This is a genomic window from Brachybacterium tyrofermentans, from assembly GCF_039526165.1.
Lineage (GTDB): Bacteria > Actinomycetota > Actinomycetes > Actinomycetales > Dermabacteraceae > Brachybacterium > Brachybacterium tyrofermentans.
In genome coordinates, this window is sequence record NZ_BAAAIR010000044.1 from 1 (window position 1) to 56,972 (window position 56,972).

At 71.6% G+C, this 56,972-nt stretch carries 49 protein-coding genes and 1 pseudogene (1 of these 50 running past the window's edge); 26 read left to right on the forward strand and 24 right to left on the reverse strand.

Features of this window, described 5'->3' with window-relative positions:
• Nucleotides 1-156: 156 nt before the first annotated feature.
• Both ABD093_RS12970 and ABD093_RS12975 read left to right on the forward strand, forming a co-directional pair.
• Complete coding sequence (locus ABD093_RS12970) at nt 157-1,287, forward strand: aminoglycoside phosphotransferase family protein (RefSeq protein WP_343925005.1); 1,131 nt, start codon at nt 157-159, stop codon at nt 1,285-1,287.
• Nucleotides 1,288-1,429: 142 nt separating this feature from the next.
• Nucleotides 1,430-2,218, forward strand: a complete 789-nt coding sequence (locus ABD093_RS12975) for a fructosamine kinase family protein (protein WP_193118524.1) — start codon at nt 1,430-1,432, stop codon at nt 2,216-2,218.
• Between the two features lie 280 nt (nt 2,219-2,498).
• On the opposite strand, the gene ABD093_RS12980 is transcribed toward ABD093_RS12975, so the two are convergent.
• Nucleotides 2,499-3,941 carry a hypothetical protein gene (locus tag ABD093_RS12980; protein ID WP_226850642.1) on the reverse strand — a complete coding sequence of 481 codons (1,443 nt, stop codon included), beginning with the start codon at nt 3,939-3,941 and terminating at the stop codon, nt 2,499-2,501.
• 147 nt (nt 3,942-4,088) lie between these two features.
• Here ABD093_RS12980 and ABD093_RS12985 point away from each other — a divergent pair, with 147 nt between their 5' ends.
• The gene (locus tag ABD093_RS12985) at nt 4,089-4,628 is read left to right on the forward strand and encodes a hypothetical protein (RefSeq protein WP_343925008.1); all 540 of its coding nucleotides are present in this window, start codon (nt 4,089-4,091) and stop codon (nt 4,626-4,628) included.
• Nucleotides 4,629-4,746: 118 nt separating this feature from the next.
• On the opposite strand, the gene gdhA is transcribed toward ABD093_RS12985, so the two are convergent.
• On the reverse strand, nt 4,747-6,090 hold the full coding sequence (gene gdhA, locus ABD093_RS12990; protein ID WP_343925010.1) for an NADP-specific glutamate dehydrogenase: 1,344 nt from the start codon (nt 6,088-6,090) through the stop codon (nt 4,747-4,749).
• 277 nt (nt 6,091-6,367) lie between these two features.
• Here gdhA and ABD093_RS12995 point away from each other — a divergent pair, with 277 nt between their 5' ends.
• A complete protein-coding gene (locus ABD093_RS12995) occupies nt 6,368-7,663 on the forward strand; it encodes an MFS transporter (protein ID WP_343925012.1) in 1,296 nt (431 codons plus the stop codon).
• A gap of 22 nt (nt 7,664-7,685) precedes the next feature.
• Here the strand turns inward: ABD093_RS12995 and ABD093_RS13000 are convergent, their stop codons facing one another.
• Together ABD093_RS13000 and ABD093_RS13005 are read right to left on the reverse strand one after the other, a co-directional pair.
• Nucleotides 7,686-8,243 (reverse strand): TetR/AcrR family transcriptional regulator, encoded by a 558-nt coding sequence (locus tag ABD093_RS13000; protein WP_319021644.1) that lies wholly within the window; start codon nt 8,241-8,243, stop codon nt 7,686-7,688.
• 89 nt (nt 8,244-8,332) lie between these two features.
• On the reverse strand, nt 8,333-8,725 hold the full coding sequence (locus ABD093_RS13005; protein WP_193118529.1) for a hypothetical protein: 393 nt from the start codon (nt 8,723-8,725) through the stop codon (nt 8,333-8,335).
• Nucleotides 8,726-8,851: 126 nt separating this feature from the next.
• On the opposite strand from ABD093_RS13005, the gene ABD093_RS13010 reads away from it, so the two are divergent.
• Nucleotides 8,852-9,319 carry an NUDIX hydrolase gene (locus tag ABD093_RS13010; RefSeq protein WP_193118530.1) on the forward strand — a complete coding sequence of 156 codons (468 nt, stop codon included), beginning with the start codon at nt 8,852-8,854 and terminating at the stop codon, nt 9,317-9,319.
• A gap of 3 nt (nt 9,320-9,322) precedes the next feature.
• Here the strand turns inward: ABD093_RS13010 and ABD093_RS13015 are convergent, their stop codons facing one another.
• The 10 genes from ABD093_RS13015 to ABD093_RS13060 form a co-directional block, all read right to left on the reverse strand.
• The gene (locus ABD093_RS13015; RefSeq protein WP_193118531.1) at nt 9,323-10,492 is read right to left on the reverse strand and encodes a phosphotransferase; all 1,170 of its coding nucleotides are present in this window, start codon (nt 10,490-10,492) and stop codon (nt 9,323-9,325) included.
• Between the two features lie 71 nt (nt 10,493-10,563).
• Nucleotides 10,564-12,972 carry a glycoside hydrolase family 84 protein gene (locus ABD093_RS13020; RefSeq protein ID WP_193118532.1) on the reverse strand — a complete coding sequence of 803 codons (2,409 nt, stop codon included), beginning with the start codon at nt 12,970-12,972 and terminating at the stop codon, nt 10,564-10,566.
• A 237-nt stretch (nt 12,973-13,209) separates the two neighbouring features.
• Nucleotides 13,210-13,434 (reverse strand): helix-turn-helix transcriptional regulator, encoded by a 225-nt coding sequence (locus ABD093_RS13025; protein ID WP_343925016.1) that lies wholly within the window; start codon nt 13,432-13,434, stop codon nt 13,210-13,212.
• A gap of 11 nt (nt 13,435-13,445) precedes the next feature.
• A complete protein-coding gene (locus ABD093_RS13030; protein WP_343925018.1) occupies nt 13,446-13,838 on the reverse strand; it encodes a hypothetical protein in 393 nt (130 codons plus the stop codon).
• Nucleotides 13,839-14,040: 202 nt separating this feature from the next.
• Nucleotides 14,041-14,778 carry a glycerophosphodiester phosphodiesterase gene (locus tag ABD093_RS13035; protein WP_193118535.1) on the reverse strand — a complete coding sequence of 246 codons (738 nt, stop codon included), beginning with the start codon at nt 14,776-14,778 and terminating at the stop codon, nt 14,041-14,043.
• Between the two features lie 196 nt (nt 14,779-14,974).
• Nucleotides 14,975-15,745 (reverse strand): glycerophosphodiester phosphodiesterase, encoded by a 771-nt coding sequence (locus ABD093_RS13040; protein WP_343925020.1) that lies wholly within the window; start codon nt 15,743-15,745, stop codon nt 14,975-14,977.
• A complete protein-coding gene (locus tag ABD093_RS13045; protein ID WP_343925022.1) occupies nt 15,742-16,557 on the reverse strand; it encodes a glycerophosphodiester phosphodiesterase in 816 nt (271 codons plus the stop codon). Before ABD093_RS13045 ends, ABD093_RS13040 begins: the two co-directional genes overlap by 4 nt.
• Nucleotides 16,557-17,951: an ABC transporter substrate-binding protein gene (locus ABD093_RS13050; protein WP_343925024.1), complete on the reverse strand. Its 1,395-nt coding sequence runs from the start codon at nt 17,949-17,951 to the stop codon at nt 16,557-16,559. Before ABD093_RS13050 ends, ABD093_RS13045 begins: the two co-directional genes overlap by 1 nt.
• A 128-nt stretch (nt 17,952-18,079) precedes the next feature.
• Nucleotides 18,080-19,015: a carbohydrate ABC transporter permease gene (locus tag ABD093_RS13055; protein WP_343925026.1), complete on the reverse strand. Its 936-nt coding sequence runs from the start codon at nt 19,013-19,015 to the stop codon at nt 18,080-18,082.
• The gene (locus tag ABD093_RS13060) at nt 19,012-20,046 is read right to left on the reverse strand and encodes a carbohydrate ABC transporter permease (protein ID WP_343925028.1); all 1,035 of its coding nucleotides are present in this window, start codon (nt 20,044-20,046) and stop codon (nt 19,012-19,014) included. Before ABD093_RS13060 ends, ABD093_RS13055 begins: the two co-directional genes overlap by 4 nt.
• A gap of 501 nt (nt 20,047-20,547) precedes the next feature.
• On the opposite strand from ABD093_RS13060, the gene ABD093_RS13065 reads away from it, so the two are divergent.
• Entirely contained in the window at nt 20,548-21,621 is a 1,074-nt protein-coding gene (locus tag ABD093_RS13065; RefSeq protein ID WP_343925030.1) for a LacI family DNA-binding transcriptional regulator, read from the forward strand.
• Nucleotides 21,622-21,716: 95 nt separating this feature from the next.
• On the forward strand, nt 21,717-22,238 hold the full coding sequence (locus ABD093_RS13070) for a ferritin (protein WP_343925031.1): 522 nt from the start codon (nt 21,717-21,719) through the stop codon (nt 22,236-22,238).
• A gap of 162 nt (nt 22,239-22,400) precedes the next feature.
• On the opposite strand, the gene ABD093_RS13075 is transcribed toward ABD093_RS13070, so the two are convergent.
• Nucleotides 22,401-24,233 carry a BCCT family transporter gene (locus ABD093_RS13075; protein WP_343925033.1) on the reverse strand — a complete coding sequence of 611 codons (1,833 nt, stop codon included), beginning with the start codon at nt 24,231-24,233 and terminating at the stop codon, nt 22,401-22,403.
• A gap of 377 nt (nt 24,234-24,610) precedes the next feature.
• Here ABD093_RS13075 and ABD093_RS13080 point away from each other — a divergent pair, with 377 nt between their 5' ends.
• The 8 genes and pseudogenes from ABD093_RS13080 (at nt 24,611) to ABD093_RS13115 (ending at nt 36,986) form a co-directional block, all read left to right on the forward strand.
• Nucleotides 24,611-25,093: a VOC family protein gene (locus ABD093_RS13080; RefSeq protein ID WP_343925035.1), complete on the forward strand. Its 483-nt coding sequence runs from the start codon at nt 24,611-24,613 to the stop codon at nt 25,091-25,093.
• A 110-nt stretch (nt 25,094-25,203) separates the two neighbouring features.
• Nucleotides 25,204-26,271 carry an LLM class flavin-dependent oxidoreductase gene (locus tag ABD093_RS13085; RefSeq protein WP_343925037.1) on the forward strand — a complete coding sequence of 356 codons (1,068 nt, stop codon included), beginning with the start codon at nt 25,204-25,206 and terminating at the stop codon, nt 26,269-26,271.
• A 37-nt stretch (nt 26,272-26,308) separates the two neighbouring features.
• Nucleotides 26,309-27,427 carry an exodeoxyribonuclease III gene (locus tag ABD093_RS13090; RefSeq protein WP_343925039.1) on the forward strand — a complete coding sequence of 373 codons (1,119 nt, stop codon included), beginning with the start codon at nt 26,309-26,311 and terminating at the stop codon, nt 27,425-27,427.
• 174 nt (nt 27,428-27,601) lie between these two features.
• Complete coding sequence (locus ABD093_RS13095) at nt 27,602-29,251, forward strand: alkaline phosphatase D family protein (RefSeq protein ID WP_193118546.1); 1,650 nt, start codon at nt 27,602-27,604, stop codon at nt 29,249-29,251.
• A gap of 388 nt (nt 29,252-29,639) precedes the next feature.
• Nucleotides 29,640-31,189, forward strand: a pseudogene (locus ABD093_RS13100) (alkaline phosphatase D family protein).
• Between the two features lie 187 nt (nt 31,190-31,376).
• Entirely contained in the window at nt 31,377-32,402 is a 1,026-nt protein-coding gene (locus ABD093_RS13105) for a hypothetical protein (protein ID WP_343925041.1), read from the forward strand.
• Between the two features lie 89 nt (nt 32,403-32,491).
• Nucleotides 32,492-33,343 (forward strand): hypothetical protein, encoded by an 852-nt coding sequence (locus tag ABD093_RS13110; protein WP_343925043.1) that lies wholly within the window; start codon nt 32,492-32,494, stop codon nt 33,341-33,343.
• A 79-nt stretch (nt 33,344-33,422) separates the two neighbouring features.
• Entirely contained in the window at nt 33,423-36,986 is a 3,564-nt protein-coding gene (locus ABD093_RS13115; RefSeq protein ID WP_343925045.1) for a S41 family peptidase, read from the forward strand.
• A 160-nt stretch (nt 36,987-37,146) separates the two neighbouring features.
• Here the strand turns inward: ABD093_RS13115 and ABD093_RS13120 are convergent, their stop codons facing one another.
• Nucleotides 37,147-37,701, reverse strand: a complete 555-nt coding sequence (locus ABD093_RS13120) for a MarR family winged helix-turn-helix transcriptional regulator (protein ID WP_193118551.1) — start codon at nt 37,699-37,701, stop codon at nt 37,147-37,149.
• 82 nt (nt 37,702-37,783) lie between these two features.
• Between ABD093_RS13120 and ABD093_RS13125 the strand changes: the two genes are divergently transcribed.
• Entirely contained in the window at nt 37,784-38,158 is a 375-nt protein-coding gene (locus tag ABD093_RS13125) for a VOC family protein (RefSeq protein ID WP_193118552.1), read from the forward strand.
• Between the two features lie 143 nt (nt 38,159-38,301).
• Here the strand turns inward: ABD093_RS13125 and ABD093_RS13130 are convergent, their stop codons facing one another.
• A complete protein-coding gene (locus ABD093_RS13130) occupies nt 38,302-38,613 on the reverse strand; it encodes a hypothetical protein (RefSeq protein ID WP_193118553.1) in 312 nt (103 codons plus the stop codon).
• Between the two features lie 89 nt (nt 38,614-38,702).
• Here ABD093_RS13130 and ABD093_RS13135 point away from each other — a divergent pair, with 89 nt between their 5' ends.
• Complete coding sequence (locus tag ABD093_RS13135) at nt 38,703-39,686, forward strand: LysR family transcriptional regulator (protein ID WP_193118554.1); 984 nt, start codon at nt 38,703-38,705, stop codon at nt 39,684-39,686.
• A 95-nt stretch (nt 39,687-39,781) separates the two neighbouring features.
• Nucleotides 39,782-40,306, forward strand: coding sequence for an SRPBCC family protein (locus tag ABD093_RS13140; RefSeq protein WP_343925049.1), 525 nt, complete (start codon nt 39,782-39,784; stop codon nt 40,304-40,306).
• A gap of 61 nt (nt 40,307-40,367) precedes the next feature.
• Here ABD093_RS13140 and ABD093_RS13145 read toward each other — a convergent pair whose 3' ends face one another.
• Nucleotides 40,368-40,658 carry a DUF1905 domain-containing protein gene (locus ABD093_RS13145; RefSeq protein WP_343925051.1) on the reverse strand — a complete coding sequence of 97 codons (291 nt, stop codon included), beginning with the start codon at nt 40,656-40,658 and terminating at the stop codon, nt 40,368-40,370.
• A gap of 212 nt (nt 40,659-40,870) precedes the next feature.
• On the opposite strand from ABD093_RS13145, the gene ABD093_RS13150 reads away from it, so the two are divergent.
• The 8 genes from ABD093_RS13150 (at nt 40,871) to ABD093_RS13185 (ending at nt 50,277) form a co-directional block, all read left to right on the forward strand.
• Nucleotides 40,871-41,875, forward strand: coding sequence for a universal stress protein (locus tag ABD093_RS13150; protein ID WP_343925053.1), 1,005 nt, complete (start codon nt 40,871-40,873; stop codon nt 41,873-41,875).
• 33 nt (nt 41,876-41,908) lie between these two features.
• Nucleotides 41,909-42,628, forward strand: a complete 720-nt coding sequence (locus tag ABD093_RS13155) for a hypothetical protein (protein WP_343925055.1) — start codon at nt 41,909-41,911, stop codon at nt 42,626-42,628.
• A 151-nt stretch (nt 42,629-42,779) separates the two neighbouring features.
• Complete coding sequence (locus ABD093_RS13160; RefSeq protein WP_343925057.1) at nt 42,780-43,460, forward strand: copper chaperone PCu(A)C; 681 nt, start codon at nt 42,780-42,782, stop codon at nt 43,458-43,460.
• Nucleotides 43,457-44,713, forward strand: coding sequence for a Dyp-type peroxidase (locus tag ABD093_RS13165; RefSeq protein ID WP_343925059.1), 1,257 nt, complete (start codon nt 43,457-43,459; stop codon nt 44,711-44,713). Before ABD093_RS13160 ends, ABD093_RS13165 begins: the two co-directional genes overlap by 4 nt.
• 345 nt (nt 44,714-45,058) lie before the next feature.
• Complete coding sequence (locus tag ABD093_RS13170) at nt 45,059-46,546, forward strand: gluconokinase (protein ID WP_193118561.1); 1,488 nt, start codon at nt 45,059-45,061, stop codon at nt 46,544-46,546.
• 490 nt (nt 46,547-47,036) lie between these two features.
• A complete protein-coding gene (locus ABD093_RS13175; protein ID WP_343925062.1) occupies nt 47,037-48,074 on the forward strand; it encodes a CPBP family intramembrane glutamic endopeptidase in 1,038 nt (345 codons plus the stop codon).
• Nucleotides 48,071-49,615 (forward strand): sensor histidine kinase, encoded by a 1,545-nt coding sequence (locus ABD093_RS13180; RefSeq protein WP_343925064.1) that lies wholly within the window; start codon nt 48,071-48,073, stop codon nt 49,613-49,615. The genes ABD093_RS13175 and ABD093_RS13180 overlap by 4 nt, the downstream gene beginning before the upstream one ends.
• Entirely contained in the window at nt 49,612-50,277 is a 666-nt protein-coding gene (locus ABD093_RS13185) for a response regulator (RefSeq protein WP_343925066.1), read from the forward strand. The genes ABD093_RS13180 and ABD093_RS13185 overlap by 4 nt, the downstream gene beginning before the upstream one ends.
• Nucleotides 50,278-50,484: 207 nt before the next feature.
• Here ABD093_RS13185 and ABD093_RS13190 read toward each other — a convergent pair whose 3' ends face one another.
• From ABD093_RS13190 to ABD093_RS13215, 6 genes are all read right to left on the reverse strand, one after another.
• Nucleotides 50,485-51,756: a mannitol dehydrogenase family protein gene (locus ABD093_RS13190; RefSeq protein ID WP_343925068.1), complete on the reverse strand. Its 1,272-nt coding sequence runs from the start codon at nt 51,754-51,756 to the stop codon at nt 50,485-50,487.
• The gene (gene uxaC, locus ABD093_RS13195; RefSeq protein ID WP_343925070.1) at nt 51,756-53,195 is read right to left on the reverse strand and encodes a glucuronate isomerase; all 1,440 of its coding nucleotides are present in this window, start codon (nt 53,193-53,195) and stop codon (nt 51,756-51,758) included. Before uxaC ends, ABD093_RS13190 begins: the two co-directional genes overlap by 1 nt.
• A 207-nt stretch (nt 53,196-53,402) precedes the next feature.
• Complete coding sequence (locus ABD093_RS13200; protein ID WP_258773659.1) at nt 53,403-54,389, reverse strand: LacI family DNA-binding transcriptional regulator; 987 nt, start codon at nt 54,387-54,389, stop codon at nt 53,403-53,405.
• A 275-nt stretch (nt 54,390-54,664) separates the two neighbouring features.
• Entirely contained in the window at nt 54,665-56,029 is a 1,365-nt protein-coding gene (locus ABD093_RS13205; RefSeq protein ID WP_343875319.1) for a hypothetical protein, read from the reverse strand.
• Nucleotides 56,026-56,874, reverse strand: a complete 849-nt coding sequence (locus ABD093_RS13210) for a cytochrome c biogenesis CcdA family protein (protein WP_096164751.1) — start codon at nt 56,872-56,874, stop codon at nt 56,026-56,028. The genes ABD093_RS13205 and ABD093_RS13210 overlap by 4 nt, the downstream gene beginning before the upstream one ends.
• A gap of 1 nt (nt 56,875) precedes the next feature.
• On the reverse strand, nt 56,876-56,972 hold the end of the coding sequence (locus tag ABD093_RS13215; RefSeq protein WP_343925072.1) for a DsbA family protein. 686 nt of this gene lie beyond the right edge of the window; 97 of the gene's 783 nt are visible here — the last part of the coding sequence; its start codon lies beyond the right edge, outside the window — the gene reads right to left on this strand; the stop codon is at nt 56,876-56,878.

Below are 56,972 nucleotides of genomic sequence, written 5' to 3' on the forward strand. Positions count from 1 at the left end.
GCCAGTCAGCTCTCGGGTCACACCCGGTGCCGTCGAACACACCCCATCAGCACAAGGCCGACAAAGCCATCCTCACAGTCAGCCCTCCTCGTGGCGAAGGAAACTCCCCGAATCCTGCCCACGTAGGATCGAAGGCCCCGCTTCCCAGGAGTCGACATGGTCCCCGCTGCGCCCGATCACCCCACGGCCCTGCTGGATCCGGCATCGCCCGCGATGGGGCAGCGGCTGGTCGAGGCGTGGCGCACCGGCGCGCTGATCATGCCGCTGGGCGCGGACTCCTCCCCCGTGCACCTGCCCGGCCTGCACCGCTCCGTGCTGCCCGCCTCGCTGTCCGGCACCGCCCGCGTCTCGCTCGCGGGGGTGGGCGAGCGCTTCGCCGCCTGGCGTGTGACGCCTCAGGAGAACGCCCCGCTCATCGTGCGGATCCCCCATGTCCCGCCGGATGAGCTGCACCAGGACCTCTCCCAGGAGATCGCGGCGCTGACCCTGATCCCCACCGGGGTGGGGCCCGCACCGATCGCCGTCCACGATGATCCCGTGACCAGCCCGATCGGGCACGCCTATGTCGTCGCGTCCGACGTGCCCGGCACCGCGGCGGCCCCCGAGGCCTGGAGCGACCAGGGCCTGGCCGCGCACGCGCGGGTGCTCGCCCGGCTCCACGGCGTCCCCGCCCCGGGCCGTGGCCCGGTGGTGCTCGGCGCGGACCCGTGGGCGGCGGTGCCTCGCGGCGTCCCGTCCCTGCTCAACGAGGTGGAGGAGGAGGTCGCGGCCTGGCGCGGCGCGCACGGTCCCGTGATCGAAGAGCACGGCCTGGAGCCCTTCCTCGAGGCGGCGCTCGCGCGGGTCGCGGCGGTCGAGGGGGAGATCGCCGGGCTGGACGGCTTCGTGCTGTCCCACGGCGACCTGTGCGCCACGAACATCCTGTGGGAGCACGCCTCGGTGGTGCGGTACATCGACTTCGAGTGGGCGCAGGGCGACGACCCTGCCCGCGACCTCGCGATCATCGGCGGCGCTGTACACGGCGGGCCCTGGTACGTCCCCCTGGTCGAGGAGCAGATCACCACCTTCGTCGACACCTACGTGCAGGCACGCGGGGAGAACGGCGAGCTGCCCGCCTCGGTCGCCGACACCGCCTCGCTCCGCGACCGGATGCGGGCGTGGACCGCGTACGAGCGCACCGCGATGCTCGTCCACGTCGCCTCGCGCGCCTCCACCCGTGCCTCCCACCGTCGGGTGCTCCCGATCCTGCGCGGCACCCTCGCCCGGGAGCTCGGGCTCCCCGACTGACCTCCGGGCCGGGCAGACGGACAGACGGGCAGACGGGCAGACGGGCAGACGGGCAGACGGGCAGACGGGCGCATCCTGCGTGCTGTGCCACGCTCAGGCCGGGCGCGGTTGCCCTCCGGGGCGATCTGCGTACGGTGGGGCCATGAGCGACTTCGTGAAGAACGGTCCGAACGCCCCCAAGGGGTACTTCGCCGCGGAGGCCGCCGGCCTCGAGTGGCTGGCAGAGCCGAAGACGGTGCCGGTGGTCCCGGTGCTCGAGGTGGGCAAGGGCGAGCTGCGCCTGGAGCGCCTCGAGGAGATCGCCCCGTCGGCCGACGCCGCCCGCGCCTTCGGCGCGCAGCTGGCCCGCCTGCACGACGCCGGGGCGCCCGGCTTCGGCTGGACCCCGGGGGACGGTGCCTGGTTCGGCCCCCTCGAGAGCCCCTTCGACGTCCCGACCGTCGAGCACGAGGACTTCCCCGACTTCTGGGCCGACGACCGCCTGCGCCCCCTGGCCGACCGCATCACCCGCACCCTCGGCGCCGACGGGCACGACACCGTCGACGAGGCGATCGACGTGATCGCCGACGGCGCCTTCGACGGCATCAGCGGACAGGGCGCCGAGGAGCCCTCACGGGTCCACGGCGACCTGTGGTCGGGGAACCTGCTGTGGACCGCGGACGGCGCCACCCTCATCGACCCGTCGGCCCACGGCGGCCACCGCCTCGAGGACCTCGCGATGCTGTCCCTGTTCAGCGCGCCCTTCCTCGACGAGATCTTCGAGGGCTACGAGAGCGAGCACCCGATGCCCGGCGACTGGCAGCAGGACCTGCCCGCCCACCTGTTCTTCGGCCTGCTCGCCCACGTGCACCTGTTCGGCGAGGCCTACGTGGACCAGGCGATCGCCACCGCCGAGTCGATCATCGCCCGGGGTGACGAGCTGGGGTTCTGAGCCCCGCAGACTCCCCACCACACCACCGGCACCGATCGGCCACCCGCGCCGAGGCCCGCGCGACAGGTGCAGGACGAGCGCAGGAGGAGTTCAGGACGCCTCCGGAGCCCTTGCACGACGCGAGTGTGCGCTGTGCTTCCACCGAGGGAAGTGCAGCGCACACTCGCGTTCTGGAGGGATGGTGGGGACAGGAAGGTCACAGTGTCGACCGGGGTCGGGCGTCTGGCGTCAGGCCGTGACCGGAGTCGGCCTCAGCGGCAGCATGCCGCTCGAGTCCAGGTCAGTGGTCGTGGTCTTCGTGCTCCGCGTCGCCCTCGTGCTCCTCGTGGCCGCCGGCGTCGCTCGCCTCCGACTCGTCGTGGTCGTCGTGCTCACTCGCCTCGGCATCGTCGTGCTCGTCGGCGCCCGGCGCGATCTCGTACTCGCCTGACGCGGTCCCGGTGGTCACCTGGATCTCGTGCGGCACCACGGGCAGGTCCAGCTCGCGGTAGATCTCGCCGCTGGCGACGTCGACCATCGTGAGCTTCTGCGCCGCGGGGTCGACGACGAAGGCGGTGCCGTCGGCCACGGACATCATGGGGCCGGCCTCCTGCCAGTTGTCCGGCTCGGTCCACTCCCCCGTCACGGGGACCTCGTGGAGAATCTCGCCGCTCTCGGGGTCCAGGATGTTCAGCTCGCCGTCGGCGGTGAGCACCAGGGCCTCACCGTTCGGACCGCGGTCCAGGGAGCGGAACCAGTACTCCGAGCCCAGGTCCACGATCTGCTGGGTGTTGTCGCTGGTGTCGATCAGGGCGATCTCGGTGGGGTGCTCGGCACCGCCCTCGGGATCGGCCTCGACCTTGTGGTCGGCCAGCACGATCGACGAGTCCTCGTGACCCTTCTGGTTGCCGGAGCGCTGGAAGTCGCCGTCGATCGCGACCTTGTGGAACTCGCCGTCGCGGTAGATCACGGAGCCGTTCTCGCAGCCCAGGCTGATCACGTCGCCGGATTCCGTGGGCTTCGCAGCGGCTTCGCCGTGCACGCCGGGGCAGTCGTCGGTCTCGGCGGTGACGTTCCCGTCGGCGTCGAGCGCCTGCACAGTGTGGCGCTCGTCCTCGGTGCCCTGGGTGACGAGCAGGCCCCCGTCGGAGAGCGGTACCGCGACGCCGTGGTGGGGGGCCTCGGTGCTGGTCTCCTCGAGGATCCCGAGGTCGCCGTCGACCAGCGCGGTGGGGTCGATCAGGGTGATGTCGCCGGTGCCGTCGGCGAACAGGGCGGTGCGGTCCCCGTGGGGGACGACGTGGCCGGGCATCGGCGCCGGGACGGACAGATCGGTGAGGGCGGGGTCCTGCACGTAGTAGTGGAAGTGGTCGCCGTGGCCCTGGGCGAGCAGGCCGGTGTCGTACATCGTGATGGCGTCGGAGGCGCTGACGGCGACGTGGCGGCCGTCCCCGGCCGGATTCAGCCGCACGTACCCCTCGACGTCGGAGCTGCCGACGGTGCTGCCGTCGGAGGAGTCCAGCGTGGTCACGCCGCCCTCGTGGGCGAGCACGATGCGCGGCGAGAGAGCGGCCACCTCGGTGCGGTCCGTCTCCGGGGCCGCCGCGTCGCCGGCCGTCCCGCCGTCGGAGGCTCCGTCGGACCCGTCTGAACCGCCTCCAGCCGGACCGCCGCAGGCGGAGAGCGCGAGCACGCCGACACCGAGGAGCGCAACAGCACGCCGTTTCATGACAATGGTTCTCATCTGAATCATGATCAGAACAGTAGCAGTTCCTGAGAACTGTTCTCAGCAATGGGAGGGTGCCCCGGGTCATACTCGGCGGGTACCCTGAACGGGGCGATGGGGGTCGCCTGCTGGGGGAACCGCTCGACATGCTCAGGGGGAGCCGACATGGAACGACGTGATGCCACGACAGCGCAGAATCCACTCGGAGAGCGCGGCGATCGCCGACGCCCGCGGCGACATCGCAGGCGCCGCCTCCGCCGGGGAACGACGGTCGCCGCGGTTCTGACCCTGGCTCTTACCAGCTGCTATCTGCTGGATCCGGACCTGCTGCCCGAGGGCACGGACGAGGTGTCGATCGAGGTCGGCGAGACGGCCCAGGTGGATCTCGGCGAGTGGTCGCCGAGCATCGGGGACCGCTGGGGTGCGGTCCCCCTGCAGGAGGGCGACGCCGCCGAGTACGCCGCCGTGGACGACGGCGTCGTCACCGCCCACGTGGTCCAGGGCGCCGAGGTGTTCGGGGTGCGTGCACGCCGGGACGGCCCCGAAGCGGGCGGCACCACCCCTCACGCCATCGAGCTCACCGGCGTCGCGCCCGGCACCTCGACGGTGCGGATCGTGCACTGCTACCGCGTCGACATCGCCGAGGACTGCGACCAGGGGCCTCGCGACATCGATCCGATCGAGCTCACCGTGACGGTCACCTGACCCAGCACTCCGCACCCGGACGATGAACGCACGGTGCGCTGCGCCTCCCCGGAGGAAGCGCAGCGCACAGTGGCGTCGGGCGCCGGGACGGACCCGGTCAGCTCACATCAGGGCCGGCTCAGATCACTCCGAAGGCGATCATGGCGTCGGCGACCTTGCGGAAGCCGGCCACGTTCGCGCCCACCACGTAGTCACCGGGGCGACCGAGCTCGTCGGCCGTCTCCAGGCAGGTGGCGTGGATGTTCTTCATGATCTCGGTGAGGCGCTGCTCGGTGTGCTCGAAGCTCCACGCGTCGCGGCTCGCATTCTGCTGCATCTCCAGGGCGGAGGTCGCGACGCCGCCGGCGTTCGCGGCCTTACCCGGGCCGAAGGCCACGTCGGCGTCGCGGAGCACGCCCACGGCCTCGGGGGTGCAGGGCATGTTCGCGCCCTCGGAGACGGCGAGCACGCCGTTCTTGACCAGAGTGCGGGCCGCGTCGACGTCGAGCTCGTTCTGGGTGGCGCTGGGCAGAGCGATGTCCACGGGGACGTCCCAGACGCTGCCGCCGGCGACGAACCGTGCGCCGTTGCCACGACGCTCGGCGTACTCGGTGATGCGGCCGCGCTCGACCTCCTTGATCTGCCGGAGCAGGTCGAGGTCGATGCCGTTCTCGTCGACCACATAGCCGGAGGAGTCCGAGGCGGTGATCGGGACGCCGCCGAGCTGCCTGGCCTTCTCGATCGCGTAGATCGCGACGTTGCCGGAGCCGGAGACGGCGACGCGGCGGCCGTCGAAGGACTTGCCGCGGGCCTTGAGCATCTCGTCGGCGAAGATGGCCGCGCCGTAGCCGGTGGCCTCCTTGCGCACGAGCGAACCGCCCCAGTCCAGGCCCTTGCCGGTGAGCACGCCGGCTTCGTAGCGGTTGGTCAGGCGCTTGTACTGACCGAAGAGGTAGCCGATCTCGCGGGCGCCCACGCCGATGTCACCGGCGGGGACGTCGGTGTACTCACCCATGTGGCGGTGCAGCTCGGTCATGAACGACTGGCAGAAGCGCATGACCTCGCCGTCGCTGCGGCCGTGCGGATCGAAGTCGGAGCCGCCCTTGCCGCCGCCGATGGGCAGGCCGGTCAGGGAGTTCTTGAAGATCTGCTCGAAGCCGAGGAACTTCACGATGCCGAGGTTCACGCTGGGGTGGAAGCGCAGACCGCCCTTGTACGGGCCGAGCGCGGAGTTGTACTCGACGCGGAAGCCGCGGTTGATCTGCACGACGTTCTGGTCATCGACCCACGGGACGCGGAAGATGATCTGACGCTCCGGCTCGCACAGGCGCATGAGGATGCCCTGATCGTTGTACTCCGGGTGGCGGCCCTGGATGTACTCGAGCGACTCAAAGACCTCGCGCACTGCCTGGTGGAACTCGGGTTCGCCGGGGTTGCGGTGCAGCACCTGGTCATACGTGTTCTGGAGCATCGAATCGATCATCGCGGTCCTTTCAGGGTCCCCTGGGGAGGAGAGTCTGCGGTGACAGCGGGCACGGGGGCCCGCGGCGACCTACGGTCAGAGCCGTTCCAGAGTACGTAGTCATCCCAGATGTTGGAACACCGCGTCCGAGCAGTGAGCCACTCTCCGGGGCAGTTCTCGTCGGATTCAGCAGAAGTCCCTGCTCGACACCGATTTCCGCAGATCGGGCAACCCGCCGGCGCAGCGAGGCGAGGATCACTGTCGACAGCACATCAGGTCGTTAAGTACGATCGTACGCATGCCTCTTCCCCTCCCAGAGGTGCGCCGCGCCCGTGGCGCCGTCGCCGCGATGTTCCTGACCAACGGCGCTCTGCTCGCGAACCTCCTGCCCCGCTATCCCGAGATCAAGGGAGAGCTGGGCCTGGCGAACTCCACCTACGGCCTGGTACTCGCCGCGTTCCCCGCCGGCGCGATCCTCGCCGGACTGGGAGCCGGAGCGCTGATCCGACGCGTCGGATCCGCCCCGCTGGCGGTGGCCGGCACGATCCTCACGGCGATCGGGCTCTGCGCCGCCTCCTGGGCACCAGTCGCCGGCCTCCTGGCGCTCGCGCTCCTCGTCGCCGGAGCGTGCGACGCGATCACCGACGTCGCCCAGAACGCCCACGGCCTGCGGGTCCAGCGCCGCTACGGACGCTCTATCATCAACTCCTTCCATGCCGTGTGGTCCATCGGAGCGGTGCTCGGCGGCTCCATGGCAGCCCTGGCGATCGCGCTCGATGTGCCCCTGCGGGTGCATCTGGGCGTCTCCGGAGCGCTGTTCGCCGTCATCTCCCTGGTGGCGCTCCGCTTCGCTCTCCCGGGCAAGGACCCGGAGAACTCCGCAGGCGGAGCCGACGTCGGCACCAGCACCGCAGTCCCGGACGGCACGGGCGCGACCGACGACACGGCCGCGACCGACGCCGCAGGCGCTCCCCCGTCGGCCGCCCTGCGCCCGCGTCGCGGACGCACCGTGCCCCTGCTGGCAGCTCTCATCGTGATCGCCATCGGCGGCACGCTCGTCGAGGACGCCGGGAACTCCTGGGCGACCCTCTACCTCGCCCGTGACCTCGGCGCCCCGGCGGCGATCGCCGCCACCGGATACATCGCCCTGGTGGGTGCGCAGTTCGTGGGGCGTCTGGCCGGTGACTCCCTGGTGGACCGCTTCGGGCAGCGCACCGTGGCCCGCGCCGGCGGCCTGATCATCGCCGTGGGCATGGCCACCGCGCTGGCGTTCCCGACCGTGCCCGGCACGATCATCGGTTTCGCCCTGGCCGGGCTGGGCAGCGCGACCCTGGTGCCCGCCGCGATGCAGGAGGCCGACGACCTGCCCGGGCTGCGCCACGGCACCGGTCTCACGGTCGTGTCCTGGCTGATGCGGCTGGGGTTCCTCGCCTCACCTCCGCTGGTGGGCCTGGTGGCCGATGCCGCCGGGCTCCGCTACGGCCTGCTCGTGGTCCCGATCGCCGGAGCGCTGGTGATCGCGCTGGCCGGTGTGCTCAGCGGCCGGCGCGCAGCACGGGAGACCGAGCCCGAGAACGCCTCCGCCGGACTCTGATCAGACCGGTCCCTCCCAACAGTCAGTCCGGCCGGGCCAGGCGCCCCAGCGCGCCGCGGATCAGCGCGGCGGCCGACGGATCGATGTGCAGCGCACGATGCAGGGCGAGGCCCTCGTTCAGGGCGTCCAGCATGACCGCGGTGTCGGCGTCGACGAAGGGCGCCAACGTGGCCCGCGTGCGCGCCATCCAGCCGCTGGTGATGTCCCGGAACTCCGGACGGCGGGCCGCCAGGGTATAGAGCTCCTGGCTGATGACCAGGTCGCGCTGGGTCACGAAGACGTCCTCGTCGATGTTCGCGGCGAAAGCATCGAGCGCCTCGTCGAGAGTCGTGGCCGACGCCATCCGGCGCTCCACCAGGGCCGCGCCCCGATCCGCGTAGCGGAAGAAGGCCTCGCGCAGCAGGTCGTCCATCCCGTCGAAGTGATAGGTCATCGACCCCAGCGGGACGTCCGCGGCCGCCGCGACCCGGCGGTGCGACGTGCCGGCCACGCCGTGCTCCGCGATCACGTCGAGACAGGCATCGATGATGCGGTCGCGGCGCTGCGGGTCATGGCGGCGGGTACGGGCGGAATCGGGCACGGACCTGACCCTAGCGGGGTCGGGCGGATACGCGACCGTCGGACTCGGCGCTCGGGTCGAAGGCGCCGTCGCGGACGACGGCACGTGGGTCACTCGGCATGGCCGTCGACGATCGTCCGATCGCCGACGGGCTGCTCGGTCTCGACGAGGGTCGTGTACTCGAGCAGAGGGGCGTCGCATCCCCCGATGTGACGCGGGAGGCCCCCGGTGGAGGCCGAGATCGTGATCGAGCTGGCCGTCTCCTCGACGTCGACGTCATGGCCGTAGCAGTCGTCGACGCCGCCCAGGAAGGTCACACGGATGTGGGTGTCGTCGACGATCTCGGTGCTCTCCCACGCGGTGGGCAGAGCGTCCACCAGGTCGGATTGCGGCAGCTGGTCCCCCGCGTCGCTGTAGCTGGTCGTCGCCGAACAGCCGGCGAGGAGGAGCACGGCGGCTCCCAGAGCGGTCAGTCGCTGCCTGGAGCGACGTAGTCTGCCCATATCCGAACTCCCTGCTGCGCGATGTGCGGTGCGTGAGTCCTGATCCTGCCATCCTTGCTGACTCCGTCGGCGAGATGACGCCGCTCTCGCTCCCTCGAGCGAATGCCCCGCTGGTACGTTGACGCGATGGATTTCACCGAGTGGGACACGCGTTTGAGCGCCTATGCCGTGATCACCGATGGCCACGGACACATCCTGCTGACCTGGTTCAACGGCGCCGCTCCGCTGTGGACCCTCCCCGGCGGCGGGGTCGAGTTCGAGGAGTCCCTCGAGGCGGCTGTGGCGCGCGAGGTCTTCGAGGAGACCGGGTTCCATGTGGCCGTCGGCCGACCGCTGTTCAGCAGCACGATGACAGCGGACGTGGGCTCCAGGTCGCCGCGACCGTTCAAAGCGGTCCGCATCATCTTCGAGGCCACCATCGTCGGCGGGGAGCTCGGGACCACCGAGATCGGCGGGGAGCTCGGGACCACCGAGATCGGTGGGACGACGGACGAGGCACGCTGGATGCCGCTGACAGGGCTCCCGGACCACGAGCCCCGAGCGGGCATCGTCGACCAGGCCTACGAGAGCCTCCGGCGCACGACCGGCAGCTGAGTGCTACCGGGACAGCGGCCCCTCCTCGACGAACGCCGGGAACAGCGGTGCCGACGGTTGCGTGGCGTCCGGCCACCGGGCGATCATCGCGTCCCTCAGCGCGCCGAGCCAGTCGCTGACGGCAGCCAGCCCCTCGGCCCGCTCCGCGAGCTGCAGGAAGGTGCGTATCTGCTGCACCACCTGCCCGCGGCGACGCCAGCTGTCCTGCGGCGCCTGGTCCGGCCGGGAGACCTGTCGCAGCCTGCTGATCCGTCCGATCAGGACGATGGCTGCGCCCTCCGCGAGCAGCTGGCCATAGGAGTCGAGAACCTGGTGCGCGCCGCCGTCGGCGAGGGCTGTGCGGTAGGCCGCGTCGGCGGAGTCGACGACGCCATCCGGCAGCAGTCCCCAGGGGCTGCTGTGATGCGGGAACGGGTAGTGCAGGAAGCAGGCGTCGATCCCGAGGTGCCCGAAGCCGCTTCCCTCGACGTCGACCAGGCGTGCTCCGGCATCGGTGAGCAGCACATTCGTCGGGTTCAGGTCCCGATGGATGAGCGCTGAGGAGGGGCCTGGGCCGGTGGATCGCGCCAGGAGGCAGGTCACCTCGTTGCGAGCCCTCGTCGCGGACGGAAGGCCGAGCTCGGTGCAGGCCTGTTCGATCCCGTCCCAGTGCTCCGCGCCGTCTACGTACATCTGGCCGGTCTCCACGTCCGCGGAGAAGGCGGCGAGGTGTCGCTGGTGCTCAGCACGCCGGTCGATCGTGCTGGCATGCAACCGGCCGACGGCAGTGGCCATCTCGACCATGCCCCGGGCAGCAGCCGCCGGATCGTCACCGAGCAGGACGTCCTGCAGGGTCGGCCACTCGCCCAGGTCGGTCTGGAGCATCACGCCCGCGTCGTCGTCGACATGGATCCCCTGGGCGGTGACCCCGCTGGACGCGGCGGTTCGCAGCGCCGCGACCTCGCGGCGCAGGAACGCCGGACCACCGTGCCCTTCCCCGTCGACTCGGCGGGTCTTGGCCACGACCGTCGAGCCGATTCCGGGAATGTCCCGATCCAGGCCGAGACGGGTGACGGGCGCCGACTCGTGACCGACGTGCTGCTCAGAGGTCACTCTCACGGGGCCGCCGGCGAGACGGGACAGCGCGGAGCAGATCTGGTCGCGCCGTGCGGCGGTCAGCGGGTACGCGGGCATGCACCTCAGAGTAGGCGGGCCGCCGGGGCGCGGCATCACCGCGCCCCGGCGCCGCACCCCGGCCCTGCACCTCAGGAGGCCGGCGGGGTCTCCCCGACGCCGAACTCGCGGATCTGCACCCACTGACCGGTGGGGTTCTTCGCAGTGACGCGAAGGCGGCAGAAGCGGGCGTCGAGGGGTTCGTCCAGGGTCGCCGTGGCCACGGCGGAACCGTCGGTCGTGCCGATCTCGGTCCACGTCTCCCCGTCGGCGGAGAGCTCGAGGACCCCCTCGTAGACCTGGTCGCCGGGGGTCGAGTCGCTCTTGGCCATCTGCACCTGCACGTGCCGGATCGGGTGGGTCTCCTCGAGCTCGACCTGCACCACGTCGTCGACCTTCGGGGCCTTGCTGGACCAGAACATGGTCGCGAGGTCGCCGTCGACGATCCGCTCGATCGCATAGTCCTTGTACGTGCCCAGCGTGGTGGTCGCCGTGCCCGGCAGGCCGCGGAACGGCAGGGACGGATCCTCCGGCAGCACCTCGCGCAGCTCCTCCCAGGCCCGCGCGATGAAGCCCTCGAACACGCCGTCGCCCACGCTCGGGACGATCTGGTTCTCCTTGTAGACGCCGTCGGCGCGCTGGTCGGGCACCGTGGCCTGGCCCGCAGCGGCGATGTGCTCCGCCACGCCGGCCGCCGCGGCGGAGGCGTCCTCGAGCCGGCCCTCGGTGAGCGCGAGGAGCATCTGCTGCTGGGCGAGGAGGGCGCGGGCCCACTGCCCGGCGGCGACCATCCACGGCTTCGTATCCTCGTAGAACCCGGTCGAGGCCATCGGCTCGAGGCTCGGGGCGAGCTCGGTGATGGCGGTCAGCCGGGCGACGAGGGCCTCCCCTGCCGCATCCCCGGACTCGTACGCCGTCCAGAACTCCTCGACATCGGCGGCGAGCTCCGGCGCCATCGGGGACCCGCTGCGATAGGGCCAGTTCTGGTTGAGATCCGTGAACACGCGCAGGTCCTCACGGATCGACTCCGTCGGCCCCGCGAGCTCGTCGACCGCCGCCTCCCAGGAGTCCTCGGCGTCGTACGCGGGCGGGTTCCAGCAGTAGTCGGCGTAGTTCGCCAGGGAGATCAGCGAGGCGTACGGCTGGATCATCGGGTTCGCCGTGAACCCGGCGAGATGCTCGTGCAGCGTCGGCGCCCGCCCCTCGAGCGGGTTGAGGAACAGGCGGTCGCGCCGGCCGTCGTTCACGGGGAAGTTGTCCCAGATGTACAGGTGCTCGGTGTGGTACGACGCCACCGCCGTGACCACGGACTTCTCGGTGATCGACGGGGAGAAGACCCCTTCGCCGGTCCACTGGATGCGGGTCTCCGGGTGGGCGCCCTCCCCGAAGTCCGTCTTGTACTCGCTGGGGCCGGAGCCCGAGTAATGGGTGGGGACCGTCTGGAGCGGGGCGAGGTCGTGGGCCTCGACGTAGTCCGTCTGCACACGGTTGAGGTAATGGACCTGCGCCTCGGCCAGGGAGCCGAACTGCGCGGCATCCTCCTCGCCGAGCTCGGTGGGAATGTCGTCCAGCGCGATGTAGAAGCTGGTCACGCCCAGCTCGCGCAGCTGCTCGAACTTCGTGACCGTGGCCTCGAAGTCGTCGTCGCTGCCGTAGGTGATGTCGTTGCCGGGCGAGAGGGCGAAGGTGAAGCTCACGTGGTGCGCGTTCGCGGTCTCGACCAGCTCGGCGAGGTTCTCGAGCTCGTCGCCCGCGTAGAGCTCGCGCCACTTCGAGCGCAGCAGCAGGTCATCCTTCGGGGTGTAGATGTAGGTGTTCAGCTTGTGGGCGCCATAGAAGGCGAAGTGATCCAGGCGCGCCTGATGCGACCAGGGGATGCCGTAGAACCCCTCGATCGCGCCCCGGATCTCCATGAGCGGTTCGTCGCGCACCTGCACGGCGGGCAGACGGGTGCCCCCGGCGAGGAGCTGGCGCAGGGTCTGCACGGCGTAGAACGTGCCTCGTGCATCGCGCCCGGCGAGAGCCACCACGGCGCCCTTGTCCTTCGCCGCGGCGAGCACATACCCGTCGGCGGCGAGACCGTCGGGGCCCTCGACGCCGACGGTCTCGAGTGCCGCAGCGAGCGTCGGGTTGTCCTCGGGGGTCCCGAGGTGGATGCGGGTGCCGGAGGCCGTGGTGTCGGCGCCCTGGGCGGTGACCGTCCGGACCGTGCAGCCGTTGGTCTCCAGCAGCTCGGTCAGTGCTCGTTGGGCGGCCGCGTCGGTGTCCTTGCCGACGATCACGCTGACCTGGCGGCTGAGGACCACCTCCCGGTCGGCGCTCTCGACGGCACCGGGCTGGGGCCTCACCGTGCGATCCCCGCCCCGGGAGGCGTTGCCCCCGGCAAGCGCACCGCCCGCGGGGAGGGCGAGCGTTCCGCCGGCGGCCAGTCCGAGCCCGAGGGCGGCGCGGCGGGTGAGGGAGGTGGGGAGAGACGAGATGTCAGCGGTGGATCGATTCACAGCAGGAGCCTTCCGGGGCCTCGGGCAGGAGGCGCGGGGTGGGGGACGCGGGACGACGCACGCCACAGGACTGTGACGCGCGCCATAGGGTCCCGGTCAACGTACCAGGAAGAAGAGTCGGGGTTCCGAACATCGGGGAGACGGGGGTCGAACGACAGCACGACGTGGCTCACGCCCCCGGAGAGACGGGGCTCTGCCCTCGGGGTGGAGTCCGGGAGGCCGTACCGAGGAGCTGGATCAGCTCCCCTCGTCAGCCCCGTCCTCGACGCCGGCCTCGGGTCGGAAGATCTCCTCGATCGGGGCCCCGAAGAGGGCGGAGATCCGGAAGGCCAGCGGGAGGGAGGGGTCGTACTTGTCGTTCTCCAGCGCGATGACCGTCTGCCGGGAGACGCCGAGGGCCTTGCCGAGCTCGGCCTGCGACCAGCGCAGCTCCGCACGACGAGCCTTGATCTCGTTACGCATGACTCCCCCTCTCAGCGGTAGCGGACGGCGGAGACGATGGTGCCCGCGATCCACGAGACCATGAGGATCGAGAACGCGAAGATCCAGTTGATCTCCGGCAGCACCGAGAACTGCAGCACGCCGACGGCCAGGATCAGCGGCGTCGCGATGAGGAAGGCGAGCAGGATCGCCTCGGCGATCTTGCGGCGCTCGAACTCGTCGCCGCTGCGGTACATCTCGATGTTCGCCCAGGCCATGAGGCCGATGCCGGGGAAGACCAGGAGGGCGGGGAGGAGGGCGGGGATGCCGATGACGTCGGAGATGTCGGCGAACAGGACGCCGAGGACGTAGAGCGCGACGCCGATCGCGAAGCGGACGGCGAACGCGCGGTTGGCGCGAGTGCGGGGGCTGGCGGCGGCATTCATGGCGAACTCCTTGCATCGAGGGCTTCCCGCGCGATCGACCAGCCATCCATCCAGTGCCGGTATCGCTCGTGGTGTGCCCCAAATGTAAGGCATCCTTGACATCAAGGTCAAGGGGTCTTGACATAAAAAGTCAATGTTCCTTGACTTCGCAGGTCATCTGACGGTCACAGCCGCCTCGCGGCCCCCTGCCCAGGAGTGCCGCTCAGAGTCCCCGCACGTCGAGCTCGTGCTGCACCCACGCCGGATCATCGGTCGTGATCGTGTCGACACCGCACGCCAGCGCCACGGCGAGCTGCTCGGGCGTGTTCACCGTCCAGGGGTTCACCGCCAGCCCTGCCTCGTGCGTGGCCTCGGCGGCGCGCAGCGAGAGACCCGTGATCGACGGGCCGATGCCGGCCGCGCCGAGCTCGCGCGCGGTCGCCAGCTCCTGCTCGCCGACCTCCCTCACGAGATAGGAGACCGGGGTGTCGGTGGAACGGCGGATCTCGGAGAGCGCGTCGGGATGGAAGGAGATCACGGTGGAGGCCGCCGCCGGCGATCCGACGGGGAGCGCGCGCAGCAGTTCGGCCACTGCCTTCGCCGCCGCCGCGACCTTGACCTCGATGAAGATCGGCACGGTGGTCATCGCCAGCAGCTCCTCGAGCGAGGGCACCTTCTCACCGTCCGCGAGCAGCACGGTGTCCAGCTCGGCGCGGGTGAGGTCGCCGATCGCGCCGGTGCGACGAGGGGAGTCCGGCGCGGCGGTGCGGTCGATGGTCTCGTCGTGCATGACCACGACGTGCCCGTCCGCACTGAGGTGGACATCGCACTCGAGCACCTGCGCGCCGTCCTCGATGCCGCGCCGGAAGGCGGCGAGCGTGTTCTCGGGGGCGTGCGCGGAGGCGCCGCGGTGGCCGACGATCGCGGGACGCTGCAGGGACGGGGCGGACTGCTCGGACATTGTTCTCCTGGACTGCTTCGGAGCCGGCCCGCGGGCCGGCGCTGGTGGTGGACTGCTGAGCGCAGGGATCGAGCGCGAGGATTGCTGAATCGAGCGCGGGTCGCGCACGGAAGGATCCTTGGACCCTACCGGCGGCCCGGCTCGCCAGGGGTCAGTCCCGGGAAGGTCAGTCCCGGGACGGTCAGTCCCGGGACGGTCAGTCCCGGGACGCGAGGTGCTCCTCGACGACGCGTCGGGCATGGGCCGGATCGTCCGCCCCGATCGCCGGCACGCCGAGATCCACAGCCCGACGGATCTCGTCATCCGTGCGGGCGGCCCAGGCCGACGGGATCAGGCCCACGCCGCGGATCCGGTCGAAATCGCCGTCGCGCAGATCCGAGAGCCTCACGCCCAGGATCTCGGCCTTCGTCGCCATCGCGTCGTCGAGCGCCTCCTCGCTGAGCGCCCGGACGAGCAGCCCGCGGGGCACGGCCGGGGCCACCTCGAGCGCGATCCGCAGCGCCTCGGCGTGGAAGGAGATGATCCGCGCCGGGGCGACGGCCTCCCCCGACCAGGCGGAGTCGGGGAAGGTGTCCCGGAGGATCTGACCGGCCAGTGCGGCCGCCGCCGGGGCCTTGATCTCCACGAGCACGGGCAGCCGTGTGCCGTCCTCCCGCACCGCGGCATCGAGCACCTGGACGAGAGTGGGGATGTGCTCGCCCTCCCCCACCAGGACCTCGTCGAGCTCGGCCCGCGTGAGGTCCGCGACCGCACCGGTGCGCCGGGGCGAATCGCCCTGGGCCGTGCGGTCGATGGTGGCGTCGTGGATGATCACGTCGCGCCGGTCGCGGCTCAGGTGCACATCGCACTCGAGCTGATCGGCGCCGTCGGCCACCCCGCGGCGGAAGGCGGCCACCGTGTTCTCCGGGGCCACGGCCGCCGCGCCGCGGTGACCGGTGATTCGGGGGGCGGATGGTCGTCGGTTCATGCGTTCACCAGCTCCTCCAGCAGCGTGGATGCCCACGCCGGGTCGTCCACGGTGATCGTGTCGCAGCCCAGCTCGAGGGCTCGGGCCAGCTCCTCCTCGGAGCGGGCGGTCCACAGGTTCAGCTCCACCCCGAGCTCGCGGGCCCGGACCACGTCCGCCTGGCGGGCGTCGGCGATCCGCACCCCCACCTGGACGACCCCGAGCTCCTGGGCGGTCTCGAAGAACTCCGGGGAGGTCGCCGTGGTGGTCAGCAGCAACGGCAGCCGAGCATCGGCCTCTTTGACGGCACGCAGGGCCTCGGCGTGGAAGGAGATCACCAGCGCCGGAGGCGTCGGCCCCTCCCAGGCCTCGCCCGGGAAGTAGGCGGTGAGGATCTCGACCACCCGTCGGGCGGCGGCCGGTGCCTTGATCTCCACCAGCACGGGCACCCGCGTGCCGTCCTCCCGGACGGCGACGTCGAGCACCTGCTCGAGGGTCGGGAGGTGCTCGCCGCCGCCCACCAGCACCCGGTCCAGCTGCGCCCGGGTGAGGTCGGCGACCGCCCCGGTGCGCAGGGGCGAATCGTCCTGCGCGGTGCGGTCGATGGTGGCGTCGTGGATGATCGCGTCGACCCCGTCGCTGCTCAGGTGCACATCGCACTCCAGCAGCTGGGACCCCTCGGCGATGCCGCGACGGAACGAGAGCACAGTGTTCTCGGGCTCCACCGCAGCGGCTCCGCGGTGGCCGACGAGGGCTGGCAGCACGGCCAGGGCGGGCGCCGCCATGGCCGCGCCCGTGGCATCGGGAGCTGCGGTGCGGGCTGCGGTGGTCATCACTTCCACCCCTGGAAGTCGACGGCCTCGTAGCCCTCGCGCTTGTCGTCGAGCGTGTCCTGCAGCTCGGCGGCGAGGGCGTCCAGGACCTTCTGAGGATCGGCGCCGTCGCCGTAGACCTGGCCCTGCGTGGCGCCGATCTCGGTGACCATGCCGGAGTCCCAGTTGGTGTAGTCCGCGGTGCGGGCGTTTTCCAGCTGGTTGAGCGCCACCAGGTAGTTCGGGTTCTTCGCGACGAGGTCCTTGACCGACTGGGTCTCGGCGGCGGCCTGCACGATCGGCACGTAGCCGGTGGCGATGTGCCAGGCGGCGGACTGCTCGGCGCCGGCGAGGAAGCGGAACAGCTCGGCGCAGGCGTCCTGACGCTCCTGCGACTCGGTGCGCACGATCGACAGGCCGGAGCCGCCGGTGGGGACCTGCTTCTTCTCGCCCTCCTTGGAGAGCATGAAGGCCACGCCCACGTCGAACTTGTCGCCCGCGGCCTCGGTCTGGCCGGTCAGCGAGGCTGTCGAGCCGCGCCAGCCGGCAGTCACGCCGGCCTGGAAGTCGGTCCCGGCATCCTTGGCGAGGTAGCCGAAGCCGTCGTCGTGGATGAACTTGCGCTGCCACTCGAGCCACTCGGCGCCGGCCTCGTCGTTGATCGTGACCTCGAAGTCCTGGTTCGCATTCGCTCCGCCGAAGCCCCAGATATCGGCCTGGCCCGTCCAGGCGTCGGCCGAGAACGCCATCGCGGACAGCGGGCGGCCCTCGACCTCGATCTTCGCCAGCTCGGGGGCGAACTCCGCGAGGTCCTCCCAGGTCTCGGGGCCCTCCTCGGGAAGGCCTGCGTCGCGGTAGATCGAGCGGTTGAAGTAGAACAGCGGCGTGGAGCGGGCGAAGGGCACCACGAAGGTCTCCCCGGCGGCGATCCCCTCGTTCACGTAGTTGGGGATGTAGATGTCCGTGTTCCACTCGTCGTCGAAGTACCCGTCCAGCGGGGCGAGAGCGTCGGAGGCATGGAACTGCAGCCACTGCATCTCGGGGAAGCAGACGATGTCGGGCACCGCGCGGGCCTGCAGGGCCGCGGTGAACTTCTGCGTCAGATCGGCGTAGCCGCCCACGGACTCCGCGATCGCGACGATCTCGTCCTGCGACTCGTTGAACTCGGTGAACAACGTCATGAGGGACTCGTAGAGCTCTCCGGTCCAGGGGGCCCAGAACAGGATCGCGGTACGGCCCTCGTAGCCGGCGGGCACGGTGTGATCCGCCTGCGAGAAGCCGTCGCGGACATTGCTCTCGGCGTTGTCGCCGCCGCCGTTCGGGGAACCGCAGGCGGCGAGGCCGGCGGCGCCGGCTCCGAGTCCCAGGGCGGCGAGCAGGCTGCGACGGGACGGGCTGGAGAGGTGACGGGACATACGAGGTGCTCCTTGGAGAGTGGTCCGGTTCGGGGACGGGCGGGGGGTGGTCATCGGGTCAGCGGTCGGGAGGTCGGGTCGGGAGGTCGGGGGCTGCGGGAGAGGTCGGGCCCGGGCGTGGCCAGCGATCACTTCAGGGCTCCTGCGGCGAGGCCGCCGATGATGCGCTTCTGGGCCAGGAAGAAGAGGATGAGCATCGGGAGGGAGACGAACACGGCGCCGGCCATGATCACGCCCCAGTTGCTGTAGCCCTCCTGGCTGCGGAGGAACAGCAGGCCGATGGGCAGCGTGCGCATATCCGCGGTGGAGGTGACGATCAGCGGCCACACGTACTCGTTCCACTTGCCCACCATCACGATCAGCGTGCCGGTGAGGATCATGGGGCTCGACAGCGGCACCACGATCAGGACCATCCGTCGCAGATGCCCGGCTCCGTCGATCTCCGCGGCTTGCAGGATGTCCTTGTCGATGGTCCGCATGAACTGGTAGAGCAGGAACATCGCGAAGGCGCTCGCGATGCCGGGCAGGATGATGCCGGCGTAGGAGTTCAGCCAGCCGAGGTTCGCCACGGTGATGTAGTTGACGATCAGCGTGACGTGGCCCGGCAGCATCATCGAGGCGATGATCAGCGCGAACGCGACCTTCTTGAAGCGGAACTCCACGAACACGAAGGCGTAGGCGCACAGGATCGCGAGCGTGAGCTCCAGGAGCGTGCCCACGCCGGTGGTGATGATCGAGTTGAGGAAGAACCGGTCGAAGGGGGCCGACTTCCACGCATCGGTGAAGTTCTCCAGCGTCAGCGAGGTGGGGATCCACTGCAGCGGCCAGGAGTAGATCTCGCCGTGCGGCTTCAACGACGAGGAGAACAGCCAGTACAGCGGGATCAGGAACATCCCGATGGTGCCGAGCACGGCGAGGATCAGCAGGACGCGGAGCCACAGGGGGCGGCGCGGTCCGCGCCGGCGGCCGCGGTTCGCGCGGGGGCCGCCGCCGGCGGCGTCGGCCGAACCGGACGAGCCTGCGGCGCCGGAGAGCTTCTGGTTCTCGAGGGTCAGAGCGCTCATGAGGAGTAGTTCACCTTCTTCTCGCCGACGCGGACCTGCAGGTAGGTGATGACCAGCAGGATCGCGAGCAGCACGGTGGCCGCCGCGGACGCGGAGCCGATGTCGAACTTCTGGAAGGCCTCCTCGTAGACCAGCCAGCTCAGCGTGCTGGAGGAGACCCCGGGCCCGCCGCTGGTCATGATCGAGATGATGTCGAAGGCCTGGGCGGCGGAGATGATGCCCGTGATCGAGAGGAAGAACGTGATCGGGCTCAGCAGCGGCAGCGTGAGGCTGCGGAACAGCTTCCAGCCGTGCGCGCCGTCCAGTGCCGCCGCCTCGTAGAGGTCCTTGGGGAGATCGAGGATCGCGGTGTAGCAGATGACCGTCACGAAGCCGAGGCGCTGCCAGGTGTACGCGATGGTGATCGCCCACAGCGACCAGTCCGAGGTGGTGGTCCAGTCCGGCGAATCAGCACCGAACAGGGAGAACACCCAGCGCGAGAGCCCGTAGTTGGGGTCGAACATGAACAACCACAGGATGCCGACGGCCGCGCCGGGCAGCATGTGCGGCGCGAAGGCCATGGTCTGCGCGAAACCGGTCAGCGGGACCTTCGTGGCCAGCAGGCTGCCCAGCAGCAGGCCGCCGATGATCGACCCGACCACGCTGACGCCGGTGAAGATCAGCGTGTTCATCATGACCTGGCCGAAGTTCGGATCGGTGAACAGGTCCGTGTAGTTCTCCAGGCCCACGAACTCCGGGCTCGGCGCCACGAAGTCCCACTCCATGAAGCTCAGGCCGATGTTGTAGAGCGCCGGATAGTAGGAGAAGACGATGATCGCGATCAGGTTCGGGGCGATCAGCGCACCGAACAGGAGCGCGTCACGGCGGCGCCGGCGACGGCGCTGGGGCGAGGGCGGGCGTCGCTCGAACGTCGGCCGGGCGGCGTCCGTCGGACCGGAGGGATCCGCGGGATCCGTCGGTCCGCCGTTCTGGTCGCCCCGGGATCGGGCCCGGGGGTCCGCATCGCGGTGCGGTCGGACTGCGAGTGTCATGGGGGCGTTCCCAGCTTCCTGGTCGGAGGGGCGGTCCGCAGGGCGGACTGCCGGATGGAGGGCCGTGGACCGGCGGGCGGATCAGGCCCGACGGGAGCTGGTCACGGTTCTGCACCTGCAGGTCCGCTGCCGCTCCGAGGGCCGACGTCCCACACCGTAGGAAGGGTTCGACGCAACGCGCCAGCGCTCCCGTCGACCCGGTGAACCACACATGAACGACCTTCATCACTGCAGGTCATCTAGCTGTTCCGGGGCACCGGCGGCGCACGCTCGATACAGAGCGCGCGCCCTCGGGGTGCCGGTCCACCGAGTGTTCATCCAGCAGTCCGGAACTGTTCGCCGAGGAGCCGTGCTCGCAGATCGCACGCGCACCGAGGCTTCACCTGGAGGTCACCCGTGCGCCCTGGTGGCTGCCGTGGGCTGCGCTACCCTGCGCAGACCACGCACACCGTTCCGCGGCCGCCTCGCAGCCCGCACCGACTGCCGGGAGACCCCCAGACCATGCCCCGACCACCGACGATGGAGGACGTGGCGCGGACCGCCGGGGTCTCCCGCTCCACCGTGTCGCGCGTGTTCCACCACGGCGGCGAGCGCGTCTCCCCCGATGCGGTGATCGCGGTCCATGAGGCGGCCGAGCGCCTCGGCTACGTGCACAACCTCGTGGCCAGCGGACTGGCCCAGCGCCATGGCACCCAGCTCGGACTGCTGATCCGCGACGCGACCAACCCGGCCTACGGGCACCTCCATGCCGAGATGAATCGGGCCGTCGAGGCGACGGGCCGCACCCTGATCTCGGTGACCGCCTCCCGCCACGACTACGGCACCGCCGAGGTCGACGGGCTGAAGCGTCTGATCGGTCAGCGGGTGGCCGGCCTGTTCGTCGGGACCGGCGTGACCGCCGCCGAGGACCTCGTCGAGACCGTCAGCGCGACGCCGATGATGATCGTCGGCCGCCCCAACCGACACCCGCAGATCGAGTCCGTCAGCTACGACGAGCGGGCGCACGGTCGACTCATCGCGGAGCGGATCGCGGAGGCGGGCCACCGTCGGATCGCAGTGCTCTCTGCACCCCTGCTCTACTCCCGGGTGTTCGACCTGCGGGTGCGCAGCCTCGTGGAGCGGTGCGCCGAGCTCGGGGTGCAGACCGTGCCGGTGGAGCTGCTCCCGGTCGAGAAGGGTGTGGTGAGAGCGCTCGACCTGGCCCGCGAGGAGCAGCTGACCTGCATCGTGAGCCCGGTGGACTATGTAGCTCTCGACCTGCTGCGCGCGGCCGCCGAGCGCGGGGTGCGCATCCCGGAGGAGCTCAGCACCGTGGGCTTCGACGGGCTCAGCGACGGCATCGACCTCATCGGCCTGGCGACCGTGAAGCTGCCGGTGGCCGAGGTCGCCCGAGAGGCGGTGGACCGGATGGGCGAGCTGCTGAGGCGAGCGCAGGCCTCACCCGGCCCCGGCCCCGAGGGCACGCCGTCGGCCCTTCACTCCGAACAGGCTCCGCCCGCTCGTCACACCGTGCACGCGGGCAGGTTCCTGCCCGGCCGGACGCTCGGTCCCGTGCCCGAGACGATGCGGCCGTGAACTCCGGTCTCCACCCCCGGCCTCGCACGCGACCTCAGGCACGGCAAGGCTCTCCACGGCTGACAGCGCACGTCAAGGGAGCTATAGTCGGCTCCATGAAGATGAGCAATGACCTTGAGAAGAAGTTCCAGGAACAGATCACCCTCGAGTTCGAGGCATCGATGACCTACCGACAGCTGGCGATCGAGGCCGACGAGCAGGACCTCCCGGGCATCGCCGCGTGGCTGCGCCACCAGGCAGATGAGGAGATCGTCCACGCCAACAAGTTCATCCAGCACGTCTCGGACCGCGACAACCACGCCGCCATCGGCGCCATCAAGGCCCCGGGCGTGACGCCGGGCCTGTCGGTGCTCGAGATCTTCGAGGCCGCCCTCGCGCATGAGCAGAAGGTATCCGAGGCGATCCGCGAGCTGTACCGCAGCGCCGACAAGGAAGGCGACTACGACTCCCGCCCGCTGCTGAACTGGTTCGTCGACGAGCAGATCGAGGAGGAGGCCACCGCCTCCGAGATCATCGGCCGCGTGAAGCTGATCGGCGACGACGGCTCCGGCCTGCTGCGCCTCGACTCCGAGCTGGGCGCCCGCCCCACCGAGTCGACCGAGGCCGACGCCGACTGATCCCCGCGGGAGCTGGGAGCTCCTCACCTCTGCCGAACGGGCCGATCCGCCGACGACGCGGATCGGCCCGTTCGCTGTTCGCCGCTCGCCATGTGCAGTGCGCTGTCCGCTTCCCGAGGGTCCGGCCCCCGGAGACATCGGGCCCCGTGAGTCGAGCGTGCGTCAGCCGTCGGTCTGCACGACGACCTCTGCCTCTCGAGCATCGGACGGAGCGTCGTTGTCGGACCGCGCGAATTCGTGGGCCTCGTCGGCTCCATCGGCCTTGTAGGCTTCGTCGGCCCGATCCGACCTGGGAGTGGATCGATGCGACGTCGCTCCTGTCTGGATCAGCGGGTCGCGACGCAGCATCATCACCAGCGAGACCGCGAGTGCGAGGATCACGAAGATGAACGGCGCCGCGGAGAGCATCACCGCCGTCTGCAGCGCCTCCAGGCCGCCTGCGTAGAGCAGCACCGCGGCCGTCGCACCGGTGAGCACGCCCCACATGCCCATCAGCGGACGGCTGGGGTGCAGATGGCCGTCGGAGGAGATCACCGCGAGCACGTACGTGTTCGAGTCCGCGCTGGTCACGAAGTACATGATCACCAGGACCACGGCGACCACCGAGGTGAGACCCGTCAGCGGCAGCTCATCGAGCAGGGCGAAGAATGCGGTGTTGACGTTCTCGGTCGCGGCCTCGCCGATCCCGGTTCCGCGCTCGAGGTCCATGAACATCGCCGAGCCGCCGAACACGGTGAACCAGGCGGAGAAGATCAGGCTCGGCACGCCGAGCACGACCAGCACGAACTGACGGATCGTGCGACCGCGGGAGATGCGGGCGAGGAAGATGCCCACGAAAGCGCCCCAGGAGATCCACCAGGCCATCATGAAGTAGGTCCAGAACTGCATCCATTCCACGTCGGCGCCGTCGGTGGGCAGCATCAGGCTGATCTCGACGAAATCTCCGACATAGCCGCCGAGCGAGCGGAGGAAGAGGTTGATCAGCCAGCTGGTGGGGCCGGTGGCGAGGACGAACAGCAGCAGGGCTGCAGCCACCACCATCGTGGTCTGGCTCAGGTAGCGGATCCCTCGCCCGATGCCGCTCATCGCCGACGCCGTGAACAGCACGGTGACCAGCGCGATGATCACGAGCTGCACGCCGGTGGTGGTGAGGTCGAGGCCGGTCAGGCGGCTCATGCCCTGGCTGATCTGGGCGGCTCCGAGCCCCAGCGAGGTCGTGGTGCCGAACAGGGTGGACAGGATGACCAGCACGTCGATCGCCTTTCCGACCGGGCCGTCGGCGTGACGGCCGATCAGCGGGCGCAGGATCGGCGAGACCAGTCCCTTGTTCCCCAGGCGGTGGGTGGAGTACCCGATCGCCAGGCCGAAGGTGGCGAACACCGCCCAGGCGTGCAGCCCCCAGTCCAGGAACGTGAAGCGCAGGGCATCGACCACGGCCTCCCGGCTGCCGGGCTCGGCGAGGCCGTGTGGAGGGGTGACCAGGTGGGAGACCGGTTCGGCGACGCCGTAGGTGACCATCCCGATACCCATCACGGCACCCAGCAGCATCGCGATCCACGCGAAGGTGGGGTACTCGGGGCGGGAGTCGTCCGGGCCCAGGCGGATGTCGCCGAAGCGGGTCACGGCGAGCACGAGCAGCAGCCCGATCAGGCACAGCGGGATCAGCAGCAGCGACCATCCGCCGGTGGTGGTCACCCACTGCATCGCGCTCTCGGCGGCGGAGCTCATCTGCGCGGGCCAGAAGCCAGCGGCGACGAGGAGGGCGACGATGAGCGCCACGGCCACCCACACCACGGCGCCGCCGGTGCTGCCGGGGACCTGCGGGTCGCGCGGGAAGCGATCCGCATCGCGCCGGGCGCGGCGTGGAGCGTCGTCGCGTGGGCTGCGGCGTGGGCCGGGGCCATCGTCGGCACCAGCAGGGAGCGGGTCGGCAGGAAGCGGTTCCCCGGGAGGAGGCTCCGAGGGACGTGGGTCGGCAGAGGGGTCCAGCGACATGGCGCGGTCCGTTCATGAGGGCGCTGCCGTGCCGGGACTGCTGGAGGGCAGAGGGGCAGGCGACGACAGAGGAGGAGGTCCGCAACGGCCCATGGGCTGACGGGAGCGCCGCAGGGGTCCGGTTGCGAAGCGCCCCACCCTACGGGGACGAAGACCTCGCACCAGGGCTCTCGCGGAAAGTTGGGGCGCAGGTCTCGTCCACAGGCAGAGGACCGCCCCGACAGAGCCACGGTGGAGCGCGCCCGCCGCATGGTCGGCGAGCGGCTCGTCGTCGACGATCCTGACCGGGTGTGCGCCGTCGGATCCGAGCGGGACGTGCCAGACTGCGCTGACGTGGACGGCAAGGACGCCGCCCGATCTCGACCTGGGAGGACGTCATGCCCGCACCGCAGAACTCGCCGTACATCAGCTTCCCGAACAACGCCGCAGAGGTCCTCGCCCACTGGCAGGAACTGTTCGGCGGCACGCTCGACATCACCCTCTACGACGACCTCCCGGACCTCTCCGGCTTCCCCTTCACGCCCCCGCCCGGCACGGTCGCGCACGGCACCCTCACCGGCGGACTCCTGACCGTCGCGGGCGGGGATGGCATCGGCGAGCCGGGCCAGGAGCTGCCACCGCTGGAGTCGGAGGTGTACTCCTTCCTCGTCGGCCTCGACGCGGTCGATCAGGCGCACACGCTCATCGACACCGTCACCGCGGCGGGCGGCCGGGTCGCGATGCCCTTCGCCCTCGCCCCCTGGGGCGATCACTACGGCCAGGTGGTCGACCGCTACGGCGTGATGTTCGCGCTGGTGGTGGGTGGGAGCGCCGAGAGCGCCGAGAGCGCCGAGAGCGCCGAGAGCGCCGAGAAAGCCTGACCGGCCGGGGGTCGACGCCGAGCCCATGGCCGGCAGTCGTGGACGAGCCGATGGCGACCGGGGCCGATCCCACTCTTGTTGAAAACTGAACGACTGGATAGGGTGGTCTCATGCGAGCTTTCGGATTCCTCAGTTTCGGCCACTACGGCGGCAGCCCGGCGCAGGGCGGCCTCAGCGCCCGCCAGATGCTGCACGACGCGATCGACATCTCCGTCGGCGCGGACGAGCTCGGCGTCAACGGCGCCTACTTCCGCGTCCACCACTACGCCAAGCAGTCCACCTCTCCGATGCCCCTGCTCGCCGCGGTCGCCGCGCGCACGCAGCGCATCGAGGTCGGGACCGGCGTGATCGACATGCGCTACGAGAACCCGCTCTACCTCGCCGAGGAGGCCGCCGCCCTGGACCTGATCGCCGACGGACGCGTAGCGCTCGGCATCTCCCGGGGAGCTCCCGAGGCGGCGGACCGCGGCTGGGAATCCTTCGGCTACACCGGCTCCACGGACCCTCGCGGGGCTGACCTCGCCCAGTCGAAGTTCGAGGCGTTCCTGCAGGCCATCCAGGGGCAGCCGATGGCCCGCGCGGCCGCACAGCCCTATATGTCCGACGCCGCGCCCCACGCCCCGCTGCGCATCGAACCGCAGTCCCCGGACCTCTTCCAGCGCATCTGGTGGGGCGCCGGCTCCCGGGAGACCGCCGAGCGCACCGGCACCCAGGGACTGAACCTCATGAGCTCGACCCTGCTCACCGAGGCCACCGGCGCCTCCTTCGGCGACCTCCAGGCCGAGCAGATCGACGTCTTCCGCGAAGCGTTCCGCGAGGCCGGGCACGAGCACACCCCGCGCGTGTCCGTCTCCCGCAGCGTGTTCCCGATCGTCACCGAGCAGGATCGACGGATGTTCGGCATGCGGCCAGGCGAGGACTCGGACCAGATCGGCATCATCGACAACACCCGCTCGACCTTCGGCCGTTCCTACACGGGCGAACCGGACCAGCTCATCGAGCAGCTGAAGGCCGACGCCGCCGTGCAGTCCGCCGACACCCTCATGCTCACGATCCCCTCGCAGGCCGGCGTGGAGCTGAACCTGCACATCCTGGAGTCCTTCGCCCAGCACGTGGCGCCTGCTCTGGGCTGGGTGCCGAACACCGAGGGTCCGGTCCAGGGCGACCCGATCGCCTGACCGGCACGGCTGGCTGACCAGCACGTACCCTCGACGCATGCTGCGCATCGCCACGGCCAACATCAACGGGATCCGCGCCACGCATCGTCGGGGGTTCGACGATTGGCTGGCCACGCGGGGCTGCGACGTGATCGCGCTCCAGGAGGTGCGGGCGCAGGCGGACAGGATCCCCGAGCGCGCGTTCGGGGACTTCCACGTCGCCCTCGACACAGGGACCCTGCCCGGGCGCAACGGCGTCGCGGTGCTCACCCGGCAGGCCCCCGCGGCGGTGCGGACCTGGAGCGGGACCGCCCTCATGGGTGGGCCGACGGGAACCCCCGGCGCGAGCGGCACCACGGGAACGCCGGACGCAGGCAGCACCACGGGAACGCCGGATGCAGGCAGCACCACGGGAACGCCGGATGCGGGCAGCGCCACGGGGTCACCGGGCGCGCGTGACACGGGCTGGCCGATGATGACTGGAGCTGGCGATATCGCCAGCTCCCATCACGATCGGCCCGCCGGCGGCACCAGCACCCTCGAGCTCGTCTCCTCCCCCGACCATGTCCCCCTCTCCCGCGGGCTCGGCCCCTTCGCCGGTCAGGGCCGCTATCTCGAGGTCGACCTGGCGGACGCCCCGGTCACGATCGCCTGCCTCTACCTGCCCAAGGGCGGCCTTCCCGTCGAGCTGCAGCGCCCCGAACGGATGCGCGAGGCACCCGACGGTGGGGCCCGTTACGCCCGGAAGATGGGCTTCATGGCGGCGTTCTCGCGGTATCTGACCAGCACCCGACGGGCGGCCGCCGCCGCGGGCCGCGAGTTCCTCCTCATGGGCGACCTCAACATCGCGCACACCCGGCAGGACCTCGCCGCGTGGAGACGGAATCAGCAGAACGACGGCTTCCTCCCGGAGGAGCGGGAGTGGTTCGGGCAGCAGCTCTCCCCGCGCACGCTGGTCGACGTCGTGCGGAGCCTGCATCCGGATGAGGACGGTCCGTACTCATGGTGGTCGTGGCTGGGGCAGTCCTTCGCGAAGGATGCGGGATGGCGCCTGGACTATCACCTGGCCACGCCGCGTCTGGCCCGCAGCGCCGTCCGCGCCGAGGTCGACCGGGAGTTCCGCGGCGTGCGGCTCTCGGATCACTCACCGGTGATCGTCGACTACGACCTGCGCTGACATGCTCGCCCTCCACCCCCGCACAGACGGGCGGACCATGGCGGGATCGTGAACGGTCTCGGCTGCGGGGATGGCCAGTCGATGACGATCCGGTCAGCCCCGCCCAGAACGCCTCGCGCGGCGCAACGGCCGTGGCGAGGATGAGAATCCCGTGTCCCCCAGAACAGGATTCCCATGAGCGATCTCTCCGGAAGCCTCCTCGGCCAGGAGCCCCAGCAGTCCACCCGATTCATCGCGCCGGACCGTCGGGCGAACCTCGCCCGGCAGCGCCGGATGAGCCGCCGGATCTTCACCGGCGCCTCCCTGACCACGCTCGCCACGGCCGGGGTGCTCGGCATCCAGACGGCCAGCGCCGAGGGGAACTGGCGCGAGAAGGAGCCCTTCACCCTGGGGATCGCCTCCGGGGACCCCACCAGCAGCTCGGTGGTGCTGTGGACCCGGCTCGCCATCGACCCGCACGTGATCGACGGTCGCGGCGGCATGCCGAACGTCCCCGTCGAGGTGCGCTGGGAGCTCGCGAGCGACGAACGCTTCCGCTCGATCGTGCGCCGCGGCACCGAGACCGCCCGTCCCGAGGAGGCGCACAGCGTCCACGTGGAGCTCGAGGACCTGCCCGCCGATTCCGAGTTCTACTACCGCTTCCGCACCGGGCGGCACGTCTCCCCCGTCGGCCGCACGCTGACCACCCCGGCCAGCGGCAGCACCCGGAACCTGCGGATGGTGCACCTGTCCTGCTCCCACTGGGAGGGCGGATGGTTCACCGCCTACCGGCGCGCCGCCGAGGACCACCCCGACCTGGTGTTCGGGCTCGGGGACTACATCTACGAGGGCCGGCCCGCCACCGGGAAGACCCGTACCCACCCGGGCAAGCTGTGCACCACGCTCGAGGACTACCGCCTGCGGTATGCGACCTACAAGACCGACCCCGACCTGCAGCTGCTGCACGCGACCGCGCCGTGGATCGTCACCTGGGACGACCACGAGATCCAGAACAACTGGGCCGGTGAGTACCCCACGGACGGCGTGCCGACCGACGCGTGGGTGGCCCGCAAGATCGCCGCGGAGCAGGCCTACTACGAGAACATGCCGCTGCGACGCTCGAGCGCCCCGACGGGCTCGTCGATCCAGCTCTTCCGTCGGCTGAGCTGGGGCGACCTCGCCACCTTCCATGTGCTCGACACCCGCCAGTACCGAGACCTGCAGGCCTGCCACGACGGCGGCAAGACCTGGTGGTTCGAGGACTGCGAGGAGCAGACCGATCCGTCGCGCACCCTGCTCGGCGACCGTCAGGAGCAGTGGCTGCTGGACGGGATGGGCGAGTCGACGTCGACCTGGCAGCTCTTCGCGCAGAGCGTCTTCTTCGCCAAGCGCGATGGGCTCGTGGGGCCGGGGGCGACCGCCAGCTCGGACGGGTGGGACGGGTACCGCGCTGACCGCGACACCCTGGTGGACAGCTGGGCGGAACGGGGCGTCGTGAATCCCGTGGTGCTCACCGGCGATGTGCACGTGCACTACGCCAACGAGCTGAAGGCCGATTTCGACGACCCGGGCTCGGCGACCCGTGGCGTGGAGCTCGTGGCGACCTCGATCACCTCCGGCGGCGACGGCAGCGACACGGTCAGCAACGAGGAGACGATCTACGCCGAGAACCCGCACATCAAGTACATCCGCGGCCGCCGCGGGTACGTGTTCTCGGAGTACTCGGCCGAGGAGCTGCGGGTGGATTTCAAGACCGTCTCGGCGGTCACCACCCCCGATGCCCCGGTATCGATCGACAGGTCGTTCGTGGTGCCCGCCGGGGAGCCCGCGCTGCACGAGGCGTGACGAGCAGGCTCGCCCACCACCTCGGCCGGGAGGAGCGGGGCACCTGCTGAACGGTGAGGTCCCTGAGCAGGCCTCCCGTCAGCAGGACCGCGGAGACGAGGCCGTGGGTGATCGCTCCGCGCGGGGTGCCCCCGCAGCCGACAGACGGGCCGCCCGTGTCGACCCGATGAACCGCCGCCGCCGGGACGATGGCCGGTCGATGACGTTCTCAGCGGGCTTCCGCGAACCTCGAGCGAGACGGCCGCCCGGATGGTACCTATGGAAATCCTTACCTCAGATTGGGAACTCCGTGAACAATATTTCCGGCAGTGCACTCGGCTCGACACCCTCGGAACCCACCCGTTTCATCGCCCCCGATCACCGCGCGAACCTGGCTCGGCAACGGCGGATGAGCCGCCGGATCTTCACCGGGGTGACGCTGAGCGCGCTCACCACCGCCGGCGTGCTGGGCACCCTGCCCGCCTCGGCCGACGGCGGCTGGCGCCAGCAGGATCCCTTCACTCTCGGGATCGCGTCGGGCGACCCGACCAGCAGCTCGGTGGTGCTGTGGACCCGCCTCGCGGTGGACCCGCACGTGCTCGACGGTCGCGGCTGGATGCCGGATGTCGCCGTGGACGTGCGGTGGGAGCTCGCGAGCGACGAGAGGTTCCGCTCGATCGTGCGTCGCGGCACGGAGACCGCCCGACCGGAGGAGGCGCACAGCGTCCACGTGGAGCTCGAGGACCTGCCCGCCGATTCCGAGTTCTACTACCGCTTCCGCACCGGTCGGTACGTCTCTCCTGTGGGCCGCACGCTGACTACTCCGGCCAGCGGGAGCACACGGAACCTGCGGATGGTGCACCTGTCCTGCGCGCACTGGGAGGGGGGCTGGTTCACCGCCTACCGTCGCGCCGCGGAGGACCGCCCCGACCTGGTGTTCTGCCTCGGCGACTACATCTACGAGGGTGGCCCCGGCACCGGGAAGATCCGCACCCACCCGCACAAGCTGTGCACCACGCTCGAGGACTACCGGCTGCGGTATGCGACGTACAAGACCGACCCGGACCTGCAGCTGCTGCACGCGACCGCGCCGTGGATCGTCACCTGGGACGACCACGAGATCCAGGACAACTGGGCCGGTGAGTACCCCAAGGACGGAGTCCCCACCGATGCGTGGGTGGCGCGGAGGATCGCCGCGGAGCAGGCCTACTACGAGAACATGCCGCTGCGTCGCAGCAGCGCCCCGGTGGGCTCCTCGATGCAGCTTTTCCGTCGGCTGAGCTGGGGCGACCTCGCCACCTTCCACGTGCTCGACACCCGCCAGTACCGGGACCTGCAAGCCTGCCACGATGGCGGCAAGACCTGGTGGTTCGCTGACTGCGAGGAGCAGACCGATCCGTCGCGCACCCTGCTCGGCGACCGTCAGGAGCAGTGGCTGCTGACGGGATGGGCGCCTCCGAGACGACCTGGCAGCTCTTCGCCCAGGGCGTCTTCTTCGCCAAGCGCGACATCACCGCCGGGCCCACGACGACCCTCGCCTCGGACGGCTGGGACGGCTACCGCGCGGATCGCGACACCCTCATCGACAGCTGGGCGCAGCGAGGCGTCACGAACCCGGTGGTGCTCACCGGGGACGTGCACGTGCACTTCGCCAATGAGCTGACCACGGACTTCTGGGACCCGTCCGCCCCGACGGTCGGCGTCGAGCTGGTCACCACCTCGATCACCTCGGGCGGCGACGGCGGTGATGTCGTGAACGGCGAGGAGGATGTCTACGCCGAGAACCCGCACGTGCGCTACATCCGTGGGCGCCGCGGCTACGTTCTCTCGGAGTACTCGACCGAGGAGCTCCGCGTGGACTACAAGACCCTTCCCGCCGTCACGGTCCCGGACGCCGAGGCGAGCATCGACCGCACCTACGTGGTGCCAGCCGGGGAGCCGTCGCTCCACGAGGCGTGAGACCACCCGAACGACTCTGACCTGCAGAATCGAGGACATCGGGCTCGCGGGTCGGTCCGTCGGTCCTCCGTGTGACGACCGGCGGGGATCACAGCCCACGGCCTGTTCCCACGACGCTCCCTCCCGTAAGGTGAGGACTCGCGCGTGCCCGTCGGGGCACCCGTCCCGCACCGCTCACGGAGGATCGATGCCCTCGCCGCAGCTCGCCGCCGCACCGGCCGCGCCTGCCGCACTCCTCCTGGCGGCCCCGCCCTCCTCGGCCACCGGCACCGAGGCCTCCCGACGCCTGCTGGACCTCGAATCCGGCTCTCGCCCGATGACGCTCTGGGGCTCCTCCTCGATGAGCTCCGAGGGCGGCGCGGAGGCGACTCCGCTGCCCGTGCGGATCCACGAGCACCTCACCCTCTCGGCCTCCCCCGCCCCGGTGCACGCGTTCGGTGTGGGCGCCACCCGCTCCGCCCACACCCTGCTCCTGCGCGGCCTGGACACCCCGCGCCTGGCGGTCGTCGGTGGGCCGGCCGCGGGCACAGCGGCAGGCTCGACGGCGAACTCCGCGACCCCCTCCGATCGAGTCGAGGTCACGCTGGATTCCGGCCTCGCCCCGAGCGGCCCGATCCAGGTCCCCGGCACGGTCGACGGGCTCGCAGGGATGCTCGACGGCAGCAGCGGGACCTGGTACTTCACGCCCGACGATCCGGCCGCCGTCCCGGCCGACGATCTCGCCGCGACGGTCGCGGGCGGCGTCTTCACGTCCTCCCTCGTGGAGATCGCGGCCTCGTCCCGTCAGGTGCTGTGGGTGGGCAAGAACAACATCCTCGACGTCACCGGGGTGCTGCAGGACGTGCAGCGCCTGTGGGACGCGGCGGAGACTCCGGAGGCGGACTCGCTGGTGCTCGGCCACTGGTGCACCGAGCACGATGCGCACGGCTCCGCGACCGGAGACGCCGTCGCCGCCGTCAACACGGAGCAGGCCCGCCGATACGGCGACCATTTCCTGGATCTCCAGCAGCTGCTCACCAGCGAGGAGGGCCTGCACTGCTCCCCGCTCGCCCCGCTGCAGCTGCTCGCGCAGGGCACGACGCAGGATGCCCTGGACCGTGGCGTGGTGCCACCGCTGCTCGTCGCCTCGGACGGCATCCATCTCAACGGCTGGGGAAACCTCGCCGTGAGCTGGGCGATCGTGCGCCGGATGAGGGAGCTGCAGTGGCTGTGAGACGACCTGCCGCGCCCCGGCTGCGAGCAGGCCGACCCGGCGCCCCCGACAGGTCATCGACCCCGGACGCCGCGCCGGAGAACGCTCCGGTGAGTGCTCCGGGCCTGTCGATGCCGTCCTCGCCGGTCCCTGCCCGGCGACTGCACGGGCGTCGTTCCCTCCTGCTGGCCGGAGCGGCGGCGGCCGCGGTGACCGGCGCGGTGGGCGTGGGCGCCCTGCTCACCAGGTCCGGTGGGCCCGCTCCGCTCGCCGCGGCCCAGGGCGGTGCCGCGGCGTCGGCCACCAGTCCGTTCTCGGATGTGAAGGATGGTGCGGAGGGTCTGGACGCCATGGTCTGGGCCGACGAGAACGGCGTGCAGCCGGCCCTGGACGGGAGCTCCTACTCCCCCGGCGCCGCCGTCACGCGCGGCGACCTGGCCCTCGCGCTGCACCGCTTCGCCGGGTCCCCGGCCGTGCCCCTCGAGGGCACGCCCGTACTGATCGTCGACCTCGGCGAGGAGCCCGCTCGCGCCGCCGCCCTGCTGTGGCTGCACGGCCGCGGCGCCCTGTGGGGCGACGCCTCCCTGAAGGTGCATCCGGACGATCCCGCCACCCAGGACTGCGCGGCCGGCCTGCTCACAGCCCTCCTGCGCCCGGCGCTGGCCGGGGTCGGTGTCACCTGGGATCCGTCGACCGGCGGGCCGTCTGCCGATGACTCGTCGGGCGAGGAGTCGCCCGCCGCAGGCACGTCGGGCGACGAGCCGTCGCCAGCGGGCGCCGCAGCGGCAGAGGACGTCGCGCCCTGGTCCGCGCTCGCCGACGCCTCCTGGCTCGAGGCGGCCGGCATGCTCACGGGCACCCTCACCGTTTCCGGCTGGACCGGTGAGGAGAGCGTCACCCGGGGCGAGCTCGCGGTGACGCTGCACCGCGCGGACTCCGTGGTCGCCGCCGCCCTCGCCTGACGGCACCTCCCCACGGTCGCCTGTCCGCTCGGGGCAGATATCCCCTCGACGTGGCGCCGCTCACCCCTAGAGTTGGACCATGCCTTCGACTCCCGCTCATGCCGCCTACCTCCGCCACCCTGACGTCCGTGGCGATCTCGTCGCCTTCACCGCCGCGAACGACGTGTGGCTGGCCCCGCTCTCCGGTGGCCGGGCCTGGCGCCTGACCGACGAGGGCGCCCCGGTCGCCTTCCCCCGCTTCTCGCCCGACGGCACGCACGTCGCCTACACCTCCCGCACCACCGGCGGCCCCGAGGTGTGGGTGATCGCGACCGAGGGCGACACCGCGCCGCGCCGGCTGACCGCCTGGGGCAAGCCGTCCACGAAGGTCGTCGGCTGGTTGCCGGATGGCCGCATCGTCGCCACCACCAGCTACAACGCCCCGATCGCCCGCGATGCGCAGCTGTGGGCGATCGACCTGGACGGGAATGCCGAGGTGCTGCCCCTGGGCCGCTCCGGCGAGGTCGCGATCCACCCGTCGGGCACCACCGTGGTCGCCACCCCGTGGCGCCGCGACCAGGCCAGCTGGAAGCACTACCAGGGCGGCACCGCCGTGAAGCTCTGGGTCTCCCGCGAGGACGTCGCCCTCGATGCCCCGGTCGCCGCGCACGCCGCCCGCTCCTGGGAGCCGCTGCTCGAGGACATCCTGGCCTCGACGCTGTGCATCTCCTGGTACAGGGACCGCCTGATCTTCGCCTCGGACACCCCCGGCCCCGGCGCAGCCCGCACCGACCGCGCCAGCGCGAACCTGTGGTCCGTCGCGGCCGACGGCACCGACCTGCAGGTCCACACCTCGCTGACCTCCGAGGAGGGCTACCTGCGCGAGCCCTCGACCGACGGCAGCGCCATCGTGTTCACCTCCCGCGGCCGTCTGTTCGCCCTGGACTCCCTGGACGCGCAGCCCCGCGAGATCGAGATCCTGGCCTCCGGCGTCGGCGCGGCACGCCTGCCCCGCCCGGCCTCCCCCAGCTCGAACCTGCTGGCCATGCGGCCGGTGCACGACGCCCGCTCGAGCGTCGTCGAATGGCGCGGCGGCGCCCACGCGCTCACCCACCGCGGCGGCCCGGCACGGCTGCTGGCCGGCACCTGCGGGCTGCGGCTCCGCGAGGTGCGGCCGCTGGGCCGGTCCCCCTACGCCCTGCTGGTCACCGACGCCGAGGCGCTCGCGGACCGGGAGGACGGCGGCGTCGGCTCCGACGTGCTCGCGCTCGCGCGGCTCGACGGCGGCGGCGAGGAGATCCGCTTCGACCTCGGGGACGTGGGCCGGATCCTGCACGCGATCCCCTCCCCCGACGGCTCCAAGATCGCGATCTCCACCCACGACAACGTGGTGCGCCTGGTGACCCTGCGCGGCCTGACCGATCCGGCCCGCACCTCGCACTCCGCGAAGGCCGGCACCGGCTCCAGCACCGGCGCCGGAGCCGATGCCCCGGAGGCGCCGCGCCTGGACCATGTGCGCGAGGTGGGCCGCTCCAACGGCGGCGAGGTGCAGGACCTCGCCTGGTCGCCGGACGGCCGGTGGCTGGTGTGGAGCGAGCCGAACTCGTGGATGCTCAGCCGCCTGCTGATCTCCGACACCGAGGACGCCGAACCGATGGGACGGGCCCTCACCTCGGGCAAGTACCAGGACGCCGCCCCGGCCTTCAGCGCCGACGGCAAGCATCTGGCGCTGCTCTCGCTGCGCACCTTCGAGACCGTGTACGACGACATGGTCTTCGACCTCGGCTTCGTCAACGCCGAGCGCCCCTTCCTCATCCCGCTCGAGCGCTCCACCCCGGACCCGTTCGGCCCCCACCCGGACGGCTGGAGCGGCAGCGCCGCGGAACCGGCGGCGAAGGACCCGGCAGCGCATGGCGCGCACGCCGAGGGCGCAGATGCCCCCGGCACAGGCGCCCCCGGACACGGGGCGCAGGGGCAGGGTGCCGGAGCGGCGCACGCCGGCGGCGCCCTGGCCGCCGACCCGTCGGCCCACCCGGCGAGCGCGACCAGCCCCTCGGGCACCGACGAGGCGACCGCGCCGCCCACCACCCGGGTCGACATGGACGCGGTGGAGGCACGGATGGTGCCCTTCCCGGTCATCTCGGGCTCGTACTCGCACCTCACCGCGGTCAGCGGCGGCTTCGTCTGGCTGCGCCATCCCCAGCAGGGGGTGCTCGGCAGCACCCGCGCCGGCGTCGAGGGCGAGGCCCCCGGTCCCGCCCTGGAGCACTGGAGCCTCGCCGACCGCAAGCTCACCGTGCTCGCCGAGGGCGTCACCGATCTCGAGGCGTCCGGCGACGGCGAGACCCTGGTCATCCGGCAGGGCGAGAGCTGGGTGCAGATCCCGGCCGCCCGCAAGGCCGAGGACGACGACCCTGCTCGCGTGGTGATCGACACCGGGCGGCTGCGCCTGTTCGTCGACCCCGTCAAGGAGCGTCGCGGGATGCTCTGGGACAACTACCGGATCATGGCGCAGCAGTACTGGCGCGCCGACATGGACGGCATGGACTGGCACGCGATGACCTCCTGGTACGACCCGGTCATCGAGCGTGTGGTCACCGACGACGACTTCCAGGACCTGATGTGGGAGGTCCAGGGCGAGCTCGGCACCTCGCACGCCTATGTGCAGGGCACCCCGTACCAGGCCGATCCGCCGATGCTGCCCGCCTACCTCGGCGCGGACATCGAGCACCGCGACGGGCGCTGGGTGATCACCCGGATCCTGCCCGGCGACTCCTCCGATCCCGACGCCCGCTCCCCGCTGCTCGCCCCCGGCGTGGCCGCCGAGGTGGGCGACGCGATCGTGCGCGTGGACGGCCGGGAGATGGGTGAGGCCGGGACCGGCGTGCAGGGCCAGCTGGTCGGCTCGGCGAACACCCCCACCGAGCTGGTGCTCGAGCGGGACGGCGTGGAGCGGCGGGTCGCCGTGACCCCGCTGCCCGACGACTCCGCGCTGCGCTACCAGGCGTGGGTCGCCTCGCGCCGCGCGCTGGTCGAGGAGCTCTCGGACGGCCGCCTCGGCTACCTGCACATTCCGGACATGGTCTCCTCCGGCTGGGCGCAGATGCACCGTGACCTGCGCGAGGCCACCACCAAGGAGGGCCTCGTGGTGGACGTGCGCTACAACAGCGGCGGCCACACCTCGCAGCTGGTCACCGACCGGCTCGCACGGCGTGTGCTCTCCTGGGACTACCCGCGCCACGAGACGCCCGGCACCTACCCGCAGTTCGCCCCGCGCGGCGCGGTGGTGCTGGTGACCAACCAGGAGGCGGGATCGGACGGCGACATCGTCAACGCCGTCTCCAAGGCGATGAAGATCGGGCCCGTGATCGGCACCCGCACCTGGGGCGGCGTGATCGGCATCGACGGCCGCTATGACCTCGTCGACGGCACCGGCGTCACCCAGCCGAAGTACGCCAGCTGGTTCGAGGGCGTGGACTGGGAGATCGAGAACTACGGCGTGGATCCCGACATCGAGGTGCCGCTGCCGCCGAACGCGTGGGTGGGCGGCCAGGACCCGCAGCTCGAGCGCAGCATCACCGAGGCCCTCGACCTGCTCGCGCAGACCCCGGCCTCGACCGCGCCTCCGCTGCCTGCGCCGCGCTTCGGGCGCCCGAAGGGCTGACCTGCTGGTCCGACTTGCTGCTCTGACCTACGGATCTGACCTGCTGGATTGACCCGATCACACCGGTGCCGGCCACCCGTGCGGACCCCTCCGCGCGGGTGGCCGGCCGTCTGCGCGACGCCGACGGCTCGACAGCTCGGACGGCTCGCGGCGGCCCCGCTCAGCCCTGGTCGGCCGACGGCAGGTGCTCGGCGATCGCGGAGAGGTCGTCGACCAGGCGATCGGCGTCCCGTCCCGCGATCGCCTCGATCATCTGCGCCTCGATCCGGCGCACCGACCCGTCGGCCTCGGCGAGCAGTGCGCGACCCGACTCGGTGAGCTCGGCGGGGCGGCGCCGGCCGCTCGGGGCGACGTCCTCGCGCGCCACGAGGCCCCGCTCCTGCAGCGACGTCACCACGGAGTTCATCGACTGCGCGGTGACGAAGGCGCCCCGGGCGAGCTCGGCATTGGTGAGCGGCCCGGAGGCCAGGAGCTCGAGGCACGCGTACTGCGGAACGGTGAGCCCGAGGGGCCTCAGCGCCCCATCCATGCGAGAGCGCAGGGCGGACTGCGCCTGCTTGAGCACGTAGCCGAGGCGGCGGGCGAGGTCGGAGTCGTCGGCGCCGGCAGCGCCCTCGGCGTCACCAGCGGAGCGAGCGTCACTCACGGAGTCGGCGTCACGTTCGCCCTCGACATCACGAGCGGAGTCGGCACGGGACGGGTCCGGAGTCTGCATATCAGCATCTTGACATACCCCGTCGGCCGACGTTCAATGTAAGGGTCCTGACATACAGGAGTTCCGATCCCAGGAGGACCCCATGACCACCACCGGACCCGACTTCCTCGCCCTCCAGGTGCGCGACCTCGAGGCCGCCGCCCAGTTCTTCGAGCAGCACCTGGGCATGACACGCGCCCCCGCGGGCCCTCCCGGGGCGATCGTGTTCGACACCGCGCCGATCCCCTTCGCCGTGCGCGAGCCGCTGCCAGGGGTCGACCTCGACGCCGCCTCCCCACGCCCCGGCGTCGGGGTCGCCATGTGGTTCGGCGTCGACGACGCGGACGCGCTGCACGACCGGCTCCTCGCGGCCGACGTCCAGATCCTCGGCGCCCCGACGGACTCCCCGTTCGGACGGATGGTCGCCTTCATCGGCCCCGAGGGCTATGCGCTCACGGCCCACACCACCGCCGACTGAGCGGGCCGCCGAGGAACGACGGCGGCGGGGCGGGGAAGCGCGGCGAATCAGGAGATCAGCAGTGCGCCAGCGCAGCAGATGGGCAACTCGGCAGCGCAGCAGTGAGGGGGCGCGGCAGGCGAGACCAGTCCGTCCCCCACAACTCAGCGCAGGGCGTGGGCGGCGATCTCGGGATATCGGACCGCGAGGTCCTGGCGCTGAACCGGCCCGTCGGCCCACCCGGCCCGAGCATCGCGCGATGCGGTGCGGGCGATCGGGTGGGTGTCGTCGGGCTGGAGGTCGCGGGCGATGATCTCGTTGCCCAGGGCGATGCGCTCGAGCGGGGTGAGCGGGGCGTCGGACGGCGAGCGCGGGCCGACGATCCGGGCGGCGAGCAGACGCGTGAGCGCCCCGAGGGCGACGGTGACGACGGCGATGAGGAGGATGAGGGCGAGGCCGATCAGTGCGGAGGACATGGTCTGATCCTGCGCCCGCCCTCCCGTAAGGACAAGCGATGATTCGCTCCGCTCTGTTCAGTCGAACTGAACAGATGTAGGGTCGGGTCATGCTCGATCCTCTCAAGCTCCGCGTGCTGCGCTCCGTCGTCGAGACCGGCAGCATCCGTGCCAGCGCCGAGGCGCTCGGCTACACCCCGTCGGCGGTCAGCCAGCACCTCACGAACCTGCGTCGCGAGACCGGTCTCGAGCTGATCGAACGATCCGGGCGCGGCATCACCGTCACCGCCCACGCCCGGCTCATCGCCGCCGAAGCCGGACCGGCGCTCGACGCGCTCCGCGCACTCGAGCGCACCGTGAAGGATCTGCGATCCGGCCGCACCGGCACACTGCGCCTCGGCTACGCGACGTCGATCGCGGCGACCTGGATCCCCGAGCTCGCCCAGGACGTGCGGCGCACCTACCCCGACCTGGGGCTCGAGCTCGCTCTGAGGGACTGCAGCTGTGAGGATCTCGCCGAAGCCGGCATGGACATCGTCGTCGGCGAGGGCACGGGCCCCATCGAATCCGTCGACTGGGAGATCCACGAGATCCTCGAGGAGGGGTACGTCGCGCTCGTGAGCGCGGGCCATCCGCTCGCGGCACGATCGACGATTCACCTCAAGGACCTGGCCGAGGAGTCCTGGGTGACCGACGACCCGATCGACTCGTTCTGGTTCGACCGCATCGGCGCCGCCTGCCGAGCCGCCGGGTTCTCCCCGTGCGTCGATGTGAACCCCAATGACTTCCCCACCGTTCTCGGCTTCGTCGCCACGGGCGACTATGTGAGCGTGCAGCCCTCGGTGATCGCGCAGAACATGCGCCCCGACATCGTGGCGATCCCGCTGGCTCCACCGGCTCCACGCCGCCGGCTCCGGGTCCAGGTGCGCCGCACCATCGCCAGGAACCCGGCCGCGCAGCACATCGTCCAGAGGATCCACGCCGTCGCCGCCAAGCGCGCCGCCGAGATCCCGGGCGTCACGCATCTCCTCGAGACGGAGACCCGCCCCCGGGCTCAGGTCCGCAGCACCTCACCCGAGCCCGCCCAGATCTGACCTCGGTCCCCGTCCGAGCCACCCACCAGGGGTGGACAATGGCGGGACGTCGCCCGCATCGCCGCAGCCGCCGCGGTGCCCGGAAGGAGAACCCCGTGAACGAGCTCAGCATCGACCAGCGCATCGCCGACCTCCCCGTCGCCGTGGACCTCACCGAGGACGCCGTGGTGCTCGAGGCCGACCTCTCCGGCACCGCCGAGCAGATCTGGGCGCACCTCACCGACCCGGAGCTCCTGGTCACCTGGTCCCCGATCGTCCCCGAGCGCGCGCTCACCGAGACCGGACCGGTGCTGAGCCGTGAGAACCCCGAGGACGATCCGGTCTCCGTCGACGTCCTGGCCACCGCCGGCGAGCACGCCCTGACCCATCGCTGGGGCGACGACATCCTCGAGTGGCTGGTCGACGAGGCCCGGGTGACGCTCCTGATGAAGCTGACCGCACCGCAGTACGCGCCGACCTACATCGCCGGCTGGCAGGTGTGCCTCGGGGTGCTCGACGCGCGCCTCGACGGCGTCGACCAGGCCCGGATCGTGGGCAGGGACGCGCTCGAACACGGCTGGTCGCAGCTGCGCGACCGCTACGCCGAGGAGCTCGACCTGCCCGACCAGCCGACCGTCTGACCCACCCGAGACCGCGACCCTGGCCCTGGCCTAGGTCTTGGCCTGCACAGCAGGGGCCGGATCAGCGCGCTTCGAGGTGCAGCTCGACCTCGATCTCGTCGCCCACCTCGACCTGTTCGGCGCGCTGCACCGCGACCTTCACGGGCACGAGATAGCCCCCGTTCCGCGGGAAGAGCGAGGTGCTGAAGTCGGTATCGCCGATGCGGACGGCGACCGGGATGCAGCCCCAGCCGTACGTGGCCTCCCGGGCGATGGAGGCGATCGCGTCCGCCTCCTCCTCGGGCACGCGGGCGAACACGAATGGCGCGGGGCCGCGCCATTCGATCGTCGTCGCCGTGAAGAGGAGATCCACGCTCCGAGCGTAGACCTCCCGCCGCGCGCCCTGCCACGCCCCAACCCGACCCGCACTGCCGCGACCCGCACCGCCCGTCCCGCCCCGCTCCAGGGACCTTCGCCCCTGCCCACCGGACCCCACGCGCCTACGATGGAGGTATCGGCGATGGCTTCGAGTTCGGGGGCACCGTCGTCGGTCACCCAGAGCCCCCGGGCGCAGGAGGCTGTGTGATGGATGACGACGACCGCACCTCGGGAGCTCCCTTCCCCTATGACCCAGCTGACCGCCCGCTCGGGGTCCTCGTCGGGTTCGACGGCTCCGACCAGTCGATCCAGGCCCTGCACTACGCGGCGCGGGCCGCCCAGCGCCTCGACTGCCACCTGACGGTGCTGACCGCGTACACGGAATCGTCGATGATCTACGCGAATCTCGCCTCCTTGCCCTCTCCCCCGGACGATGCCGTCCGCGAGACGGCGGCGCAGGGCGTGCTCGAGGGAGCGCGGGAGGAGCTGCGCGGCTATCCCGGCGAGGTCGACTTCTGCACCGCGGAGGGCGATGCCGCCGGAGCGCTCGTGCACCAGTCCTCGCGGGCGCAGCTCGCTGTCGTGGGCGCCCGCGGACGGGGTGGATTCGTCGGCCGCCTCCTGGGCTCGGTGTCCTCGGCGCTGCCCGCCCACGCCCATTGCCCCACGGTCGTCGTCCCGCGCCAGTATGAGATCGGCACCGGTGAAGGGGCCGCACGCTTCGCCCCGATCGCCGATGACTCACCTGTCGTGGCCGGGGTGGACCGCTCCGAGCGCAGCGATGTCGCGGCGCTCCTCGCGGCCCAGGCGGCGCACCAGCGCGGCGCGCCCCTGCACCTGGTGATGACGATGCCGCCGCCGGAGTCGTGGGGCGTCTGGTACGCGGCGATGGTCCCCGAGCAGTCCGTCATCGACCAGCAGCTCGAGCAGCTCACGGACGAGCTGGAGACCTTCGCAGACCGACTGCGCGGTCACTTCCCCGGCTCGGTGATCACCTACGAGGCCGAGCTGGCCGACCCCGCCACCGAACTGCTGGACCACTCCACCGGGGCGCAGCTGGTGGTCGTCGGCACCCGCGGGCACGGCCGGATCGCGAGCGCCCTGCTGGGATCCGTCTCGCGGTCCGTGCTGCAGCGCGCCGAGTGCCCCGTGATGGTGGTCCCGGACCTCGATCTCGACCGCCTCGGGAACGGTTCACCCCGGCCCCGCTGAGGACCCCCGCGGAGAAGGGGCAGAATAGAGGTCGTGACGTCCAGCCGATCCCCCCTGCGCCTGCTGCGCGGGAGCGCCGCCGCGACGCTCGCCACCCTGGTCGCCCTCGGCGGACACCTGGTGGGCGGCGGCGCGATGCCGTCGTGGCTCGGGATCGCGCTGCCGTGGTGGCTGTCCGTCGCGGCCTGCACGGTCCTGGCCGGCACCCGGTTCTCCCTGCCACGCATGCTCACCGCCGTGCTGGCCAGCCAGGCCCTCTTCCATGGGCTGTTCATGGCCGGCACGCCGAGTGATCCGTCCGTGCATCTCGTCGACCCGCCCGGTTCGCATCTCGGACACGGCGCCTCGCATTCCGGTGCCTCGCACTCCGGCGCCACACATTCCAGCACCTCAGCCGCCGCAGACAGCCTCCCGCACGCCGCGCACGACGGGTCGCAGGGGGTGGGCCCTGCTGCCGAGCACGCCCTGCACGGCAGCGGCGGCGATCTGCAGATGCTCCTGTGGCACGTGATCGCCGCGGTGGTCACGGCCCTGGTGCTGCATCGTGGCGAGTCGATGGTCATGGGGTCCTTCGCCCTGGCCGCCCGGCTGCTCGACGTCCTTGCTCGGCGTCGGGTGCCGTCGTCGGCCCCGACCCTCGTGCTGCCCGCCCCGGCGCGGGTCCTGCCCGTCGCCGTCCCGGTGCGCCCGCGGCGGCGCGCCGTCCTCTCGCCCCAGCTGCGGCGCGGTCCGCCCCTGGTCCTGGCCGCCTGAGCCCCGCCGACGCCCCGCGTCGCCGCTTAGACGGCCCTTCGGTCGATCACCCGGCCCCGGCTCCTTCGCCCGGGTCGGTTCCCCGCGCTCCAGCCCGCCCACGCCCCGGCGTGCCCGCGGCCGCTCCCGCGCCCTTCCGAGAGGACCTCTCATGTTCCGCATCTCCCGTACCACCAGCACCACTCGCACCACCCGCATCCCTGCCCGCTCCGTCGTGCTGCCCCGTCGCGCGGCCCTCGCCTCCCTGCTCGCGCTCCCCCTGGCTGCCTGCAGCGCAGGGGCCGACGGCGGCTCGGCCGCCTCCGAGGAGGGGGCCGGCGCCGCTTCGGACGGGGGCGCCGCCGCGGGGTCGGGCGCGATCTCGGTCACGGACCCCTGGGTGAAAGCCGCCGACGAGGGCATGACCGCCGCTTTCGGCACCATCACCAACGGCACGGACGCCGACCTCGTGCTGACCGCGGTCACCACGCCCGCGACCGACATGGTGCAGCTGCACGAGACCACCTCCGACGGCTCCGGCGGGATGAGCATGCAGGAGAAGGACGGCGGCTTCCCCCTGCCCGCCGGGGAAGACCTCGTGCTCGAGCCCGGCGGCGACCACATCATGCTCATGGACCTCCCCAAGCCGCTTCAGCCCGGTGACACGCTCGAGCTGACCCTGGTGTTCTCCGAGGGCACCGAGCACCCCTTCACCGCGACAGTCAAGGACTTCTCCGGGGCCCAGGAGCACTACGCGCCCGGTGAGGACGACGAGGAGGAGGCTGACCACGAAGGCATGTCGGGCATGGCCTCCGACGGCGGCGGCGGCGGCGAGCACGAGGGGCACAAGTGACCTCCTCGGCGCAGGGACCCTCGCGCCCGGGCAGGCGACAGCTGCTGCGGGCGGGCACCGCCGGCGCCGGGGTGCTCGGTGTCGGCGCGGCCGCGATCGGCCTGGACCGGGCGGTGCGGGATGGTCCGCCGGCCAGCGCATCGCCCGGAGCGCTGGCGTCGGCGGAACCGGCGCCGCAGGGCGGTGCCTCCGTGCCGTTCTACGGCGCCCACCAGGCAGGGGTCGAGACACCCGCCCCCGCCTCGGCGACGTTCCTCGCACTCGACCTGCACGACGAGGTGGACCGGGAGGGCATCCTGCGGCTGCTGCGCCTGCTGACGGATGACGCCGCGCGCCTCACGCAGGGTCGCGCGGCCCTCGCGGACACCGAACCGGAGCTGGCCGCCGAACCGGCCTCGCTGACCGTCACGGTGGGCTTCGGCCCGCGGCTGCTGGAGAGGGCTCAGCGGGAGGCGCCCAGCTGGCTCGCCCCGCTGCCGGCCTTCGAGATCGACGAGCTCGACGAGCAGTTCACCGACGGGGACCTGCTGCTGCAGATCGCCGCCGAGGATCCGCTGACCGTGTCCCATGCGGCACGGATGCTGCTCAAGGACGCCCGGTCCTTCACCAGGGTGCGCTGGGTGCAGCGGGGGTTCCGCCGCTCCCCCGGCATCCAGGCCCCGGGCACCACGATGCGGAACCTGTTCGGGCAGGTCGACGGCAGCGCGAACCCGCAGCTGGGCGGCGAGCACTTCGCGAAGGTGGTATGGATCGACGAGGGCCCCTTCGCCGGCGGCACGTCGATGGTGATCCGGCGGATCCGGATGGACATGGACGGCTGGGACGAGGCCGATCGCACCGCCCGCGAGCAGGCCACCGGGACCCGGCTGGGCGACGGGGCACCGCTGAGCGGCGGCACCGAGTTCTCGCACGCCGACTTCGAGAAGGTCTCCGCCCACGGCTTCGCCGTGATCCCCGAGTTCGCGCACATGCGTCGTGCTCGCGGGGTCGACGACGGCGAGCATCAGGAGATCTACCGCCGGCCGTACAACTACGACGTGGCCCCGCCGGCGGGGTCCTCGGCGATCTCGGAGTCGGGGCAGCTGTTCGTCGCGTTCCAGGCGGATCTGGCCGGGCAGTTCCTCCCGATCCAGCGACGCCTCGCCGAGCTGGACCTGCTCAACGAGTGGACCACCCCCATCGGCTCGGCCGTGTTCGCGATCCCGCCGGGCTGCGCCGAGGGCGAGTACCTGGGGCAGTCCGTGCTCGAGTAGTCGCACCCGGGCTGCCGGCCCCAATGCCCGTCCACGGCCCCCGGCTGTCGGTCGCCCGCCGGATCGCAGACGCCAGTGCACGCTGGGCTTCCCCACGTGGAGGCACAGCGCGCACTGGCGGCACTGTCGCGGGCAGCGGACGCGGACGGTGGCGGGCTGTGGGCGCGGGACTGTGGGCGCCGGCGGTGGCGGGCTGTGGGCACGGGCGGTGGGCACCGGCGGTGGCAACCGGTGGCGCACCGCTGACGCCTCGTCGGCCTGCTCGTATGCTGGTACGACGCCGCACGCTCTCGCATCGGTGCTCGACGGAGCGTAGGTGACTCATCCGAACCGCAGGAGACAGCCATGCCTCGCTTCAACATTTCCGCCGACGACGCCCAGGGACCTCTGGTCGTCGGGATCGACATCGGCTCCGGCGGCACCCGTGCCGCCGTGTACGACGTCAGCGGACGCGAGGTCGGCACGCGCCATCACAAGGAAGCGCACTCCTTCACCGTCGCCGACGACGGCACCAGCACGATCGACGCCGACCAGATCGTCCAGGAGATCCGCGACGCGCTGGCCGTGGTGCTCGACGGCGAGCTGCCCGGCGAGGTGCGCGGCATCGGCTTCGACACCTTCGCCTCCTCGCTCGTGGCGGTCGACGAGGCCGGCGCCGCGATCACCCCCTGCATCACCTACGCCGATACCCGCTGCCACGCCCAGGTCGATGCCCTCGCCGCGACGCTCGACGTCGCGGACCTGCACGAGCGCACCGGCGCCCGCCTGCACTCCTCGTACACCGCACCCCGCCTGACCTGGCTGCGCGAGGCCCACCCCGAGGTGTTCTCCCGCACCGACCGCTTCATGGCGCTCGGCGAGTACGTGGCCCTCAAGCTGCTGGGCACGCCCGCTCTGGGCACGGCGTCGGCCGCCTGGTCCGGCATGATCGATCGCCGCACCGGTGAGTACATCCCCGAGCTGCTCGAGGCCGTGGGCGTGGACCTGTCGATGATGGGTGAGTCACTGGATCCCTCCGACGCCCTGCCGATCTCCGGCACGCCGCTCGCCGCCGAGTTCCCGCAGCTCGAGGGCGCCGTGTGGCTGCCCGTGATCGGCGACGGCCTCGCCGCGAACCTCGGCATCGGGGCGCTCGGTGCGGGCACCTGGGGCATCTCCACCGCCACCTCCGGCGCGATCCGCCAGCTCCTGGACACCGAGATCCCCGCCCTCCCCAGCGGCCTGTGGGCCTACCGCTTCGACGCGCGGCGCACCCTCGTCGGCTCCGCGATGAGCGACTGCGGGCGCGTGCTGGACTGGGCGCGCAACGAGCTCGACATCCCCTTCGAGATCGCCGAGACCGACACGAAGTCCCTGTTCTCCGCCGCCCCGACAGCGGGAACCCCGCTGGTCGTCCCGTTCTTCTCGGGCGAGCGCGGCACCAAGTGGCGCGGCTCCTCGCGGGCGCTGTTCGCGAACGTGGGCGCCTCCACCACCGCCGAGGACATGCTGCGCGGCGCGATGGAGGGCGTGGCCCTGTCGTTCCTGCGCATCGCCGACCAGATGCGCGAGGCCGGCGGCGACCCCGAGCGGATCGTGCTCTCCGGCGGCATGACCGAGGCGATCCCCGCCTGGCTGCACCTGCTCTCCGACGCCCTCGGCGCGCCGATCGACCACGTCGCGGTGTCCCGCTCCACGATGCGCGGCTCCGCCGTGATGGCCCTCGAGCAGGCCTCCCCCGACACGAGGGTCGCCGAGGTGCCCGTGCTCCGCCGCGTCGAGCCCGTCGCCGCGCACACCGAGTACTACCGGGAGCGTCTCGAGCGCTTCGAGAAGCTCGCCGACCTGGCCTGAGGCCCGACAGGCCGTGCGCATGGCCGAGCGGCCGCGCGGCCTGGTGACGGTGCGACCGTGCGACCGCGCGCCCTCGCGCCCTCACGCCCTAGCGACCGCACGACCTCGCAGGCGCCCCACAGCGGACAGCTGATCCTCCCGGCACCGATCCGGTGCGCTGAGCCTACTTCGCCGGGTCCGGCCGTCGAACCTGCGTGGCGTGTCGGTGAGAGCCGCCTCAACGACACACCATGCAGGCTCGACTGCTCCGACTGCCCCGACGGCAGCGACAGCAGCGACAGCAGCGACAGCAGCGACAGCAGCGACAGCAGCGACAGCAGCGACAGCAGCGACGGCAGCCTGCCCTCCCGGCCCCGTCGCCGTTCCCGCGTGCATCCTTTAGGAGGAACCCGCTCAGTTCATCCTTCGTGATCTGGCTGTCACCTGCACGGATATCTAGCGTTGAGGCATGCCCAGTCCCCGGGCATCGACCATGACGAGAGGCAGTCCCGTGACCATCACCGACCGACCCCCGGCCGCGACATCCACTGCACGCAGCGGTGGCGTCGGCCCGCTCGGCGCCATCCGGCGCCACCCCCTGCTGTCCTTCTTCCTCCTCGCCAACGGCCTGAGCTGGCTGGCCTGGCTGCCCTACATCCTGTCGCTGAACGGGCTGGGGCTGTGGGGCGTGGAGTTCCCGGCACTGCTGGGCAGCAGCCAGCTGCTCGGCGTGCTGCCCGGTGCCTATCTCGGCCCGATCGGCTCCGCGCTGCTGGTCACCGCGATCGTCGACGGACGAGCCGGCCTGCGACGCTGGGCCGGGCGCCTGCTGCGCTGGAACGTGAACTGGCGCTGGTACGCGATCGCCCTGTTCGCGGTGCCGGCCGCAACGCTCCTGGCGGGCGTCCTCTACTCCGGCGGTGAGATCCACGCGCCCTCCACGATGATGCTCATCGCCTACGTGCCGCTGCTCCTGTTCCAGATGATCACCACCGGCCTGGCAGAGGAGCCCGGTTGGCGCGACTTCGCCCTGGCCCGCATGCAGCACACGATGGGTCCGCTGCGCTCGGCGTTCGTGCTCGGACCGATCTGGGGCCTGTGGCACCTGCCGCTGTTCTTCACCGAATGGGGCGGCTGGCCGGACGCCAGCTGGCATCGACCGGTGGTGTTCGTGATCTTCTGCATCGCCTTCAACGTGGTCATGAGCTGGGTGTTCAACCGCACCGGGGAGTCGCTGCCGTTGTCGATGCTGATGCACGCCGGCGTCAACACCTTCGCCTCCTCGCTGGGCGCCGAGATGTTCCCGACCCTGAACGCGGAGACCTCCCTGCAGTCGATGACCGTGGTCGCGGTCATTGCTGCGGCCGCGCTGCTGGTGACCACACGCGGTCAGCTCGGATTCTCCGGCTCAGTCTCCGGCAACGGCACCGACACCGGCACCGGCGCTGGCTCCGACTCCGACTCCGACGCACGGTCAGTTCCCGTCACCGGCGCCGCAGCCGCCGTCGGACCGAGCGGCGACATCTCCGCACTAAGCTCTCGACCATGACGTCCGACGCCGGAGCCACCAGGGCGGTCGCCCTCACGACCGCCCTGGTCTGCTGGGTGGTGGCCCTCGCCCTCCTGGTCGTCCTCCCCGCCGTCGCGGCGGCCGACGCCGGTCCCACAGGCGGCGCGGGCACAGCGGCCGACGGCGGTCTCCCGGCGCTCATGACCCCCGTCGGCTCCCCGCTCTGGTGGGCAGTCGCGTCCACGCTCACCCTCCAGTGCGCCACGCTGCTGGGACTGCGACGCGCACCGCGCACGACCCTGCTGGTCGTCACCGCTCTCGCGCTCGTCCTGGCCGCGCCGGCCCCCGGCGTGGCGTACACCCTCTCCCATATCCCGGTGCTGGTGGCCGTGTTCGTCGCGGCGCCGCGCAGACCGTGGCCGGAAATGCGCCTGGTGCTGCCCGTGGCCGCGCTCGCGGTCGCTCTCGGCACGCTCCTGAACGGTCTGCGCAGCGGGCTCAGCACGATGCCCGGCGTCCTCGCCGAGGCGCTCGTGCAGGGCCTGGGCATCGTGGGCATCACGGCCCTGGTCGCGCTCGCGCTGGCGTCGATCCGCACGGCTCGCGAGGCGCAGCGCAAGGAGTCCGTGGCGCTCGGCCGGGAGCGCGAGGCGCTGGAGCGGGAACGGGACGCCGCGGGTCGTGAGCGCGAGGCCCTGACCCGCGCTGCCGCCTCCGAGGAGCGCGCGGCGATGGCCCGCGAGCTGCACGACATCGCCGCCCACCACCTCTCGGGGATCGCGGTCGTGGCGGCGGCCGCGGACCGGCAGATCGAGACGGATCCGCAGGCCGCGCACGAGTCGGTCCGTCAGGTGCGCAGCCAGACCCGCTCGGTGCTCGACGACATCCGCCGGGTGGTGGGCCTTCTGCGCGGCGGGGAACCGGCGGAGCGGTCCGTGACGACCCTGGCGACAGTCCCGGAGCTGATCGCGGCCCGCGCCGACGCCGGGATGCACGTGCGTCTCGAGCAGCACGTGCCGGCCGACGGTCGCGCGCTCGGGGACGGCGTCGGCCCGCTGTCCCAGCTCGTCGCGTATCGGATGATCCAGGAGTCTCTGACCAATGCCGCCATGCATGCGCCAGGCACCTCATGCCTGGTCACCGTGGAAGACGCCGATCCCGCCAGGCTCGTGATCACCGTCCGGAACGACGGCATCGGCGGCCCGAGCCCGGACGGTTCCAGCACGAACGGCACCGTCCCGAGCGACGCGGTCCCACCCGGCCCAGTCCCGACCAACACCGTCCCCACCGCTTCCCCGCCCTCCGGGGCCGCGAGCGTCGGAGGGTACGGACTGGCCGGGATGCGCGAGCGCGCCGACCTGATCGGCGCGCGGCTGGAGCACGGCCCCACGGCCGACGGCGGTTGGCTGGTGCGCCTGAGCATCCCCCGCGACCGCGTCGGCACCTCGACCACCTCGACCGCCCCGGGGCCATCGAACACACCGGGGCCACCGAAAGCACCGGGGCCATCGAACACACCGGAACCATCGACCTCGCCGGGGCCGCCGACCGTCCCGACAGGGAGGGCACGCACCCGATGATCCGACTCCTGATCGCCGACGACCAGCCGCTGGTGCGTGCCGGCCTCTCCGGCCTGCTCGGCACCGAGCCCGACCTCGAGGTGGTCGCCACCGCGGCCGACGGTCGCGAGGCGGTGGATCTCGCGTGCGAGCTGCGCCCCGACGTGGCCTGCCTGGACATCCGCATGCCGGTCCTCGACGGCATCGAGGCCACCCGGGAGCTCACGGCCCTGGACCCCCCGATCCCGGTGCTGATCCTGACCACCTTCGACCTCGACGACTACGTCTTCGGGGCGCTGGAGGCGGGCGCCGCCGGGTTCCTCCTCAAGGATGCCGATCCCGAGGTCATCGTGCGCGCCGTGCAGCAGGTCGCCGCCGGTCAGGGCACCCTCGACCAGACCCTCACCCGGAGAATCCTCGCCGAGTTCGTGCAGCGCCGCAGCCTGCAGCCGGTGACCGTCCAGGGAGCCGACGGGCTGCTCACCACCCGCGAGCTGGAGATCCTGGGGCTGCTCGCCCAGGGCATGTCCAACGAAGAGATCGCCCACGAGCTGGTCGTCGAGATCACCACCGTGAAGTCCCATGTGGCGCGCATGCTGCCCAAGCTCGGGGTCCGCTCGCGCCTGCAGGCCGTGGTGTGGGCCTACCAGAACCGCATCGTCACGGTGCCCGAGGCCCCCTGACCACGCGACGGGGTGGGCCGATCGCGCACCGACGCCCGGCGAGACTGCCTGGCGCGTCGGATAGCCCACCGCCATCCGACGCGCCAGACCATGTCGGCACGGTGAGACCGAGCGACGGGCCGGGCCCGTGCGCGGACACGCGTTTCAGCGTCGGCGTGGACCCACCACCGCCAGATCACGGGCGGGTGTGGTCCCACCGCCCTCAGATCAGGGGCGGGGCAGGCGACGCTCCTGGGCGGCGACGGCGGCGACGAGGGGGTCACCGGCGGGCACGTCGAGCAGGGCGAGCAGGGCGGTGACGCGCTGCGTCGGATCCTCGATCGCCGCAGCGGTCGCGATGGCGTCGGCCTTCGGGTCCTTGACCTCGTCGCCGGCGCGCACGCGGTCTGTGACCCAGGCGGTCCAGGCGGCGACGGCCGCGACCTCGCCGGGGGCCTTGTCCGGGCCGCCGAGCTCGGCGATCACGGGCAGGGCGCGCACGGGCAGCTTGGCGGAGCCGTCGGCGGCGATGCGGATGAGGTTGTCCGCGAGACGCGGGTTGCGGAAGCGCTCCTCGAGGGCCGCGGTGTAGGCGTCGAGGTCGGCGGCGGGGAGGTCCAGCGTGGCGCGGGCCTCGCTCCACAGCTGCTCGACCAAGGCGCGCACCTCGCGGTGGCCGATGGCCTCGTCCACGCGCTCCACGCCGGCGACCTGCCCGGCGTAGGCCATGAGGGTGTGGGCGCCGTTGAGCAGGCGCAGCTTGCGCAGCTCGTGCAGCTCGATGTCGTCGGTGAACTGCACGCCGGCCTTCTCCCAGGCGGGGCGACGGCCGCGGAAGCGGTCCTCGACGACCCACTCGGTGAAGGGCTCGGTGACGACGGGGACGGTGTCGACCAGGCCCGTGCGCTCCTGCACGAGCGCGGCGGCGCCCTCGGCGGCCGAGGGGGTGATCCGGTCGACCATGGTGGAGATGACGTCGACGTGATCCGGGAACCAGGCGCGGGTGTCCTCGTCTGCCGCGGCGAGCACGGCCTCGCGCAGCACGTCGCCGTTGCCGGTGAGGTTGTCGCAGGAGACCAGGGCGATGGGCTCGGTGACGCCGGCCTCGCGGCGGGCCTTCAGGCCCAGCGCCAGGCGGGCGGGGGCGGAGGTCGCGGGGTCGTTGCCGGCGGCGTAGCCCTTCTCGGTGATGGTCAGGGTGACCACGGCGGTGAAGGGATCGGCGACCAGGCGCACGAGGGCGTCGACGTCGTCGGCCGGGTAGACCTCGTCGATGACGTCGATGATGCTGACCTCATCGTCCTCGGCGCCGCGCACGATCAGGCCGTACTGGCCCTTCTGGGCGTTCAGGGCGTCGGCCATCGCGGCGGTGCGGCCGGTGAAGGCGCTGACGGACCAGCCTCCGGCGCGCTGGGTGTCGACCAGGGTGTGGGCGCGGGCGAAGTTGCCGATGCCGAGGTGGACGAGGCGGCCCTCGTCGGACGGGCTGGGGGTGGTCATCAGTTGTTCTCCTCGTTCGCGGCGCCGAGGCGGAAGACCTCGCGCGGCTGCTGATCGGGCAGGGTGGCGGCGAGCTCCTGGGCGTCCTCGAGACGCATGCGGTGCTCGGCGACCAGGCCCGCCAGGTGGGTGGCGTCCATGCGGCGGGACATGTCGTGACGGGCCGGGATCGAGCAGAACGCCCGGGTGTCGTCGATGAAACCGCTGGTCCGGCTGTAGCCGATGGTCTCGGAGACGGCACGGCGGTAGCGCAGGATAGCGTCGGGCGCATCGATGAACCACCAGGGTGCACCGGCGAACACGGAGGGGTACACGCCGGCAAGCGGCGCGATCTCGCGGGAGAACACGGTCTCGTCGATCGTGAACAGCACGGTGCGGAAGTTCGGGTCGTGGCCCACGTCGTTGAGCATCGGCGCCACGTGGTGCACGAAGTCGACGGCGACGGGGATGTCGAAGCCGACGTCGGGGCCGAATTTCTGGAACATCCTCTCGCTGTGGTTGCGGTACACGGCGGGATGGATGGTCATGACCAGGCCGTCCTCGGCCGCGAGGCGTGCCTGGTCGGCGAGCAGGTGACGGCGCAGCGCGGTCGCCTCGTCGGAGCGGATCGTCCCGGCGCGGGCGGCGGAGTACAGGCGGCGGGCGTCCTCGACGCTCAGGCGCTCGGTGCCCGGGTCCATGTGCGCGTGGTCCGAGGAGACGGCGCCGTGGTCGCGGAAGTAGAGGCGGCGGGCGCGCATCGCCTCGTGGTAGCCCTCGTAGGTGTCGACGTCGACGCCAGCGGCCTCGCCGAGCGCGTCGGTGAGCACGGGGAAGTCGGCGCGGCCTGCCTCGAGGTACTTGTCCGGGCGGAAGGTGGGGACCACGCGGCCGGTGAAGGCGTCGTCGGCGGCGAGCGCGGCGTGGGGGGCGAGGTCGTCGACCGGGTCGTCGGTGGTGGCCATGACCTGGATCTTGAACTGGTCGAAGAGCGCACGCGGCCGGAACTCGGGCTGCGCGAGCTTCTCGACGAGCTCGTCGTACATCGCGTCGGCGGTGCGCGGGTTCAGCACGGTCTTCAGGCCGAAGACCTCGGAGAACTCGTGCTCCATCCAGTAGCGCGAGGGGGTGCCGGCATAGGCGTGCCAGTGCTCGGCGAGCAGGCGCCACGCCGTCCGGGAGTCCTTCTCGTCCAGCGGGCCGCGGCCCACGCCGAGGTCCGCGAGGTCCACGCCGCGGGAGTGCATCAGCCGGTTCACGTAGTGATCCGGGGTGATGAACAGCGAGGTCGGGTCGCGGAACGGCTCGTCGTCGAGCAGCAGGCGGGGATCGACGTGGCCGTGAGGCGAGACGATCGGCTGATCCTTCATCTCGGCATAGAGTCCACGCGCGATGTCCCGCACGGCGGGGTCGGAGGGCAGGAGGCGATCAGGGTGCGGCACATAGGCGTCGTTGCTCATGCCCCCATGATGGCGCGAGGGGGCGCGGGCCGCCGCCCTGTTGTCACTGGTTGCCGACAGAATCGACTCGCGAGCGACTGATCCAGCAGGTCAGAGGCCCCGCGTCAGAGCGTGCCTCTCAGAGCGTCCGCGTCAGAGCGTGCCTCTCAGAGCCTCCGCGTCAGTGGCTCCGCATCAGGGCCTCCGCGTCGGAGGCGTGGCGCGTGCTCAGCTCTTCCTGCGCGGCCCGGTGGTGCCGCGCGGCACCAGCCGCACCGGGAGGGAGCCCTCGACCGGGGTGCGATGGGCCGACGGGTTCTCGATGCGGCGCACCAGGCGCTCCACGGCGGCGCGGCCCTGGGCACGCTTCGGGGTCACCACGGTGGTCAGGCCCGAGCCGATGAACCGAGACAGCGGGATGTCGTCGTGCCCCATGACGGAGAGCTCGGAGGGCACCCGCACGCCGGCGCGCAGGGCGGAGACCAGGAAACCGAACGCGACCAGGTCGTTGTAGCAGACCACGGCGTGGGGCAGGGAGTCGCGCAGCTCCTCGAAGGCCTGCTCCCCGCCGGCGGTGGTGGGGGCGAAGGGTCCGTGGCGCTGGATCGCGAGGCCGTGGATGCGGGCCGCAGCGCGCGCGGCGCGCCAGCGTTCCCCGTCGGACCACGAGTTCACGGGACCGGCGACATAGGTGACGGTCTGGATGCCGTTCTCGGCGAGATGCGCCATGGCCTGCTGCATCCCGTGCTCGTAATCGGGGGTCACCGAATCCAGACCGGCCACGCGCCGGTTCAGGACCACCAGCGGGATCCGCTTGGTGAGGTGGTTCAGGGTTGCGTCCGACAGCCGAGTCCCCGACAGCACGAGGCCGTCCACGACGTGGATCGCGCTCTCGAGGCTCGAGCGCTCGCGCACCTCGTCCTCGACGGTGTCCAGCAGCAGAAGCAGGAAGGCCTGCTCCTGTGCGGATTCCTGCATGCCGGAGACGAGCTCGGCGAAGTAGGGGTTCGTGAGGTCGGCGATCTCGATGCCCAGGCGGTGATGGCGCTCGCCGCGCTCCTGGGAATCCGGGGCGGCGGTGCGATACCCGAGCTCCTTCGCGGCTGCCATCACCTTCGCGTGGGTGGAGGCGCTGACGCGGCCCGGGCGGGAGAAGGCACGGGACACGGTCGACGGGGCCACCCCTGCCGTCTTCGCGACGTCATAGATGGTCACGCGCTTGTCCGCCACCTGGCCGGCTCCCTCCTCGCCTGCTCGGCGATGCCTGTCGGATGAGGGGCTCCGCCCGCATCGGTCAGGGGCCGACGCGGCCTTCGCACCCGCTGTGTGCGCGATGATCCTACCCCGGGGTCACGGGCAACCAGCGGCAACTCCACGGGGGTGCGGTGGGGTGCGCAGCGTGCGAGCACGAGACGCGAGGCGCCGGGCGAAAAGCGCGATGCGAGATCCGCGAGGCATGAGCACGGGCACGGGCACGGGCACGAACACGGTCAGCCGCGCATGCCGTACTCCTCGTCGAGCCGCGTCGTCACGAGATACCGGGTGTCCTCGACGTGCACGGAGGTCGCGGCGTCCTCGGTGAAGAGCTCGGGCACGGCGAGCAGTCCGGTGAGGTCGGCGTCGTAGGGCTGGACCATCTCTCCCTTCGAGGTGTCCAGCACGACCAGCGTGCCCTCCTCGGGTCGCTGCGCATAGGCGAGCCGCTCCCCCGCAGTGAGGAACACGAGCTCCTCGGGATCCTCGTGCCGCCAGGCCTCGGTGCCGTCCTCCTCGAGACCGCGGACCAGTCGCCCGGAGGCCACGACCGTGACGTCCAGGCCGTGATCGTAGGCCGCGGCGGAGACGTCCTCGGCGAGGAGGCGACCCTCGGCGAGGTCCACGAGGACTCCGGAGTGCGCACCGTCGACGAGCACCGCCCGCTGCCTGGAATCGTCGACCGGCCCGGCGACCCGCACGGTCGAGGCGTCCACCCCCTCGGGGAGATCGAGCCGCCAGCGATCGGAGCCGTCGGTTCCGTCCGCCCCGTCCGCCCCGTCCGCCCCGTCCGCTCCGTCGGCCCCGTCGGCCCCGTCCCCACTGTCATGCGCCACCAGCTCGGCTCCTTCGGTATGGAGCACGAGGCCGCTGTGCTCGGCGAGGAGGCGGCCCTCGTCGAGCGCGTCGTCCGTCAGGAGCACCTCCCCCGTACCGGCGGACAACGCGATGCGCGCACCGTCGTCGCTCTCCGGGGCCGCGGAGAAGATCAGGCCCGGGGCGACCAGCGGCCCCGGCACCGCCACCGGGCCCCAGAGCGTCTCGGCGGTGCGCAGGTCGTAGCCGGTCGCGGTCGTCATCGGGTCCGCGCCCCCATCGGCCGCCCGGTCCGTGAGGACGGCGACAGCCCGACCGTCGGCATCCCGGGACAGGGCGAAGCCGGTGCAGCTGAGCGGCCGCTGCGCGGACCACAGGGCGGTGCCGTCCTGGTCGAGCGCGGTGAAGCGGAGCCGATCCCCGCCGTCAGCGCCGCCAACGCCGTTCGCGCCGTCCTCGCCGTCAGCGCCGCCTGCATCGTCCCCGCCCTCTTCGTAGCCGAGGAAGATCCCGTCCAGCACCTGGGGCATCGCCGTCCACCCGGGGTCCACCACGATCATCACGCCCATCTCGAGCGGGAGGCGCACCGTGGTGGGGTCGACGGGGTCCGCGAACTCCCCGATGAGGGTCGGCTCCGGATCCACGGCGATGTCCGGGCGGCCGTCGGACTCCGTGCCCGCGCCGGAGCCCGGCAGGTCCTCCGGAGGGGCCGGGGCGTTCGGGTCGCACGAGCCGAGAGCGACCGCACCCAGCGGGAGGGCCAGGAGGAGGCTGCGGCGCCTCATCGTCGGCCCCCTGCCTGCGTGCGGCGACGGCGGTCGGCCCGCCACCACAGCACCAGGGCGAGGGCACCGAGCGCGAGGATCACGATGATCTGAAGGCCCGTGCCGGACAGCGCCGCAGTGCTCTCCTGCCACCGGGCCAGGACGGCCGTCGGGATCAGAGAGGGCATAGTGACCAGTCCGTTCGTCGCCCAGAACAGGATCCCGACGGCGATGATCACCGCGCCGGTGAGAACGGTGGTGGTGTGCAGGGTGCGGCCCAGCACGGTGAACGATCGACCTCGCAGCACCCGACGGGCTCGGGGTCCCACACGCTCCCAGAGCGCCGCGAGCACCATCAGGGGAACGACCATGCCCGCGCCGTAGACGGCCAGCAGCACGGCCGCCAGGGGGATGCTCCCCTGCCCCATGGCCAGCGTGAGCACGGCTCCGAGGATCGGTCCGGCACAGAATCCGGCCACTCCACCGACGGCGCCCAGCAGGAAGGTGCGCGGCAGGCCGGCGCCGCGCAGGGACGCCTGCTGCGCGCGGTCCGCTCCCGGCAGGATCCGCGCGAGGTCGATGCCGAACCCGAGCGCATGCATCGCGCCGAGCACGATCAGCACCAGCGACGTCGCGGCGATGAGCGCCGAGCGGTGCGCGACGAACAGGGTGCCCAGTGCTCCGGCGCCGACGCCGAGCGGGACGAGCGTCAGCACGAGCCCCAGGTAGAACACCGCTCCGTGCAGGAGGAGCCCGGCGCGCGTGGTCACCGTCGAGGCGAAGAACCCGGGCAGCAGGAGGGCTCCGCACGGGCTGAGCAGGGCGAGGGCCCCGCCGAGGAATGCCGAGAGCAGACCGATCTCCATGTCAGGCGTCCGCCTCCTCGAGGGCCTCGTCGATCTGGTCGGTGAACACCTCGGTGGGCTGTGCGCCGACGCTCGGAGTGCCTCCGATGACGAACGAC

What these genes read in the sequence shown, in the direction of transcription:
- ABD093_RS12970 (WP_343925005.1), top strand. Translation starts at nt 157, where the DNA reads ATGGTCCCCGCTGCGCCCGATCACCCCACGGCCCTGCTGGATCCGGCA.
- ABD093_RS12975 (WP_193118524.1), top strand. Translation starts at nt 1,430, where the DNA reads ATGAGCGACTTCGTGAAGAACGGTCCGAACGCCCCCAAGGGGTACTTC.
- ABD093_RS12980 (WP_226850642.1), bottom strand. Translation starts at nt 3,941, where the DNA reads ATGAGAACCATTGTCATGAAACGGCGTGCTGTTGCGCTCCTCGGTGTC.
- ABD093_RS12985 (WP_343925008.1), top strand. Translation starts at nt 4,089, where the DNA reads ATGGAACGACGTGATGCCACGACAGCGCAGAATCCACTCGGAGAGCGC.
- gdhA (WP_343925010.1), bottom strand. Translation starts at nt 6,090, where the DNA reads ATGATCGATTCGATGCTCCAGAACACGTATGACCAGGTGCTGCACCGC.
- ABD093_RS12995 (WP_343925012.1), top strand. Translation starts at nt 6,368, where the DNA reads ATGCCTCTTCCCCTCCCAGAGGTGCGCCGCGCCCGTGGCGCCGTCGCC.
- ABD093_RS13005 (WP_193118529.1), bottom strand. Translation starts at nt 8,725, where the DNA reads ATGGGCAGACTACGTCGCTCCAGGCAGCGACTGACCGCTCTGGGAGCC.
- ABD093_RS13010 (WP_193118530.1), top strand. Translation starts at nt 8,852, where the DNA reads ATGGATTTCACCGAGTGGGACACGCGTTTGAGCGCCTATGCCGTGATC.
- ABD093_RS13015 (WP_193118531.1), bottom strand. Translation starts at nt 10,492, where the DNA reads ATGCCCGCGTACCCGCTGACCGCCGCACGGCGCGACCAGATCTGCTCC.
- ABD093_RS13025 (WP_343925016.1), bottom strand. Translation starts at nt 13,434, where the DNA reads ATGCGTAACGAGATCAAGGCTCGTCGTGCGGAGCTGCGCTGGTCGCAG.
- ABD093_RS13030 (WP_343925018.1), bottom strand. Translation starts at nt 13,838, where the DNA reads ATGAATGCCGCCGCCAGCCCCCGCACTCGCGCCAACCGCGCGTTCGCC.
- ABD093_RS13035 (WP_193118535.1), bottom strand. Translation starts at nt 14,778, where the DNA reads ATGTCCGAGCAGTCCGCCCCGTCCCTGCAGCGTCCCGCGATCGTCGGC.
- ABD093_RS13040 (WP_343925020.1), bottom strand. Translation starts at nt 15,745, where the DNA reads ATGAACCGACGACCATCCGCCCCCCGAATCACCGGTCACCGCGGCGCG.
- ABD093_RS13045 (WP_343925022.1), bottom strand. Translation starts at nt 16,557, where the DNA reads ATGACCACCGCAGCCCGCACCGCAGCTCCCGATGCCACGGGCGCGGCC.
- ABD093_RS13050 (WP_343925024.1), bottom strand. Translation starts at nt 17,951, where the DNA reads ATGTCCCGTCACCTCTCCAGCCCGTCCCGTCGCAGCCTGCTCGCCGCC.
- ABD093_RS13055 (WP_343925026.1), bottom strand. Translation starts at nt 19,015, where the DNA reads ATGAGCGCTCTGACCCTCGAGAACCAGAAGCTCTCCGGCGCCGCAGGC.
- ABD093_RS13060 (WP_343925028.1), bottom strand. Translation starts at nt 20,046, where the DNA reads ATGACACTCGCAGTCCGACCGCACCGCGATGCGGACCCCCGGGCCCGA.
- ABD093_RS13065 (WP_343925030.1), top strand. Translation starts at nt 20,548, where the DNA reads ATGCCCCGACCACCGACGATGGAGGACGTGGCGCGGACCGCCGGGGTC.
- ABD093_RS13070 (WP_343925031.1), top strand. Translation starts at nt 21,717, where the DNA reads ATGAAGATGAGCAATGACCTTGAGAAGAAGTTCCAGGAACAGATCACC.
- ABD093_RS13075 (WP_343925033.1), bottom strand. Translation starts at nt 24,233, where the DNA reads ATGTCGCTGGACCCCTCTGCCGACCCACGTCCCTCGGAGCCTCCTCCC.
- ABD093_RS13080 (WP_343925035.1), top strand. Translation starts at nt 24,611, where the DNA reads ATGCCCGCACCGCAGAACTCGCCGTACATCAGCTTCCCGAACAACGCC.
- ABD093_RS13085 (WP_343925037.1), top strand. Translation starts at nt 25,204, where the DNA reads ATGCGAGCTTTCGGATTCCTCAGTTTCGGCCACTACGGCGGCAGCCCG.
- ABD093_RS13090 (WP_343925039.1), top strand. Translation starts at nt 26,309, where the DNA reads ATGCTGCGCATCGCCACGGCCAACATCAACGGGATCCGCGCCACGCAT.
- ABD093_RS13095 (WP_193118546.1), top strand. Translation starts at nt 27,602, where the DNA reads ATGAGCGATCTCTCCGGAAGCCTCCTCGGCCAGGAGCCCCAGCAGTCC.
- ABD093_RS13105 (WP_343925041.1), top strand. Translation starts at nt 31,377, where the DNA reads ATGCCCTCGCCGCAGCTCGCCGCCGCACCGGCCGCGCCTGCCGCACTC.
- ABD093_RS13115 (WP_343925045.1), top strand. Translation starts at nt 33,423, where the DNA reads ATGCCTTCGACTCCCGCTCATGCCGCCTACCTCCGCCACCCTGACGTC.
- ABD093_RS13120 (WP_193118551.1), bottom strand. Translation starts at nt 37,701, where the DNA reads ATGCAGACTCCGGACCCGTCCCGTGCCGACTCCGCTCGTGATGTCGAG.
- ABD093_RS13125 (WP_193118552.1), top strand. Translation starts at nt 37,784, where the DNA reads ATGACCACCACCGGACCCGACTTCCTCGCCCTCCAGGTGCGCGACCTC.
- ABD093_RS13130 (WP_193118553.1), bottom strand. Translation starts at nt 38,613, where the DNA reads ATGTCCTCCGCACTGATCGGCCTCGCCCTCATCCTCCTCATCGCCGTC.
- ABD093_RS13135 (WP_193118554.1), top strand. Translation starts at nt 38,703, where the DNA reads ATGCTCGATCCTCTCAAGCTCCGCGTGCTGCGCTCCGTCGTCGAGACC.
- ABD093_RS13150 (WP_343925053.1), top strand. Translation starts at nt 40,871, where the DNA reads ATGGATGACGACGACCGCACCTCGGGAGCTCCCTTCCCCTATGACCCA.
- ABD093_RS13160 (WP_343925057.1), top strand. Translation starts at nt 42,780, where the DNA reads ATGTTCCGCATCTCCCGTACCACCAGCACCACTCGCACCACCCGCATC.
- ABD093_RS13170 (WP_193118561.1), top strand. Translation starts at nt 45,059, where the DNA reads ATGCCTCGCTTCAACATTTCCGCCGACGACGCCCAGGGACCTCTGGTC.
- ABD093_RS13180 (WP_343925064.1), top strand. Translation starts at nt 48,071, where the DNA reads ATGACGTCCGACGCCGGAGCCACCAGGGCGGTCGCCCTCACGACCGCC.
- ABD093_RS13185 (WP_343925066.1), top strand. Translation starts at nt 49,612, where the DNA reads ATGATCCGACTCCTGATCGCCGACGACCAGCCGCTGGTGCGTGCCGGC.
- ABD093_RS13190 (WP_343925068.1), bottom strand. Translation starts at nt 51,756, where the DNA reads ATGACCACCCCCAGCCCGTCCGACGAGGGCCGCCTCGTCCACCTCGGC.
- uxaC (WP_343925070.1), bottom strand. Translation starts at nt 53,195, where the DNA reads ATGAGCAACGACGCCTATGTGCCGCACCCTGATCGCCTCCTGCCCTCC.
- ABD093_RS13205 (WP_343875319.1), bottom strand. Translation starts at nt 56,029, where the DNA reads ATGAGGCGCCGCAGCCTCCTCCTGGCCCTCCCGCTGGGTGCGGTCGCT.
- ABD093_RS13210 (WP_096164751.1), bottom strand. Translation starts at nt 56,874, where the DNA reads ATGGAGATCGGTCTGCTCTCGGCATTCCTCGGCGGGGCCCTCGCCCTG.